Annotated in this window: 64 protein-coding genes (2 of these 64 only partly in view); 4 read left to right on the top strand and 60 right to left on the bottom strand. The window is 44.1% G+C overall.

What is annotated here, in order from left to right; genetic code table 11:
* The 56 genes from nusA to KZE55_RS04480 all read right to left on the bottom strand — a co-directional run.
* Positions 1-609 carry the 5' portion of a transcription termination factor NusA gene (nusA, locus tag KZE55_RS04755; RefSeq protein ID WP_222259689.1) on the bottom strand. It extends 585 nt beyond the left edge of the window, so only the first 609 of its 1,194 coding nucleotides appear in the window; its start codon is at positions 607-609; its stop codon lies beyond the left edge, outside the window.
* Between the two features lie 17 nt (positions 610-626).
* The gene (rimP, locus tag KZE55_RS04750) at positions 627-1,100 is read right to left on the bottom strand and encodes a ribosome maturation factor RimP (protein WP_056962166.1); all 474 of its coding nucleotides are present in this window, start codon (positions 1,098-1,100) and stop codon (positions 627-629) included.
* A 122-nt stretch (positions 1,101-1,222) separates the two neighbouring features.
* Complete coding sequence (locus KZE55_RS04745) at positions 1,223-3,907, bottom strand: serine hydrolase (RefSeq protein WP_222259687.1); 2,685 nt, start codon at positions 3,905-3,907, stop codon at positions 1,223-1,225.
* A gap of 371 nt (positions 3,908-4,278) precedes the next feature.
* A complete protein-coding gene (locus KZE55_RS04740; protein ID WP_222259685.1) occupies positions 4,279-4,707 on the bottom strand; it encodes a hypothetical protein in 429 nt (142 codons plus the stop codon).
* Positions 4,697-4,891: a hypothetical protein gene (locus KZE55_RS04735; protein WP_222259683.1), complete on the bottom strand. Its 195-nt coding sequence runs from the start codon at positions 4,889-4,891 to the stop codon at positions 4,697-4,699. The genes KZE55_RS04740 and KZE55_RS04735 overlap by 11 nt, the downstream gene beginning before the upstream one ends.
* 45 nt (positions 4,892-4,936) lie before the next feature.
* On the bottom strand, positions 4,937-5,182 hold the full coding sequence (locus KZE55_RS04730; RefSeq protein ID WP_222259681.1) for a hypothetical protein: 246 nt from the start codon (positions 5,180-5,182) through the stop codon (positions 4,937-4,939).
* Between the two features lie 250 nt (positions 5,183-5,432).
* Positions 5,433-6,008, bottom strand: coding sequence for a hypothetical protein (locus KZE55_RS04725; protein WP_222259679.1), 576 nt, complete (start codon positions 6,006-6,008; stop codon positions 5,433-5,435).
* A gap of 200 nt (positions 6,009-6,208) precedes the next feature.
* Positions 6,209-7,360: an RNA-guided endonuclease InsQ/TnpB family protein gene (locus KZE55_RS04720; RefSeq protein WP_222259677.1), complete on the bottom strand. Its 1,152-nt coding sequence runs from the start codon at positions 7,358-7,360 to the stop codon at positions 6,209-6,211.
* The gene (locus KZE55_RS04715; RefSeq protein ID WP_222259675.1) at positions 7,302-7,970 is read right to left on the bottom strand and encodes an IS607 family transposase; all 669 of its coding nucleotides are present in this window, start codon (positions 7,968-7,970) and stop codon (positions 7,302-7,304) included. The genes KZE55_RS04720 and KZE55_RS04715 overlap by 59 nt, the downstream gene beginning before the upstream one ends.
* A gap of 75 nt (positions 7,971-8,045) precedes the next feature.
* Positions 8,046-9,041, bottom strand: coding sequence for a collagen-like protein (locus tag KZE55_RS04710; RefSeq protein WP_222259673.1), 996 nt, complete (start codon positions 9,039-9,041; stop codon positions 8,046-8,048).
* A 12-nt stretch (positions 9,042-9,053) separates the two neighbouring features.
* Positions 9,054-10,499: a GH25 family lysozyme gene (locus tag KZE55_RS04705; protein ID WP_222259671.1), complete on the bottom strand. Its 1,446-nt coding sequence runs from the start codon at positions 10,497-10,499 to the stop codon at positions 9,054-9,056.
* Positions 10,492-10,887: a phage holin, LLH family gene (locus KZE55_RS04700; protein ID WP_222259669.1), complete on the bottom strand. Its 396-nt coding sequence runs from the start codon at positions 10,885-10,887 to the stop codon at positions 10,492-10,494. Before KZE55_RS04700 ends, KZE55_RS04705 begins: the two co-directional genes overlap by 8 nt.
* Positions 10,877-11,152 (bottom strand): hypothetical protein, encoded by a 276-nt coding sequence (locus tag KZE55_RS04695; protein WP_222259667.1) that lies wholly within the window; start codon positions 11,150-11,152, stop codon positions 10,877-10,879. Before KZE55_RS04695 ends, KZE55_RS04700 begins: the two co-directional genes overlap by 11 nt.
* Before the next feature lie 55 nt (positions 11,153-11,207).
* On the bottom strand, positions 11,208-11,696 hold the full coding sequence (locus KZE55_RS04690; protein ID WP_222259665.1) for a hypothetical protein: 489 nt from the start codon (positions 11,694-11,696) through the stop codon (positions 11,208-11,210).
* A gap of 16 nt (positions 11,697-11,712) precedes the next feature.
* Positions 11,713-11,898, bottom strand: a complete 186-nt coding sequence (locus KZE55_RS04685; protein WP_222259663.1) for a hypothetical protein — start codon at positions 11,896-11,898, stop codon at positions 11,713-11,715.
* A gap of 11 nt (positions 11,899-11,909) precedes the next feature.
* Entirely contained in the window at positions 11,910-12,380 is a 471-nt protein-coding gene (locus KZE55_RS04680) for an alpha-amylase (RefSeq protein WP_261313309.1), read from the bottom strand.
* A 16-nt stretch (positions 12,381-12,396) separates the two neighbouring features.
* Positions 12,397-12,696, bottom strand: a complete 300-nt coding sequence (locus KZE55_RS04675; RefSeq protein ID WP_222259661.1) for a hypothetical protein — start codon at positions 12,694-12,696, stop codon at positions 12,397-12,399.
* Positions 12,696-12,869, bottom strand: a complete 174-nt coding sequence (locus KZE55_RS04670) for a hypothetical protein (RefSeq protein WP_222259659.1) — start codon at positions 12,867-12,869, stop codon at positions 12,696-12,698. The genes KZE55_RS04675 and KZE55_RS04670 overlap by 1 nt, the downstream gene beginning before the upstream one ends.
* A complete protein-coding gene (locus tag KZE55_RS04665) occupies positions 12,869-15,337 on the bottom strand; it encodes a gp58-like family protein (RefSeq protein WP_222259657.1) in 2,469 nt (822 codons plus the stop codon). The genes KZE55_RS04670 and KZE55_RS04665 overlap by 1 nt, the downstream gene beginning before the upstream one ends.
* Positions 15,255-16,871 carry an NlpC/P60 family protein gene (locus tag KZE55_RS04660; RefSeq protein WP_261313308.1) on the bottom strand — a complete coding sequence of 539 codons (1,617 nt, stop codon included), beginning with the start codon at positions 16,869-16,871 and terminating at the stop codon, positions 15,255-15,257. The genes KZE55_RS04665 and KZE55_RS04660 overlap by 83 nt, the downstream gene beginning before the upstream one ends.
* Positions 16,864-19,035: a phage tail protein gene (locus KZE55_RS04655; protein ID WP_261313307.1), complete on the bottom strand. Its 2,172-nt coding sequence runs from the start codon at positions 19,033-19,035 to the stop codon at positions 16,864-16,866. The genes KZE55_RS04660 and KZE55_RS04655 overlap by 8 nt, the downstream gene beginning before the upstream one ends.
* 12 nt (positions 19,036-19,047) lie before the next feature.
* Complete coding sequence (locus tag KZE55_RS04650) at positions 19,048-19,923, bottom strand: phage tail domain-containing protein (protein ID WP_222259655.1); 876 nt, start codon at positions 19,921-19,923, stop codon at positions 19,048-19,050.
* A gap of 11 nt (positions 19,924-19,934) precedes the next feature.
* On the bottom strand, positions 19,935-24,524 hold the full coding sequence (locus tag KZE55_RS04645; RefSeq protein ID WP_222259653.1) for a tape measure protein: 4,590 nt from the start codon (positions 24,522-24,524) through the stop codon (positions 19,935-19,937).
* A gap of 229 nt (positions 24,525-24,753) precedes the next feature.
* Positions 24,754-25,098, bottom strand: a complete 345-nt coding sequence (locus tag KZE55_RS04640) for a phage tail assembly chaperone (protein ID WP_222259651.1) — start codon at positions 25,096-25,098, stop codon at positions 24,754-24,756.
* 95 nt (positions 25,099-25,193) lie between these two features.
* On the bottom strand, positions 25,194-25,820 hold the full coding sequence (locus KZE55_RS04635; protein ID WP_222259650.1) for a phage tail protein: 627 nt from the start codon (positions 25,818-25,820) through the stop codon (positions 25,194-25,196).
* A gap of 37 nt (positions 25,821-25,857) precedes the next feature.
* Complete coding sequence (locus tag KZE55_RS04630) at positions 25,858-26,232, bottom strand: DUF806 family protein (RefSeq protein ID WP_222259649.1); 375 nt, start codon at positions 26,230-26,232, stop codon at positions 25,858-25,860.
* Positions 26,232-26,666, bottom strand: a complete 435-nt coding sequence (locus KZE55_RS04625; RefSeq protein ID WP_222259648.1) for an HK97 gp10 family phage protein — start codon at positions 26,664-26,666, stop codon at positions 26,232-26,234. The genes KZE55_RS04630 and KZE55_RS04625 overlap by 1 nt, the downstream gene beginning before the upstream one ends.
* Positions 26,650-27,027, bottom strand: coding sequence for a phage head closure protein (locus KZE55_RS04620; protein ID WP_261313306.1), 378 nt, complete (start codon positions 27,025-27,027; stop codon positions 26,650-26,652). Before KZE55_RS04620 ends, KZE55_RS04625 begins: the two co-directional genes overlap by 17 nt.
* Positions 27,014-27,367: a head-tail connector protein gene (locus KZE55_RS04615; RefSeq protein WP_222259647.1), complete on the bottom strand. Its 354-nt coding sequence runs from the start codon at positions 27,365-27,367 to the stop codon at positions 27,014-27,016. Before KZE55_RS04615 ends, KZE55_RS04620 begins: the two co-directional genes overlap by 14 nt.
* 14 nt (positions 27,368-27,381) lie before the next feature.
* On the bottom strand, positions 27,382-28,563 hold the full coding sequence (locus tag KZE55_RS04610; RefSeq protein ID WP_222259646.1) for a phage major capsid protein: 1,182 nt from the start codon (positions 28,561-28,563) through the stop codon (positions 27,382-27,384).
* A gap of 5 nt (positions 28,564-28,568) precedes the next feature.
* Positions 28,569-29,288 carry a head maturation protease, ClpP-related gene (locus KZE55_RS04605; protein WP_222259645.1) on the bottom strand — a complete coding sequence of 240 codons (720 nt, stop codon included), beginning with the start codon at positions 29,286-29,288 and terminating at the stop codon, positions 28,569-28,571.
* A complete protein-coding gene (locus KZE55_RS04600; protein WP_222259644.1) occupies positions 29,269-30,462 on the bottom strand; it encodes a phage portal protein in 1,194 nt (397 codons plus the stop codon). The genes KZE55_RS04605 and KZE55_RS04600 overlap by 20 nt, the downstream gene beginning before the upstream one ends.
* A 19-nt stretch (positions 30,463-30,481) precedes the next feature.
* Positions 30,482-30,673, bottom strand: coding sequence for a DUF1056 family protein (locus KZE55_RS04595; RefSeq protein WP_261313305.1), 192 nt, complete (start codon positions 30,671-30,673; stop codon positions 30,482-30,484).
* Entirely contained in the window at positions 30,654-32,528 is a 1,875-nt protein-coding gene (locus tag KZE55_RS04590) for a terminase large subunit (protein ID WP_222259640.1), read from the bottom strand. Before KZE55_RS04590 ends, KZE55_RS04595 begins: the two co-directional genes overlap by 20 nt.
* Complete coding sequence (locus KZE55_RS04585; protein WP_222259638.1) at positions 32,525-32,980, bottom strand: phage terminase small subunit P27 family; 456 nt, start codon at positions 32,978-32,980, stop codon at positions 32,525-32,527. The genes KZE55_RS04590 and KZE55_RS04585 overlap by 4 nt, the downstream gene beginning before the upstream one ends.
* 148 nt (positions 32,981-33,128) lie before the next feature.
* Positions 33,129-33,332, bottom strand: a complete 204-nt coding sequence (locus KZE55_RS04580) for a hypothetical protein (RefSeq protein ID WP_222259636.1) — start codon at positions 33,330-33,332, stop codon at positions 33,129-33,131.
* Entirely contained in the window at positions 33,333-33,836 is a 504-nt protein-coding gene (locus KZE55_RS04575) for an HNH endonuclease (protein ID WP_222259634.1), read from the bottom strand. It lies immediately after the preceding gene.
* Complete coding sequence (locus KZE55_RS04570) at positions 33,836-34,009, bottom strand: hypothetical protein (protein ID WP_222259632.1); 174 nt, start codon at positions 34,007-34,009, stop codon at positions 33,836-33,838. Before KZE55_RS04570 ends, KZE55_RS04575 begins: the two co-directional genes overlap by 1 nt.
* 226 nt (positions 34,010-34,235) lie before the next feature.
* Positions 34,236-34,589: a hypothetical protein gene (locus KZE55_RS04565; protein WP_222259630.1), complete on the bottom strand. Its 354-nt coding sequence runs from the start codon at positions 34,587-34,589 to the stop codon at positions 34,236-34,238.
* 578 nt (positions 34,590-35,167) lie between these two features.
* Positions 35,168-35,629, bottom strand: a complete 462-nt coding sequence (locus KZE55_RS04560) for an ArpU family phage packaging/lysis transcriptional regulator (RefSeq protein ID WP_222259628.1) — start codon at positions 35,627-35,629, stop codon at positions 35,168-35,170.
* Between the two features lie 136 nt (positions 35,630-35,765).
* Positions 35,766-36,272, bottom strand: coding sequence for a hypothetical protein (locus tag KZE55_RS04555; RefSeq protein ID WP_222259626.1), 507 nt, complete (start codon positions 36,270-36,272; stop codon positions 35,766-35,768).
* Positions 36,269-36,448 (bottom strand): hypothetical protein, encoded by a 180-nt coding sequence (locus KZE55_RS04550; protein WP_222259624.1) that lies wholly within the window; start codon positions 36,446-36,448, stop codon positions 36,269-36,271. Before KZE55_RS04550 ends, KZE55_RS04555 begins: the two co-directional genes overlap by 4 nt.
* Positions 36,448-36,927, bottom strand: a complete 480-nt coding sequence (locus KZE55_RS04545; RefSeq protein ID WP_222259623.1) for a hypothetical protein — start codon at positions 36,925-36,927, stop codon at positions 36,448-36,450. The genes KZE55_RS04550 and KZE55_RS04545 overlap by 1 nt, the downstream gene beginning before the upstream one ends.
* Before the next feature lie 13 nt (positions 36,928-36,940).
* Positions 36,941-37,324: a hypothetical protein gene (locus KZE55_RS04540; RefSeq protein WP_222259621.1), complete on the bottom strand. Its 384-nt coding sequence runs from the start codon at positions 37,322-37,324 to the stop codon at positions 36,941-36,943.
* Positions 37,325-37,359: 35 nt separating this feature from the next.
* Complete coding sequence (locus tag KZE55_RS04535; RefSeq protein WP_222259619.1) at positions 37,360-37,710, bottom strand: VRR-NUC domain-containing protein; 351 nt, start codon at positions 37,708-37,710, stop codon at positions 37,360-37,362.
* Complete coding sequence (locus KZE55_RS04530) at positions 37,710-37,916, bottom strand: hypothetical protein (RefSeq protein ID WP_222259617.1); 207 nt, start codon at positions 37,914-37,916, stop codon at positions 37,710-37,712. Before KZE55_RS04530 ends, KZE55_RS04535 begins: the two co-directional genes overlap by 1 nt.
* 300 nt (positions 37,917-38,216) lie before the next feature.
* On the bottom strand, positions 38,217-40,532 hold the full coding sequence (locus KZE55_RS04525) for a phage/plasmid primase, P4 family (RefSeq protein ID WP_222259616.1): 2,316 nt from the start codon (positions 40,530-40,532) through the stop codon (positions 38,217-38,219).
* 78 nt (positions 40,533-40,610) lie between these two features.
* Positions 40,611-41,162 carry a DUF669 domain-containing protein gene (locus KZE55_RS04520; protein ID WP_222259614.1) on the bottom strand — a complete coding sequence of 184 codons (552 nt, stop codon included), beginning with the start codon at positions 41,160-41,162 and terminating at the stop codon, positions 40,611-40,613.
* A gap of 18 nt (positions 41,163-41,180) precedes the next feature.
* The gene (locus tag KZE55_RS04515) at positions 41,181-41,873 is read right to left on the bottom strand and encodes a hypothetical protein (protein WP_222259612.1); all 693 of its coding nucleotides are present in this window, start codon (positions 41,871-41,873) and stop codon (positions 41,181-41,183) included.
* Positions 41,870-43,225 (bottom strand): DEAD/DEAH box helicase, encoded by a 1,356-nt coding sequence (locus KZE55_RS04510; RefSeq protein WP_222259898.1) that lies wholly within the window; start codon positions 43,223-43,225, stop codon positions 41,870-41,872. Before KZE55_RS04510 ends, KZE55_RS04515 begins: the two co-directional genes overlap by 4 nt.
* Positions 43,218-43,889: an AAA family ATPase gene (locus KZE55_RS04505; protein WP_222259610.1), complete on the bottom strand. Its 672-nt coding sequence runs from the start codon at positions 43,887-43,889 to the stop codon at positions 43,218-43,220. The genes KZE55_RS04510 and KZE55_RS04505 overlap by 8 nt, the downstream gene beginning before the upstream one ends.
* Positions 43,876-44,439 carry an NUMOD4 domain-containing protein gene (locus tag KZE55_RS04500; RefSeq protein WP_222259607.1) on the bottom strand — a complete coding sequence of 188 codons (564 nt, stop codon included), beginning with the start codon at positions 44,437-44,439 and terminating at the stop codon, positions 43,876-43,878. The genes KZE55_RS04505 and KZE55_RS04500 overlap by 14 nt, the downstream gene beginning before the upstream one ends.
* Positions 44,436-44,924 (bottom strand): siphovirus Gp157 family protein, encoded by a 489-nt coding sequence (locus KZE55_RS04495; protein WP_222259605.1) that lies wholly within the window; start codon positions 44,922-44,924, stop codon positions 44,436-44,438. Before KZE55_RS04495 ends, KZE55_RS04500 begins: the two co-directional genes overlap by 4 nt.
* On the bottom strand, positions 44,924-45,133 hold the full coding sequence (locus KZE55_RS04490; RefSeq protein ID WP_222259603.1) for a hypothetical protein: 210 nt from the start codon (positions 45,131-45,133) through the stop codon (positions 44,924-44,926). Before KZE55_RS04490 ends, KZE55_RS04495 begins: the two co-directional genes overlap by 1 nt.
* Positions 45,134-45,170: 37 nt before the next feature.
* Complete coding sequence (locus tag KZE55_RS04485) at positions 45,171-45,353, bottom strand: hypothetical protein (protein WP_222259601.1); 183 nt, start codon at positions 45,351-45,353, stop codon at positions 45,171-45,173.
* A 104-nt stretch (positions 45,354-45,457) separates the two neighbouring features.
* Complete coding sequence (locus tag KZE55_RS04480) at positions 45,458-45,697, bottom strand: hypothetical protein (RefSeq protein ID WP_222259599.1); 240 nt, start codon at positions 45,695-45,697, stop codon at positions 45,458-45,460.
* A 57-nt stretch (positions 45,698-45,754) separates the two neighbouring features.
* Here KZE55_RS04480 and KZE55_RS04475 point away from each other — a divergent pair, with 57 nt between their 5' ends.
* A complete protein-coding gene (locus KZE55_RS04475; protein WP_222259597.1) occupies positions 45,755-45,982 on the top strand; it encodes a hypothetical protein in 228 nt (75 codons plus the stop codon).
* A gap of 200 nt (positions 45,983-46,182) precedes the next feature.
* Here KZE55_RS04475 and KZE55_RS04470 read toward each other — a convergent pair whose 3' ends face one another.
* A complete protein-coding gene (locus KZE55_RS04470) occupies positions 46,183-46,389 on the bottom strand; it encodes a helix-turn-helix transcriptional regulator (RefSeq protein WP_222259596.1) in 207 nt (68 codons plus the stop codon).
* 162 nt (positions 46,390-46,551) lie between these two features.
* Between KZE55_RS04470 and KZE55_RS04465 the strand changes: the two genes are divergently transcribed.
* The 3 genes from KZE55_RS04465 to KZE55_RS04455 all read left to right on the top strand — a co-directional run bounded on the left by KZE55_RS04465 (position 46,552) and on the right by KZE55_RS04455 (position 49,469).
* On the top strand, positions 46,552-47,199 hold the full coding sequence (locus tag KZE55_RS04465; RefSeq protein ID WP_222259594.1) for a LexA family protein: 648 nt from the start codon (positions 46,552-46,554) through the stop codon (positions 47,197-47,199).
* 20 nt (positions 47,200-47,219) lie between these two features.
* Positions 47,220-47,762, top strand: a complete 543-nt coding sequence (locus KZE55_RS04460) for a hypothetical protein (protein ID WP_222259592.1) — start codon at positions 47,220-47,222, stop codon at positions 47,760-47,762.
* A gap of 543 nt (positions 47,763-48,305) precedes the next feature.
* Positions 48,306-49,469, top strand: coding sequence for a tyrosine-type recombinase/integrase (locus KZE55_RS04455; protein WP_222259590.1), 1,164 nt, complete (start codon positions 48,306-48,308; stop codon positions 49,467-49,469).
* Between the two features lie 94 nt (positions 49,470-49,563).
* Here KZE55_RS04455 and KZE55_RS04450 read toward each other — a convergent pair whose 3' ends face one another.
* The 3 genes in view from KZE55_RS04450 to rseP are tightly spaced (at most 55 nt apart) and all read right to left on the bottom strand, a layout consistent with a single transcriptional unit that may run on beyond the window.
* Entirely contained in the window at positions 49,564-53,901 is a 4,338-nt protein-coding gene (locus KZE55_RS04450) for a PolC-type DNA polymerase III (RefSeq protein ID WP_222259588.1), read from the bottom strand.
* Positions 53,902-53,956: 55 nt separating this feature from the next.
* The gene (locus tag KZE55_RS04445; RefSeq protein ID WP_222259896.1) at positions 53,957-55,696 is read right to left on the bottom strand and encodes a proline--tRNA ligase; all 1,740 of its coding nucleotides are present in this window, start codon (positions 55,694-55,696) and stop codon (positions 53,957-53,959) included.
* A 24-nt stretch (positions 55,697-55,720) separates the two neighbouring features.
* On the bottom strand, positions 55,721-56,647 hold the 3' portion of the coding sequence (gene rseP, locus KZE55_RS04440) for an RIP metalloprotease RseP (RefSeq protein ID WP_222259586.1). The gene runs 348 nt beyond the window's last position; the window shows 927 of its 1,275 coding nt (coding positions 349-1,275); its start codon lies off the right edge, out of view; it ends in the stop codon at positions 55,721-55,723.

Raw genomic sequence — 56,647 nt, 5'->3', positions numbered from 1 at the left:
GGGACCGCGCCGGTCATCATTAACCTTTGATACATAAACCTGAATCCGGTCGTGAACATGGTAGTGTTCATTTGGCATCTTATCACGGTAACCCATTGCTCCTTCAACCCCATCACCGAGGTCAACATAGGTGAAGCGCTTGTCCTCACGAGAAACTTCCCCAGTGATGATTTCGTTTTCATAAGTCTTGTACTTATCGTAAATAATCTTTCGTTCTTCTTCCCGAAGGCGCTGCATAACCACCTGTTTAGCAGTTTGGGCAGCAATTCGACCGAAGTTGCGGGGCGTCACCTCTTCGCGAATTTGGTCACCGAGGTCATATCCTTGACCATGGGGAAGCTTTCGGGCAGCAGCAAGACTCATGTATTCATTGCTATCTTCTGCAACCTTATCTTCATCGTCGGTAATCGTCTTAACGGCATACACTTTGATGTTACCAGTAGTGGCATTAAATTCAACCTCGACGTTCTTCTCGCCGTAGTTTTGCTTATAAGCCGATTCAAGGGCCTGTTCAAGAGCTTCGATTACGACTTCCTTTTTAATTCCCTTTTCCTTTTCTAAGTAGTCAAGGGCGCCAATCATTTCTGCATTGACTTTTGACTTGCTCACAGTGAACACTCCTTTAATTAAAACTTAATGGCCAAACGGGCCTTTGCAACCTTGCTCCGGTCAATCACAATTTGCCGGTGACGGGTCTTGTCTAAATAATCTAAAGTTAATTCCTTATCCGATAGCTTGGTCAACGTTCCCTCGTAAACTTTCTGACCATTAATCTGCTGGTACAGAGAAACGTGGATGTATTGGTTTATCGCCCGTTTATAGTCGTCCTCATCCTTTAATGGCCGCTCTGCGCCTGGGGAGGAAACCTCCAAGAAGTAGGCCTGGGGGATGGGGTCGGGATCAACGTTGTCCAGGGCTTCACTTAACTGATCACTAACTGTTGCACAGTCCTCAAGCGTGATTCCACCATCTTTATCAATGTATACCCGGAGATACCAACTCTTGCCTTCCTTAACAAATTCAATATCGTATAGGTAAAAGTCGTGTTCATCAAGGATTGGGGTTACTAAGTCCTTTACGGTTTCAGTAACAGTACTCATCTTGTCACCTCCATTGTTTGCAATAAAAAGAGCGAGCATTGCTGCTCACTCCCACGAGTTATTTACCAATTGATATTGTAGCATGGCTAAGGGCCAAACACAAGCGACGTGCTTTTCTTAAGTCAACTGATTACTTGCCGAGTTACCAAAGCCAATTGTTCAATGTATGACCGGCACCGTTCAAATGATGGGGCCACTGTATAGATGGCAATTGTGTATTTACCGGGGATCGCGCCTATGCTGCTAACGTTCCAACCACTGCTGGTGTTCCAGCCATCTTTAATGTAAAAGCGGGAACTGCCAACCGAAATCCCCCACGCTTGGCTAGGGGTAACCTGCCCCATTAGACTTTGAAGATACTGTCGGGACTGTTGATTCAGGTAAGTAGAGCCAGGGTTAAGAAAAATTTCATGAAGAAGACGGAGCTGGTCAGCAGCAGTAGTTGTCGTAAATGCCCAGTGGCCATTACAGTGGGAGGAATTCATCCCTAATTCTTGAAATAGCTGGTTGAGACCATTCTCGGCACCAATCTCGTTATATAACTCAGTCGCACAATCATTGTCACTGAAGCGAATCATCCAGGATGCTACTCCTTGTTGTTCGGCCGACAAGTTACCTCCCTGGTTGTGAAGCAGTTTTGCAAGGATCCCAACCTTGACCGTACTTGCCGCCACAAAGTTTTGTCCTGGTAAGTTGGTAAAAGTGACGACCTCACCGGTTTGGGCAACTTGAATTGCGATACTTACCGGGTTGGCAAAACGGTTAGCCACTTGCTGCCACCGGCTAATTAGTCGCTGCTGGTAGGCATTAATATCGACGGGGCCCGACCACCAGTCGACGTAGTTACCATTACCCTGGGAATCATTAGTTAAGCGGTGGATAACCCTAACGACATGGTGCTGGAGTGCTTGTGGAATAGCAAAGGCCAACCTGAATCCCGCACGACCAGCCCCTAAGATGAAGGAACGGTTTTGTGCCAGGTCTGGCCGCGGGTTATTGATATCCAATACTTGCTGACGGTATAGTTCATGCCCATCCTGATTAACAAAGATCAGCCACTGGTAGGGTTTATCTGCCGACTGGTTACTGGCGTGCCACCCACTAACGTAAATACTATTGGGGCTAACGTTGATGTTGTCAAAGTAACCATCATTAGAGGCAAACGACTGACTTAACAGGTCAACATAGTCGCGGTTACCGTCTGGTTTGCCGCTAAAGCGGAGGATAACACCGAGTCGCCCGGTAACGTTTCGTGGGGCAAGCTTTAGTAGAGTTGAGAAGCCACTGTTTTGGCTGTTATATACTTGGCCGTACTTCTTAGTAACATCGCCCCGTTCTTGTAGGTTAAGGCGGGTTCGACCAATTTCTTGACCATTATTCAACACAATTAAGTAGGCATAGGGCCGGTCGAGCGACTGGTCACTAGCCATCCACCCGGCAACTTTGAGGCCATCACTAGTCATTTGAACGGTGTCCAAGCAAGCACCACCTTGTTGGTCTAACTTAATTGGTGCGTACCAGTAGTCAACAAACTGTCCCTGGTCCCCGTTCCCAGTGTTACTGGTGGAATAGCGACTAACGATTCGGTAGACGTGACCTGCTGCGAGTCGGGTCGAGCTCAGGTCAAACGTCGCGGTAAAACCAGCGTGGTGCGCCTGATTGATTTCAGGAAATGCTTTAGTAACATCCGGGCCCTCAACCTGCTGGGGCACTGTTTGACTGACTTGTCGATTTGCTGTCTGGTCAAACAGAATAATGAAGTGGTGGGACTCAAGTTGGGCCAGGTCATTGGCGTGCCAACCACTAACGGTCATTGTTTCCCCACTACTAAGATTATAAGAGTCGAGGCATCCCTGGTTGGCTTCGTCGCCCTTTGTGGTTGGGCTGAACCAGAAGTCAACGTAGTCACTATTCCCATCCTTGTCACTTGAGTACCGACTGATCACCTGAAGCTGGTGACTGAGGTTGACTCCTCGCAAGGAAAAGTTGGTACTGAAGCCAGATTTACCGGCCCCTTCCACGTATGGATAGGCTATGACAACGTCAGGGCGCTTAACTGCATGGCCAACTATTACACGGCTGACTTCCCGATTTTTGTTTGTCCGGTCGACCATGATCAGGTAATGGTACGGTTTATCGGCTGCCAGATTGGTAGCGTGCCAGCCTGCTAGCTGTAGCTTATTACCATCAACAGTGACCTGGTCAAGGTGGGCATAATTACCCCTATTCACCGTGACGGGTGCAAACCAGTAGTCGGCTGCATTGCCGTTACCATTCTGGTCATCGGTATAACGACTGATGATTTGAACCTCACCAGTGGTTGCCGCTGCCGTGCCGAGGTTGAATCTAGTCCGAAAGCCAGATTCTTTTGCCCCATAAACATTGTGGACCGTGGCCACGTCATCACGTTCTATTGGCTGGCTAGTGACGTTGACCCGGCTAAGTTCACGGCTGTTGGTCCGGTCATAGGCAATGATGTAATGGTAAGGTCGCCCCTGCGCACGGTTGGTAGCGTGCCAACCACTGATACTCAGCTGACCATCATCATTAAACTGGGCCTGGTCCAAACAGGCATAATTGCCCTGGTCGGTGGCATTGTAGCTGGGGTTCCCATTGCTGTCGAAAGCCAACTGCTGACCAGTTGCACTTGCACTGGCGTTAACCGTCTGTGCTTGAGCAGTCGCCGTCGTGGGGGTGGCCGAATCGGCCTTTATTTGGGCCTGATTCATTAACAAAAAGAAGGAACAGCTCGCCATTATTAAACAGCCAGCAACTCCTCGCTGTGCATAACTAAAACTATTTTTCAAAATAAGTCCTCCCTAATCTCACAAATCATGTAATTACATGAATTCTCCTTCATTATATGATATTTTTTAATGTTTGGTAGCGCTTTCTCGGCAAAACAAAAAATGCGGGTAGGCAATGGTCATCCTACCCGCATTTCATTTTTAATTCTGAAAAAACGCTGCAATCAAAACAGACTAAGCTGGTTCTTATCCGGTAACTTGTCGATAACGTGATTTTCCGTCATGAAGGCTCATCATGTTTTCATAGTCCTTGAAAGCACGGGGCTTTCGCGCTGTCACTAAGGATAATACACGTTCTATTTCTGAGTGAATATCGACAATTTTTGCTGTTTTTAAAGAGTTTTGCCCCTTTTGTGCCCCATTTTTTGCCCCTATTTTTTCTTATAATTAGGCCACCACTTTGCTCGTAGTTTCTCACGAGCGGCAAGTGCCTCTTCCAGAGTATCTGTCAGTTGCGAATGCTGCTTATGGTCATACTGAATAGCAACACGATAACGCCAGCGGCCATTTCGCTTTGTCATGGATATGTTGCGGTACCCAGTCTTGTTTGAGACTGGTGGTTTATCTCCCAGTAGGCTCTGGTGGTGTTGCCCACCACTTTCAAGGTTACGTGCTTTTACATGGCCACAGCTGGTGGTTTCACCGCTGTTGAGCTGACCAGCCGAAACGGTGGTCAGGCGCCCACAGTCACATCGGCACACCCACTTATACTCGCCATGCTTTCCTCTTTCAGTAGATTTTCTTAGTACCGTGAGGTGCCCAAAGTGCCTACCGACTAGGTTCTGGTTTCTAATCGGCATGATGACTTACCTCATACTGCCTAGCAATTTCATTGACCCGGTTCCAAGCCGCTGTCCGTAATTTTTCTGGCTCAGAACGATAGGCCTTCAGCGTTGGTAAAGGGATGCCTAGTTTCTTACTGGCTTCCGGCAAGCTGTTATTTTTATCTATGATATATGCTTTCGCTTTCTCAAAGTCGTTCATAGTCTCACCCCTATAATAAAAGCCCCGTTGAGGGGCTATTTTTATTTAATTCTCTGCTTCCCAGCTGTCGATGAAGCCCATCTTTTGCATGTCGCTCAGCATGGTTTCAACATCATCGTCAGCGGCATTTTGAAAGTCAATTAAATCTTGGCTATCTTCATCTTGGTTGTTAAGGTGAACATTTTCGGCAAGTGCATCGTAAGCAGTGTCAATGTCATCTGGTTCGCAGTCAAACGCAAATTGACCGCCATTAATAGTCGCCTTAGTTCCTTCATAGATTGTGTATGTCATTTTAATTATCTCCTTTTTTATTCCTTATCCCTTTGACAACTATATAATAACACATTCAGTATAAAATGCAATGCTTTTATATAAAATAATATACTTCAATTCAATAAAAAAAGACCCACCGAAGTGGGTCGTAAGGTAATTAAGCCCCTAAGGGGACACAGCCAGTATAACACAAAAAGACCCGGCGTAGCTTTCCACACTACCCGGGTCACGTTAATTTGAAGGAGGATTTCGCCTCCATTCTTTTTTATTATTTGACCCCTACGTCTTCTGGCGCCGGTGTCCAAGGTGTAGCTACACTACCTTTTTCCAGCTTCCATCCAGCCCAATATATCCAGTTGTCGCCAGTATCACTGTTATATTCAACTCGAGTATACTGATTTTTGAGGCTATTGTCGTCAATCTGAAAACTCCAAGAATATTGTTGCCATTGTGTAGTGATAGGCTTAGTTGCCATCAAAATACTGTATAACTTTGAACCCCAATCTGTACCTATTGCCCTGTATACATCAAGGCTACTAGTATCAATTTGTTTATCCGCTTTTACATAAATGGAAATCGTGTACCAATCACCAGCTTTAGCATTCGTTCTGCCTAGAGCTGACTGCAAATTGATATAGTAGCCATTCCAAGCACAATTAGTTTTAACCGCATCATAACCGTTAAAAGCACCTTTGATCTGAGTGCCACTACCAGCAGTAACATCACCACTTGCCGTACCTGTCCCTTGTAGCAGGTTTCTGCCATATACTTGCCTGCCATTGCTGAAAACCTTGTCTACTGGCGTGCCATTAACAACACACGCTCTACCATTAATCGTTGGCATTTAATCACTGCTATATAAAATGTAGAAGAATACAGAAAACGTATTATAATTTTCTATATTCTTAGAAAGAAATATAGCTTTTCCTTTCCTAAATTTTATTTACTACCGTCAACGCTAGTGTTCCCATATCCTAACAAGAGGGTAATGACATTGACTAGCTCAGATAGCTTAAGGGTGTAGCCCACCCCAATGTTATTTTATCATATTAAATCCAAAAGATTATTGACTGCATTTTCGTCACGATCCATAATCGCACCGCACTTATAGCAAATATATTCATTATGCTTAGTGTGGTGTTTTTGATTACCACTTAAAGTAATCTTATCATCGCCTGTTTTAACATGACCACATTGCGAACATCTTTGTGTGCTTGGATAGTATTTATCAGCTAAGACTACTTCTTTATCATACCAGCCAGCTTTATAGGTCAATACTTGTCTAAAGTAACCAAATAATGATCTTTGTAAGCCTTTAGAAGCTACGTGTGTCATCTGCATTTTCTTTACATCTAAATCTTCGATTACGATTTTGTCATAAGCACTAACTAATTTAGTTGTAAATTTATGGATAATATTATGTTGAATATTAGCTACTTTACGATAATCACGTTGTAACTTGGCTCTCGTTTTAACATAATTATTTGTTTTAGTAGCTTTATTTCCATTAACCGCACGTTTTCTAGCTAACTGACGTTGATAATGTTTAATACGTTTATACAGCTTTTTCAAATGATTAGGTAGTGTATTAACTTTACCTTCGGTATAGTTAAAATGACCTACATTAATATCTACTGCAGTTTTATTACCAGTTTTATCTTTTTTAGTTATTTCAACTTCAAAAGGTAGACTAGCCCAGTATTTATCATTTTCACGGTAAACTGAAACAACTTTTAATTCACCATTCAAAGATTTAGCACCTTTAAACCGAATATCGTACCATTTCTTAATACCAAGAGGTTTATCTAAGCGCAACTTGCCATTAATAATCTTAGCTCGGTCAGTTTTAAAACCTTGTCTTGAAGCTTTCTTTGATTTGAACTTGGGCTTGCCCCAATCTGGTTGAACCTTGTTAAAGAAATTCTTCCAAGCTTTACCTAGATCAGAGATTGCTAATTTTAAACAACGAGATGATAATTGATACTGCCAGTCCGCTTTATTAGCTACTAATTCATTACGAACCTTGCGATCATTTGGACGTAACTTTTTATCCCCTAAAATCAAAGAAGCATCGTACATATCATTCCAAAGTGCCAAGCCTTGATTCCAACAGTACCTACGATAATCGCATAAATCATCAAGAACCTTCTTCATTGTTTGGTTGGGATAGAGTCTTACTTTTTGAGCTCGAATCATTATTTTCACCACCTTTCAAAGACCTGTCATTTTTTAATTTACTTTTATATTTACGTAAACCATATAAGCGACAAGAAAATACATGTACAATGCTTATCATATCGTCAATCATTTCTTGAGTAGGACTAGTTTCAATGTTATTTAATACTACAATTTCCGTATTGTGCATCTTACATAATCTTTCAAACCAGTCATAACCAAAGCGGATGAATCTATCTTTATAAGTAATAAAGATTGTATCAACTTGATTATCCATTACTTCTTTTAGTAATTGATTCCATTTTTTACGGTTATAATTAAGCCCGCTACCAATATCAGTAATTGTTTCATCAAGAATAACGCCTTTAGCATTAGCATATTGTCTAATAAAAGCAATTTGATTTTTTAAATCATCTTTCTGCCCATATGTTGATACTCTAGCATAAGCAACATTCTTACGATCGTTACTGGTTGATTGACCGATATATTCTAAGTATTGTTCTTCTGTATAGTATCTTCGATTAGTAGGTGTTCGATGAGCTTCTAGAATTCCCTTTTTATCCCATATCTGTAAGGTTCTAACCGTGACACCTAATCGTTCAGCCATTTCTTTTGGTTTCATCATCGTCATAACAATAACCACCTACATTTTTTCTTTCTGTGGTTATATTATAACATATAATTTTACTTTATTCTATGTTTTCAATCACCCCTCAATAAAGTAAACACCGGACTTGTCGCTCAACGCATCATACTCTGCTTGCGAGATAACATTGATAACAGCATCATCACCCTTGTCTCCCTTGTCACCTTTAGGGCCTTGAATTCCTTGAGGGCCACGATCGCCAGGGTCACCTTTAACGCCTTGAATACCTTGTGGGCCTTGAGGGCCTTGGATACCTTGCGCACCAGACAAGTCAGCAATCTCTTTGAATGATGTACCGTCCCAAGTAAACAGCGTGGCGTTGTTAGGGTCATCCACGTTTGAGGCGATTATAACGAAGTCACCTTCGCTTAAACCATCTCCGGTCATAGCATCCTTGGAAGGGAACACTTTCGCAATGCTAAACGGTTTTCCGGGATTTCCTTGTACACCCTGTTCACCTTGAGGGCCGCGGTCACCTGGGTCGCCTTTAACGCCTTGCAGGCCCTGAATTCCTTGAGTGCCTCGTGGAATATTGAAGGTAACATAGTTTTTACCGTCTGCTACTGACTGGACAACCGTTGCAGTCTGGTCAGGCTCAATCATGTTGACCTTGATAACATAGTTATTCCACACGTTCATAACCGCTTGGTCAACAACGTCCTGGAAACCAATTTGCTTAATTTCCTTGGCTGCCTGGTCGGGAATGTTGGCGTAGATTGTGAAGGGAATAGTCTGCCGTGGAGATGGATAGATGGACCGTTGTTGGGTGCCGTCTGGGTCAATCCACTCTTCCCACACTTCCAGTTGATACGAGCCAATCTGAAGCTTGGTGAAGTCCTTACTGTCAACAATCAGGCTGGCCCCGTCGATCTTGACTGGATAGTCACCAACGAAGTTGGTACCGTCTGACACTTTAGCTGTCCATGTGTGGGTAGCATCAGGTCGCTGGGGGTCGCCATACTCGTTCTTTGGTGAGATGATGATATCTTTAGTCGTTTCAAGGTGCTTGAAATTCATGTTGTTAGTTTCGATGTTATCAATATAGCTATCTGCCATTACTTCACCCCCTTACTTCATAGTTACTTCAATGGTGTCATCGTCGAACCGCTTAGCCGAGAAGTCATGGCACCGAATCGTGATGGTTGAATTGCCATCCAACAGCGGCATTGCTGGCCCGTTGAAAGGATCGAACCAGTAGTCAACGTGCTGGCCTTCGCCATACTTGGCATCGTCTGACCAGCGGGCAATAACTTGGAGCTTACGTCCAACCAAGCTCCCGTTGTACTTGAACCGCCCACTGAACCCGGACATGCCGGAATTGTAGACGTTACCGTACTTGCCGTTGACGTCCTTGCGTTCGATTGGTGTGGTCCGGATCCGTTGCAGTTCTTTCTTAGCATCAACATCGTACAGGATCAGGTACTGGCTCTTCTTACCAAGTGCGTAGTCGCTCGTGAACCAGCCGGACACAAATAAGTCGTTAGTGTCGACCGTGACTGACTTGCTGTCTAGGTAGGCCGCACTTTGGTTCAACTCGATTAAGCTGTTGTAGTCGACGTAGTTCCCGTTCCCGGCTTGATCATCGGTGTAGCGGAAGATCACATGGATCTTCTTGCCGACCATCGCTGGCGTGTAGACAAAACTAGCACTGAAGCCTGACTTGCCACCTCCTGGAATGTCTGGGTATACCTTAGGTACGTCTGGACGATCAGTCAGCGTAACGGCGGACCGTCCTAGTTCATGACCACTGTCGTCCGTCAAAATGACATAAGAAAATGGCTTGCCCTGCGTCTTGTCGCTAGCAAACCATCCGCTTACTACTAACTTGTCACCCTCAAAGTGATAGCCATCTAAGCTACCACCTTGCGTAATCTTTTGTTGCGTCATGTGCGTAAACACCCCCGTTAAATCAATTGAGCCGTCGATATGCTCACCGTAGAAATTGTCCGTGAACTGCCAGGCACCGATATGATCATCAATACCCGGGAAGTAACTCATATATGGAGCTGTCACAGCCCCCATTGTTGGGTAAGCTGCAATCCACATAACTGCACCAGTGGCGCTGTAGATAGCGTTGTGGTCCCACAGGTTAGCCATACCAGAGTATGAGTAGAAGACTGGCACATAGCCAGCCGCCTTAATGCACTTCAGGAAGGCAATGGCGGCCTGAGTGTTGCTTCCACGATAGCCTAACCGCTCTTCATAGTCGAGGACCAGTGGAGCACCCTGCGGAAGTCCCATCTGGTGAGCACAAGCAATAGCCAGATTAGCTTCTTGCACGGCTTGATACGAGTTTCCACGGAACCGTGAGAAGTGATAACCGCTTGTCATCAGTCCTTCATGCTTGATAGCAGCGATCTGACCAGCGCCATAACCGTTCGTCCAGCCCGTTCCTTCTGACAGCTTAACAATACCGCCCCTAACGCCACGCGCCTTCCATTTATCCCAGAAGTTGTAGTACACCGCACCGGGCTGAAAGGCGGACACGTCTAATACGTAGCCGTAGTTAGTCATGGCTTACCACCACCCCAGTTTGAGGCTTCTGTGATGGGTCAACCGTAGGCGTCAGATCACTCTTTTCGTATGCAGATTGTACAGCTTGCTCAACCGTTTCCCGCTTAACGTCGAAGCCTTTATCGGCAAGGGCACCACCAACCATCGTGGTGGCCTGCTTGAACTTGTCGGAGCCCGTGACTTCGTGGTTGCTTACCAAGCTGTTGACCGCGTTATCGGCCAATTGGTTGATCAAGGCCAACAGTTCACGTTCTTGCACCGTCTTAGCGTGTTTTTGCTTTTCAAGCATGATTGGCTTGACGTATGCCCAAGCAAACCAAACGATTGCAACAAAAAAGCCGGAGTTGATACCCCAGCTAAAAAAGTCATTGATTGTTTTAACGCTCATGATTGTATTCCTCCAAATTTGAGATTCGGCGTTCGTGGTCTTGCAACTGTTCATCGTGATGAATGAACTTTTTATCACCACTTTCCAGACGTGATTCTACTCGCGATTGGCGGCGATTAAATTCTTCCAAGTTATTGTTTACGTTTTGTAGTTGGTTGCGAATGGGACCAAATAATTCTAGATCGACCTTACTGATTGCCCATTTTAAAATAGCAACAATTGCCGCAAGAATAGCAAGGACCGAAGCCCATTCGTCCCAAGACAACGAAAAAATATAGTGTGGTATGGTCCATCCTAATGTAAACGTGGGAACCACCTCTTTAAAGGGTCGTGAAGTATACGTGATGTACTGAAATCATTGCATTTGCCGTGTATTTATCTCCCTGGCCGAACTGCTGACAGTAAACGCCTACTGTAAGATCAGGCTTTAAATGAACCATGACCCCACGGATATCAGTGCTAATAGTGATTTCTTCGTCACCGTCTGGCTTAATAGCATCAGGAAGCTTAATGCACTCAACTTCGTTAACAATATCTTGGTTAACACCGAAATCTAAACGCAACTCAATGATTTTAAAACTGCCCATATCAGCAACACGATATGCACAGTTATAACCATTATTAACGTGGTCCCAGTCGTATGCGCCGTTTTCGTAGGTAATTCCATCGCGCTGCCAATTACTTAGCTTTGGCAATTGGTCAGTAGTAGCGATATTTCCTGGCTTGTTCTGAATGATTGACCAGTCTGACGCTACTAGCAGATTGTTGTTATCTTTATCTCGTAAATAAGCTTTTGTGGCTTGATCCATTTTTTATTCCTCCTTATTAATGGTAGCGGACAAGGTTATCTAGGTTGTCCACTTTCTTTTCTAGTTTTGCAATTCGGTCTACCAAGTCACCGTTCTGATCACCGAAGCCAATCAATGATTCAATATCAGTCTCGGGGTAGACCTGCATCTTATTGCCTTCGTCATCTTCGACGAATAGCTTTACATGTGGGTTAAAACTCATAAGCTAACCTCCTAACCTGGCACAATCGATAAGTCTTTAATTTGACATTCCGTATAGCCCATGCGTGGTGTGTCTTCCTGTACCGTTCCTTGCGGTGAGTAAGACATACCTGTTGAATCCGTTCCTAAGTCACGAACCTTAAGGTTGATAGCCAGCGAACCAGAGCCAGCACTTTCATAGTCAGATTCTTCAAACTTGACCCGTGTTTTTTCAATGTTAATCAAATGCGCGTGTAAATCCGGGAACGTATGGTTCTCAATATCTACGCGCGCATCAATAACTTCGTTAGGTTGCGGAATTTGATTAAGTTGGGCAGCAAAACGAATTTCCCAGCCGTCTGTAATACCTTCAACGTAAGTACCAATATATTTACCAAAGTTTTGCAACTCAGACCAGTTGTGGTTTTTTTGCTCATAGGCTTGTGAATTTTGAAAAGGTGAGGGTTCATACCATAAATCCAATTCCGGCATTGCATTAGCCATCTAAACCATTCCCTTCCTATGCTTGCGATTGGCCTGTTGCCGCTGTTGTTGTAGTAGTATTAGCCTTATTATCGGTCCCCTGTAGGTAAGACATCATCTTGTTCTTGGCGATTGTTGAAATGTCGGTGATCGTGACGTCATTGAAAGTCTTAGCAGTCTTGCCATCAGCTTGAGTCCCAAGTTCATCCGGCTTGATTACGAGGTTGCACGACACGTATTGGCCGTCAGAATCGTTACCATAGAGGCCGACTTGGGCATCCGTAATAGTGCCCTTTTCGTCGTAATCGTAGGTGAACTTATTCAAGTACATTTCCATTAGTTTTCACCTTCTTGATGTTCATCGGCTTGTGCAGGCTTTTCTTCTGGCTTGGTTTCATCCTTCTTAGTATCGAACAACCTAGCCTTGAGGATAGCGACCTCCAGGTTCTTGTCAGTCAGTTCTTGTTGAAGGTACTTAATTACATCATTAGCGTTTACTTGTTCATTCATTATTTAGTTTCTCCTTTCAATTGCAGGGGGTTAACATCAACATTTACACGACGTAGGCGGTTGGATTCATAGCCCTTGCGCTTTGCTTTTAATTCCCAACCAAATTCAGCATTTGGATTGTTGGAGCAGACAACAAAGCGATTGTTGTAGCGCTCTTTTACCCAGACATGAGCGTCTGAATAAGGTGTGACAAATACTTGATAAGTAATATCTGTATTGACTGTTTCATTAAAGATCTGGTCAATCCCGATAGTAACCTGGCAGGCTTCACCGGTGTTAGCTTCACCAATATCCCCGAAGTAATACTCGGCTGTTTCATAAGCATTAATCGCCAGGTAGCCTTGCTTGGTGTTCACGATAGAGTTCTTTGAACCGGTGACGTGAAAGTCGCTATCAACGTTAACACTTGCTCCAGTACCACCGGCAGTGACTAGGTTGATTTGATTACCATTGTTTCCTTCGCCAAAATAGGCTCCAAAGTGGTCGTCCTTCTGAATGTTGAATTGTGAAGTGTTGAGGTCTTGATTCAACCGAACATAGAACCCATTATTCTGTTCTAAATAAAAGTACTCGTTTGGACCAACCCAACCACTAATTCGGGCGTTATCAAGTGGAGCCGTTCTTTCGCCATGTTCACTAAGCAAATTAAAAGCTGAGTCGGCAGGAAGTTCAATATTAAATTGGGGGTGCCCGAAGCTACCACCATTGTCTTCGATAGTTCCATTTTGTAAATATGATCCAGCGTACGTTCCTAGAGATATAGCACGGCTATCAAAAATATTAAATCCAGGGAAATCAGCGTACGTTCCTTTTCCAAGCACGGCACTTTGGTCTCCATTATTGGTAAGCCAGTAAATGTTATCTTTCGAAGTCTGGAAAAAGTCAGTTGTATCTCCGGCTTTAATCGTGACACCCGATAATGTACCAGTTTCAATATCGTTGGCGGAAAAATTCTTAACGTGCATGTTACCCACATCAAGAGTACCACCGTGGATATTATCAGCAGTGAGGTTAATTACTCGAATGTTACCAGCGTCTAAGGTGCCTGACGTGATCTGGTCCGCCTGAATATCGGTAATTGCCGCAGATGGGATAAAAGCCTTGTTACCGAAGACAACCGAGTCGGCATCAAGCATCAACTTACCCTTGCCATTCTGAATGCTGATCAAGCCATCACCACCGGCTTCAAGATTGATCTGACTGATTAAGTCACCTTTAGTGACACGGAGATTAATGTCGTCACGGAGCATATCGAAGCTACTCTGGACGTCATTAAGGGTCGTGTCAGCATACTTAAGAACCAAGTTGGTAATCTCAATCGTGCCTTTGAAACCGTCACAACGAATACATAGGTTCTTGGCGTTACCCTTCTGCCAGGAATCATCATTGACAGTTATCGTCATACTATAGCTGCCCTTCTTACCTTTAGCTGCAGGAGTGGCGTTAACGATGTCTCCCCAAGGTATCCAAGGGTCACCGTCTAATTGAGGAGTAAGCTTAGTATCAGCACTGGCAACATAGTCAAATGACAGTATCAGCGTTGAGCCTTTACCAACGTCGTTCATGCCAACCAAAGGAGCGGCTGTTGGATATTCGTTTTCCTTACCGGTGTAAGTCAAGGTAACGTCAGCCGCTTGGGCGATGATTGAACCAGACAACTTAACCTGTAAGGCGTTGCTTAGCTGAGTAATTTGGCTTTGATCTGCCTTGTCCTTAACGGTAGTTTGAATACCGTCAATTGCTTGGGTCAGATTTGAAATCTTGTCGTTTGTACTGCTGATTTCCTTGCCATTTCCATCAACAGTAGTCTTTACATCAGCGATGGTCTGGCTGATCTGACTAGCTTTCTGATCGACCAGTGACTGCACCGTGTTGGTAGTCGCAAAGCCCTTGCTATCCAAGATGTTATTGACCGTCGTGCTATCAACCTTGAGCTTAATCTCATCATTGAGGACACTGACCGCTGCCGAATTGTCGGTAACGGTCTTATTTAGTGTATCAACCGTTGTCTGGTCGGCCTTAAGACTAATAGCACTCTTATTTTGGTCAATCGCCGTCGCGTTTTTAACGGTAGCGGCTATTGCTGATTCAGCGGCGGTCTTAGCTTCGGCAATGGCCGAGTTAGCCGCATCAATGGCCGCCTTGTTGACGTTCGAGCTGTCGACCGCCTTACCAGCTTGTTCGACCGCATCATCGGCACGCTTTACTGCGTCATCAATTTGCACAACTTGGTCATCAACCACCTTAGCTACCCGGTGCTGATCGATACTCATGTTTTTGAAGTCGTTACCATCAAAGATGTTGACCCACTTAGTACCAGTCCAAACATTGAGCTGAACCAGGTTAGTATCATAGTCGGCAATAGCGTGTGGGATAGCCGTATTACTATGCGGTTGAAGGATTGGTTGAGCTGGTGTCGTTGGTTGTTCCGGAGTCGTTGGTTGTTCCGGAGTCGTACTGTCCGCCATCTTTGTCACCTTCTTTCAATTCACTGGTCGTATATGGGTTAGCCCAGATTGCACCAGGCTTTACGTGCCGCTCCGTTGTTGGATCCTTCTTTGTGTAAAAGACCTGTGGCATACGGTCAAGCATTGCGTTAGCCAGCTGCTCCATTCGTTTCAAACTGGAAGCTTGCAGTTGGCTATGCAAGATTGACGCCTGGAGATTGTCATAAGTGATATCCGTTCCCTGGCTGGGGTCAAACGGGTAGTACGTAAATCCCACAACGGTGACCGTCGTATTATAAGCAGCTTGCGTTGTCGAATCTGATTGTTCTATTAAACTATCCTTGCCAGGGATGGTTAAATAAACTTCTTCACCAGGGACCGGAGCCAAGTTTGTATCAGTGATTACTTCGATACTTATAACTGGGTCCGGTACCAATTGAGTACGGACATATTCTTCCATTGATTGCGGGTCTTTAAAACGATCGTCTTGGATATCTTCACCCGGGTGCAACCCCCACAAGTCGATTGAGTGATTATCCTGCACGATGAACGGTTGGAAGTAGTAGGATTCCTTGTCTGAAGATGACGAATCATCGTTACTAGTCGATGTATCATCGTCGTTCACCGTGACCGTCTTGACCGGATAAATCTTGTTGTGCATGTCGTCATTTCGCGCATACCATGTAGCTGGATGTTGAGCAATCAGTTGCATCATACAACTTTGACCGGGTTGTGGCTCATAGATAGCCGTATTATGGTCTAGCATTAGTTCGATATGGTAAGTAGCACCATGGGGGCCGAAGAAGGCCACGTCGCCGGTAGTAACCTCCGAGTATGGAATTTCGTGAAAGTATTTTTCCATAGCAATCGTATATGCTGGGATTTCGATTCCATAATCGTGGTAGACCTGAGAAACATACCCCGAGCAATCCATACCAGCCCAAGGGTTAGCCTTGTTGTGGCCACCCCAGACATAAGGAACACCTAAGTATTTCTTTGCGTCAGCTTGGAACTCGGCACTGTGATCCTCAGTTACCGTCTTAGTTTGCTGTGGCTGAGGTTGCGGTTGTGGTGCCGGTGTACCTCCACTAGCAATACCATTTTTTATAACATCGACTGGATTCAACCAGGTTCCGTCGTCCTGGTAACCATGATAGTAGGCGACGGGAATAGGTTTGTTACTAATTCCCAGGTGGGTATGTGTACCGGTGACTCGCCCAATTGGTGTACCGACATCGACCTGCTGGCCTTCACCGACATAGATATCACTACGCCGGGTAAAACCTTCTTGGTAAACTTCGTTATAGCCATCAGGCGATTGAACCCAGACGTACCACCAACCTAAGTCAGCGCCAATTTTATGCACTGTACCAGGGTGGACGGCTAAGCAGTTACCGTTATACCGTGAAGCGTCAAAATCGAAGCCATCATGGAAGTCACCGCCCCCACGACCGAACCAACCAGTATGACCATACTGCTGGCCATTTATAAAAACGCTCGGCTGGCCATTAGCCGGAATGTTTGGGAATGGCCATCCCCATCCTAAATTAGCCATGGCTATGACCTCCCCATCCTTTAATCATGCTGACACACAATGCTAACGGCCGACCATAGCGCCCAGGATTTTCATTAGCAATTTCCATGACTGCTGCAGCCGTGCCTTGTAGATAGAGCCGACCAATTGTTCCTTTACCGAATTCTTGATTCCATTGAGCCGTCATTTGTGGGCTTGCATATGCGCCAAACCCACTAGCAGGAGTAAAGCCGTCACTATAAGCCCATTGTTTAATCCAATTACATACACGAATGGCATCTTGATAAGGATCAGGAAGCCGATTGCCAAAGTGATTTAGCCACGACCAACTCATTGGATCCTGCTCTGTTAAGTCATAAGCAAAGAACCATTCAGGACTAATACCTTGTGCTTTAACGGTGTCATAAAGACGATTTACATCAACGCCCCAAGCATGAACACGATGATCACGGGCTGCAAAGTCTTTTAGCATAGCATCTTTGTTGACCCCAAAGTCAGAATTAATTGGTGACTTGCCAAACGCTTCAGCACTATCCAAGCTGGCACCAGGTGTTACGGTCGGTTGAGCCGGCTGTGGATTATTAGCAGGAGTGCCATTGCTGTTAGCATTAGTACCATTGTTCGTATTACTACTACCACCATTCTGATTATCAGTGTCATTGTCGTTGTTTTCCTTAGTAGCACCGATGGCTAAGACTTGGTTAACGATGTTAGTCGAGTCCTCAGTTAGCTTCATATCAGATGAGTGATACTTGTAAACGATTCGACGCCCGTAGTTCTTCTTGAAGGCGTCACGGGCGTAGACATTAATCGTCTTACCCTTTGGAAAGATGATTGTGCCTGGCCAAGTTTCGATGATTTTACTGATCATATCCTTGCCAGAGCAGGCGCCTAAGTTTTCAATCTGCTGACTATCAAAATCGCCAAAAACGTGGTAAGTAAAGCCGAAGGGGTTAGCAATCTTATCATTTAAGAAATAATCCAGCACTGCATCAACCGTGTACGTCAATGTACCGGTTCGGACGTTTCGTTGACGGACCCGCCCGATTTCGGAGTTGACATACTGAATGGCGGTAACAGTATACAGATTAGCGCCGTTGTCATCCTCTTCCACATTCTTAATAATGAACAAGTCATTATTGAAAGTAATCGTTGACTCATTAGCAATATAAGCAAAAGACGGTGAACCATCGTCATAAGCAACAAATTGAATCTGATTGGTCTGATTATCTTCGTATTGCCACTGAAAAGAATTCCGCATGTAACAAGTAAGGGCTACTGCCTGTTTAGCGTGTAGCCCTTGAATGGTCATCTTCTTATCAATTTTCGGCGCTTTATCAACTTCAGTAGGGACTTCTGCCGTAATGGTGTCATTAACGATGATAGAACCATGTCTCATCTTGAAGGAACAATGTGTCTTTTCAATCCCGGTCCAATCGAACATGTCATCAACTGTAGCAGTACGGAAAACCAAGCCATTTCCATCAGTTTGATCAGCAAACAGCCTTACGGAGTTACCGTCTACAAACATATTCGGCCCTTCGACCCAACCATCAATCAGGCTATCATGAGGCCCAAATTTTTGCGGAGTCGGTGCGAAGTTTACTGGAAATTTCTGGTAAGGCCCGATATAGTCGTTTGAACTGAAAACATAGTTTCCAGCCAGTGTCAGGTAATAAATCCCATGGATTACCGTGATGTCCGGGTCAATGCGCCACGAATTATCAATATCATCAACATAAAAGCTAACTGGCTGGTTCTGTACAGTTATTTTGTCTTCTTTAGGGTCAAAATTGGCTAAATAAATGTTCATTTCGCCAGTACTTGAATCGCCAGCACTATAAATAATGTGGTAATTACCATCATTATCTTGGAAGATTTCCGGTGCCCACAAGTCTTTGAAGTCACCCTTTTTCAAGTTATCGATGGGAGTAAAACTAATAAAGTCGTTAGTCTTGTAAAAACCACCAGTCCCAATAATGTAATAGTAGTCGCCGATCTTCTTGACGTAACCGTCACGGAGACCTTCGAGTTTATCAAAGCCAGTTACTTCTGTCCATTGCACCAAGTTATCAGATACAGCCATCATCGGAGTAGCTTGCCACGGTTCTTTAGCGGTCGGGTGTGACTGAAATCCAAAATAGGTATAGCGATAATTTTCTAAAGCTTCTAGTGGTGAAATCATAATCACACCTCCTTAATTCAAATAAACAAAGCGGAAATGGAACCGGATATCCACGTTGTCATAACCGTAGATTTTAAAGTGGTTCCACCCCCGTTTTAAGCGAATCCAAGCCAGGTTAGATGAGCCGTTGTCGAGTTCACCATTCTTGTAAACTGACAGGTTATCCCAGACTAATTTGTCTTCTGGTTCAAGCGGTTCAGTGTACACGATTTCATCACCGGTGGTTTCGTTGACCATGTCAAATTTTCCATGGAAACCGGTCACGATAATTTGTAGTGGGTACCGCTCAACCGGGTCAATATCAATGTCACTCGCATTATAGATATCGAAATTATGCGTATTGACGTAGTGATAATGCAAGTCAATACCATTCGGTAGGTTCATCCCGTATTGCCACAGGTCTTGATCGTATTCCATTAAATCATCACTGTAAGGTAGTGACCATTTCACACCACTAGGGTTTTCCCACGGAATAGTGAATTGAATGTAATGGCTACGGTCTTCCGGATTCTTAATCGTAAAATTTCCTGCACGGACAAACTTTACAATTCCAGGCTCTGCATCAGTACGAATTCGATACAACCCCTTTTGCATGAAGAAGCGAGCAATTTCGTGTTTCTTCATTTTGTAGTCATACCAATCACCATAGTGCAAGACAAAGCGGCTATTGATCGTATTCATCCCCACTTGTGAGTATGAGTACGCCTGACCGTCCATAATCGCATCGTTAGCATAAGTATTAGTTAGCACTGCATCTGAATCATCATCAAGGAAACGTAGTCCGCTGGTGATATCCTCAGCATCAATTTCATCGCCTTCTGGAGGCTTGATAAACAATTTTGGCCAGTTATATCTGATATTATCAAGTTTTAAATCTTTTCCAGCCAACCGATCACCTCCTAATTTCTAAATGATTGAGCTTGTGCAAGACTAATGTCACGAGCTTCACGACGATAACGGCGGGTTGGGTTATTAGCTGAATCAGTGACACCAATCAGTTTGTCAATTAGACTAAGCATCGTCTGGTTCTGTGCCAGCAAAGCGTCAAACTTTTTCTCCAGCTTCGTCAAATCAGCAGGAGAAGAAGAATTGCTTGACGTATTTTCAGTGCCAGCGTAGTAATTGACCACCTGCTTCATAAGCTGCCATGCCCGGCTGGACTTCATTGAGTCAAGTGGAATCGCCATTTCAGCCCCTGCTTCACCAAAAACAGATGGCTGAGTAGCCAAACCGCCTTCAGCAAAGTGTGGCCAGAAACTATCACGGCGACCACCCTGCGGTCCAGAATGCAACCAGTCGATTTTAGAGACACCACGAATGATCGTTGAGCCGATGGAAGCCAACCAGTCCGTGTTGTTGAAGAAGGCTAGTAGTTCATCAAAGGCATTCATCCGATTACCGTGACCAGGCAGTGCATACTTGGCAAAGGTACCAGGTGTGTACTGCAAAATACCGGCAGCCTCATTACCGCCGGAGTTAACATCATGAACTTGCTGAACAACATTACGTCCGCCAGATTCACTCATGATTACTTGCCACAGCATACCAAAGAAGCCGTCTGACGGTTTGACCTTGTTGATAGTAGCAGCGGCCCGCATCATGTCTTGCGAAAGAGCCTTGTTTTCAAAGGAATACAGGAAATCCGTGATTGTATGACGAACCCAGTGCTCCATGTTATCAGTGATCTTGTTCCATTCACCGTGAGCTAGTTCACCCCAGTGACCAATTTGTGAGTAGTCACCACCAACAGCATTTTGGACAACGCCCTTGATCTTCTGGATCGGTTCTTCCAGGAAGTCTTCCATAGAGCGGAATTTTTCACCAAGGCCACCCATTGCATCTCCAAAATGGCCAATCCAGTTTTCAAGGTTACGAACAAATCCGCCACCAGCGAAGTGTTGTACACCAACGACACCACCATCAGCATAGTGTTCAATGCCAGCGGCGTTCATAATTCCTTTGGTTTCATCACCGTTATAGACACGAGTACCAACAGGGAGCATCAGCGTTGCATTGCGTTGCTGGCTCATCCCCCATGAACCATCTGGAAACTGCATAAGCTCTTTCCAGTTACTGCCGGGACCATCATTAACAACGGATAAGGAACGGTGGACAACACCACCTTGAGCAAAGTGAACCTTTCCTAGTTTTCCAATACCGGAACCATGCCCGGTAAAGAAATTCCAAACAGTATCAATGGCACCAATTCCACCATTTATAACGCTAATTACAGCATTCATACCATCTTCAGCAAGGTTTTTGATAGCATCCCAAATTTTACCAAAGAAATCTCTTAAACTACTCCACATACTAGTCCAGGCACCATTAATGCTTGCTAAACCATTTTTATGAATTTGTAAATGTGAAGCAGTGCCGCTAGTCGATGTGTCAAGAATATTCTTCCACATGTTTGAGTTGAACAGAGCAATCCGGCTAGACATCGTTCGGTGCTGTGCCAATTTCTGACGAACACCTTGACGGGTCAAACGGTTACTGCGGTTCCAGCCCTGAGTTACGTAGCGACCTAAATTTCTCCAAAGTCGTGAATGCAATCGATCAACTAATCTGGTATGTCTTTGATGTAGCCGTTGCTGCTGTTGGATACCACGACGCGCAAAGCGTAGGCTACGGTTCCAGCCTTGCTGAATTGTCCGCCCCATACGCCTCCACATTTGCTGTACAGCACGTTGTTGTTGACGCGACGCTTGAATTTGCAACCGAGTCTGACGACGAGCAGCCTGCTGCTGGCGACGGCTGATATTGCTTAATCCGCGTTGAGTATTACGACCCAAACGATTCCATTTTTGACGACTAGCCCGTTCCTGTTGGCGAGAGGAACGTTGTTGCTGACGTACCATGTTTTGGTGGCCCCGTTGCCAACTACGAGTCATAGTAGAAATATGTCGTCCAGCCGTTCTGGCCATGTTACCAAACCAACGGCCGACTTTACCGGCCATCGAACGAGCACCAGCAGCAATACGGTTGCAGAATCGCCGAAATTTTGCGTTGTGTTGATACAAAGCTTGAAATCCCATAACTACCAGGGATAAAGCACCAGCTGGTCCACCAATCAAAGAGAGACCAGCGCGTGCAACAGTAGCTCCTCGGGCAACCAGTGTCATACCACGCATTGCATTTGTTCCACTGGCCATCGAACGAGCACCAAGCCGTGTCAGATTAGTCGTTGCTTGTGCTGTATTAGCAGTAGCACGGACATTGACATTTTTCGGCACCCGTTGAGCTTTTCGTTCAACGCTGTTAAGCCGCTGATTAGCTTGCGTAGTCTCAGCAGTAACTCGCGTTGATTTTTGCTTAGGCACACGATCAAGGCGATTACTGTAGGCTTGCAAGTCACGTGTGGATTCTGCACCATCAACCTGAATCCGTGTAATCTTCCGTGTTGGAATATTACGCAAGTGGCCAGAGAATGCTCGAATTGCCTGACTAGCGACTTTCAGTGTTTCAAAGCCCTTGATACCAGCTTGCAGTGTCCGTACGGCTCGTGAAGCTAAAATCATGCTAGTGATTAAAGCAGCACTAGTTTTCGGGAACCGAGCCATTAAGTTTAAAACAGGTAGCAGCACTTTGGATAGGTCGGCAAACACCGCAATAAACAGCTTAGCCTGGGCAGCTGAACCAGTCTTAAAGGCCCTAAAGAAATTAGCAATTTGAGTATGGTGAGCGGCAACAATGTCGCCAAACTGACGAACACCACTAGTCAAGTTACGAATAGCATTATCCATAAGTTTAGTAGCACTAACGTTATTACCACCGAATGCTTTGATGATTTGATTCATCGACCTGGCCATCTGATTGCCTAAACGTTGAAATTCAGTATCAGTTGACTTGTCGTTTACCCATTTTCTTACTGATTGTAAGAACGGGTTACTGATCTTCATAAATGGACGAGTAACGTCACCAATCAGTTGAGGGGTACGAGCTCGAATGGTACGGAAAACACCGAAATATGAGTTCATCATATTCTCGGCAGCTTTCTTGTACTTGCCGTTCCCTAGTGATTCAAAGACATCCTGCAAGTCCTTTGAAGTGATCTTGCCGGCTTTGGCCATTTGACGCATTCCCGCAACCGTTGTGTGGAAATGTTTTGCCATCGCTTCGTCAATCATTGGGAAGTATTGGCCAATCTGGTTCAATTCACCCTGGGTGATTTTACCAGTAGCCATACCGTGAACCATATCTTGTTCGACGGCCTTAATCTGTTCGCCGTTCAAACCGACGGCATCAGCCATGTTAAGCAAGGAACTGGTCATACCATCGGCCTGCGACTTACTAGAATTCAGGTGGTAGAAACCTTGCTCAAGTTCGTTAACAACATCAACGTTTTGACCCGTAGCCTGCGCCATCTTGTTGATGGAGCCAATCATTGGATCAGCTTTACCAGCAGAACCGGTTAAAGTCGTCCACGTTGCCAGCATCTTGTTCTGTTCAACATTGTATTCCACACCGGAACGAATCAGGTCGCCCATTCGAGCACTTATAGAACCTAAGGCATTGGTAAAAAGATTAGCCGCTACCGTAGCTCCGAAGATGCGCCCAAACGTGGTTGATACCCGATTAGCCTGACCAGAAATGCTATCCAAGCGTGCAGATAGGTTGCCTAACCAACCAGTCGGTGTCCGCCGCATGGTTTCGTTCAGTTGATTGATCTGGCTACGAGTATTCTGGATCTTAGTTCCCAGGTCTTGCACCCGAGCCGCCTGCTTCAAATACTCCGTAGACGTTTCACCCATTCGTGACCTAGTAGAATCAAGCAATTGAACTTCCGAACGCTGAATCGTCCGCAAGGTGTCCAGACGAGACCGCAGGTTATTAATCTCTACGGTCATCGCTTGGTAGTTCTGTCCTTCTGAGCGAAGACGTTCAGCAGTAGCAGAAGCCAGTGCACCCTGAGCTCGCATAGTAGCGTTTAGTCGGATAATCCCGCTATTTTCTAGATCAACCTGTTGAGCTGCACGTTGTTGTTGAGCTTGTAAACTTGCTAACTTAGCCTTCGCCCGGTCAACTTCCTGGCCGTATTTTAGAAATTGTTCGGCAGACTTAACGGTACCAGTGTCAAGACTATCAAGCTGTTGCTTAGTCCGCGTGATAGCTTCATTAAGCTCTTTATACCGCGCCTGACCTTTTTCAGTCGTAGTGTCGAGCTTATCCATCTCTTCACGATACTCATTAAGCTTTGACCGAAGTTCAAGGTACTGGTCAGCAGTCTTCTGGTCGACGTTATTCATCTCAGACTGCTTACGCTCAAGGGCTTCAATCTTGTCACGTTGAGCACTGATAGCATTACCCAGGCCCTCATACTTAGCCTTAGCAGCACCGGCATAGTCACCGGCAGCCCGCATATTAGCTTCGTTGGCCTTCCACGCTTGAGTGGCGCTGTTTACAACGGTAGTCAGGTTACGGACTGAAGTACTAGCTTCAACCATATCTAAGGCAACCTTAGTCGCCATAATATTACTTACTTTAGCCATTATTTACCTCCTTTCCGTCGTGATTGCGCAGTACGAATACCCATAATGGCACTAAGCGGGTCAACGGCACGATCATTTTGACCCTTAGCAGACATGACTTCCGACATCCGGTAGTAGTCCGTTTCATCAAAAGTATCGATTGACCAGCCGAAGTTAGAAATAGCCTGTTTTTCAGCAAAGTCAAAATCTTCTAGTCGATTTTTTAATTCCCACTCACGCGCTTTCCAATTTACTTTTTTGGGTCTTCACGTACCTTTTCCGTATCAGCTTTGATTTGTTCATCGCTCATTCCCATCATCCGGTCGCAGATATAACCAACGGCCGACATGGTTTCTTGAAAGTCCATGTCGTCAAGGGATTCGGCCTGCTTCTTAGTAAGCTTCAAGATGTTCTTCATGAAAGACTCGGCTTCATCAATGACAGCAATCTGCGTGCTAAAAACGTCAGTAGCGTCTTTATCAGCCGTGTTATTCATCTTGGCAAATTCAAGCTGCATCTTTAATGCACTCCGCGCAGCCTTGTTACTTGCCTTAACATCAAATTCCTTATCAAAAAGCTTTACATAAATTTTCATAGACTAATCCTTTCTAAAAGCCGCCCTTACGTACTGTGTATTTCGATGGCGACTAATTGACTCTAATGACTTCAGGAGTTGCTAGTAGGCGTAGTTTAAGAAGCGGGGTTGCTAGTAGGCGCAGTCGAAGAAGCAGTATAGTTAGGGAACAATTCCTTGAACATATCATCCTCAGACTTCCAGTCAGCGTCTTGAGTAGAGTACATCCGATACAAATCATTGATATTCGGGTCATCAATAGCCGCGAAAGTCATTTGATCAGTAACAGGCGTCTTCTTGGAGTCCGTATCCGTATCGAGCTTCTTATCACCCATCAAAAAGTTACCCGATGGGAAGGCAAAGTAAACAGAGTCGTTAGTAGTCATAGAAGGTGCCTGAACAATAAAAGCACCGATCGGCTTAGTATCAGCCATTTGCCAACCAGCCCCTTGTTTTTCCATCCCAACCAGCTTGGCCAAAATATCAAGCGGCAAACTGTTAATAGAGATGGTAACTTGTGGGTTCAGTGGGTCAGCGTATGAGAATTGTACGATGTTGTTACCAGCAACCTTTTCAAGCTTTGAACCATCAAGCCCCTTGATTTCGGCACTAGCTACACCTAAAACGTTGTGGTCCAGTTCATAGATACCGTTTTGAGATAGGCCGTCGTCACCAGTCAGCAAGTTCTTACCGTCTTGTGACTTCAAAGCAACCCAGGCCTTTTTAATACCGTGAAGTAGCATGTAAATCCTTCTTTCTTTTAAAACCAAAAAGAGACCACTAAGCAGTCTCAATTTCAAAATAATCAAAATAAAAAGTAGCCGTTAACTGCTGAGTATTAGGATCAACAGTGTGGCCACGATTGTCAATCATCACCCATCCGTTTTGGATGAAGAGATGCTTTAATTTCGTCTCAAACTCGTCAGGGTCGTCCCCATCGAGTTTGTAGTATATTTGCACTTCAACTTGCTTATCTTGAGCATGAAAGTCTCCATTGCCAGGCAATGCTAAGTCTGCCCGTACGTCAGTGATCAGTGCTACAGTGCGTGACGTATCATCAACCTCTTCAGCAGGAAGGTTGCTAGTGTACACCGCATCAAGCGGGCTGTCTTTCATGCCTTGCATAAGCTTCTGCGCACGTAAAACAGCGAGCACTAGTCATCATCCTTTTCATTTAGCAACTTCTGATAAGCTTCACTTTCTGCCTGCAAAACAGCAGTGGAAGTGCTGTTATCCTGTACCAGGTTTGTAACAAAGTGATCGGCCGTATAGCCTTTGTACCCGTCATTTAAGCGCATCATGTTCATCGCATGATACCGATTATTCCAACCAACGGTGCTAACTCCGTTATGGTCACCGTCCACGTCAGACTTCATCATGTCGATGTTATCGGCCGCATGGCCGTAAACTTTATCATCGTGGTTGGAATAGTGCTTCTCACGGGTAGTTTGTTGTAATTTGTCTTTAAATACTTCAGCGCCGGCGGCAGTAATCTTTTCCTGTTCTTTCGGCGTTAGGTCAGTACTGATACTTTTAACCTTCTTCAGCCATTGCTGGAGAAAATCATCCATTTCAACTCCGTCGGCCATTAGCGCCACCTCCACCTTGCGTGTACTTAGTAAGTGTCAGCAAGTCATAGGAAATATAGTCATCCTGGTTAGCCGAAATATTGGTGATTGAGTAAGTCACCCCATCAGCTAATTTGACAAGCATCGGTTCCTTGACCTTCGGGTTGTGCCGAATGGCAATCACTGTTGAATGCTCAAGTGTTGAACCAGCGACACCATAGCGTTGAGAGAGTGTGAGGTTAATCTTTGCATAATGCAAAGTAAATTCATCAACGAACCCCATCACATTGACGCCCATCTTGTTTTGGTGACTCTTGATTGAACCAAACTGGGCCTTGTGACGCATCCGATACAGCGGATAGCGATAGTTAGTTCTTGCCACTACCGTCACCCACTTCCTTTTCAGCAAAAGTATCACGCAAGCCACGCAGCTGACCAATGATGCTATTCATTGTTAAGTCCACTTGGTAAGCTTGCACGTCTGACAAAGCTAGTCGGTTTTGGTAATAAGTACCAGCTAGAGACATGACCGCTAGTGTGACCAGTGAAGAAACGTTGGCATCACTATAAAAGCCGTTCACGTCCTCGCCAACAGCGTTATGAACAAAGGCTTGAGCGGCTTTGATATAGGAGTCAAGGAGCTGATCATCACTATCATCATCGAGATAAAGCATGTCACGAACTCGTGGTACTAGTGGGTCTAGTTGTTGTTCACCGCTCATAGTCAGTCACCTCGTTACTTAGTTGTGGTTGCGCCAGAAGTTTCTGGAGTAGTAGCCTGTTGGTTTTCAACAGCCTTGAATGAAGCTACAGCGTAAGCGTCACCGTCAACTTGTTCTACATCGAACCGGTCGATAACACGAATCTTAGTTTCATCGCTTTCAAAGGCACCGCCACCGATGTTAGTAGACAGCAGTGACATGTTTTCACGATCAAACAGGGTTACGGCTTGCTTGAAGTCACCGTAGTAAAGTGGGTGAGCACCAGATACATCAGGTAACCAGCGGTCAGCAACAACCATTACAGGCTTGCCACCGATCCGATATTGTTCTGGGTTAGTAACATCACGCTGGATCATGTAACGGCCTTGAGCGTCCTTAACCTTAGCCAGAACAGCGAAGCCAGACTGGTTAGTCACGAAGCTTGAAGTTGCGATGATTGCAGGGTCAAGGGTGTTAAGTTGCAGGTCTTTGATGTCGTCGAAGTTAGCGATAGTTGGCTTCTTAGAAGCAGTGTCCAGAACCTTCAGGATTTCTTGGTTCCGGGTTACGACAACCTTGCGAGCAATCCAAGTGGACAGCCATGACAGGATATTTTCTGCAGTGTCCTTCAGCAGAGTGTTAGTAACGGTGGTGATACCAGCGTACCGGTGAATCAGGTACTTGATAGTCGTCAGTTCTGGATCATCGTTGTCACCGATCTTGGCAGTTTCATCGTCAAGGTTAGCCAGAGGCTTGATTTCAGAGAACTTTTCGTATACCCGAGAGCCAGTAGGTGTAGTAACCCGTTCAACGTTGACCAGGTTCTGCAGTGAAGCATACTGACGGACCAAAGTGTGAATGGTAGTTTGAATGTCGTCTGGAATGGTTAAACCAGCGTTACCAGCATCGGTCTTACCAGTAGTAACCATGTCCTTGAAGTCCCGTACGAACTTGTCCTTAAGGTCGAGTTGCTTGTCGTTCAGAGGCTTCTTGTCTTCGTCCTTCATACGGTAAACTTCGTTGGCCCGTGCTTCGTCCAATTGTTCCTTTAAGGTGTCGCGTTGAATCTTAGCGTTGTCACGTTGCTCCTTGAGGGCCTTGAATTCGTCATTAGGTTCAAAGTCGTCACTAATTGTTTGAATGGCGAGCTTGTTGTCCAGATCAGCCACCTTTTGACCAGCGGCAATCCAGGCATCATTGATCTTATTGATATCCATAGTGATTATTCCTTCTTTCCAAATAAAATAGCCAGCTTCTGGTCACGCAGACTAGGAGTTGACTTTTCTTCAGTATTAACAGGCTTTTCAGCCTTGTTTTCCGGCTTATCACTTCGTGACTTAGCCAAAAGCGTTTTAATCTTACTAATTGCATTGTTGCTAATGACTGGTGTACCAACCGCATTAATAAGTTGTGGTTGCTTAGCACCAGTTGAAATATTATCAGCAAAACCTTTATCAACGGCGTCTTGAGCAGTCATCCAGGTTTCGTTCGACATTAATTGCAAGATGTCATCACGATCCATCCCTGTCTTTGCTGCATAAGCATTAACAATTGATTGATCGGTAACATCTAACATCTTAGAGTCGTGAGCGAAATCATCGGCATTGCCTGCTGATACAGTTGAAGCCTTATGAATCATCATTTGAGAAGTTGGTGACATATTAATTTCATCACCGGCCATTGCGATTACAGAGGCAGCAGAAGCAGCAAGCCCCTGAATATTAACCACAACCTTGCCAGAGTAAGCCTTTAACATGGTATAGATTTCAGAAGCAGCAAAAACACTACCACCACCACTGGCAATATCAACTTCCACATCGCCATCGCTATTGTTTAACGCATCTTCAACGGCGTTAGGGCTAACGTTGTCATACCCTAACCAGTCGTAAATTTCAGCGTCATCATTGCTAACAACAGCACCCTTAATCTTGATCTGGGTCATCGTTCTCACCTCCCTTCGCTGAATCATCATCACCAGAAACCACTTGCACAGGTTGTACTTGTGTAGTTGGCTTTTCTTTGTCCGGCATTTCATCAGGCAAGTAATTGGCCTGTTGTAAAATCCATGTAGTTTGGTTAGCACCAAGTGTGCCATTCTTTTGTAGCGTTGATAGTGTGTTAGCGTAGTCATCACCAAGCGGATCAACAGCCGGACGCAGGTCCAAAGTAATATTAGCGTTCAGCTTATCGTTCAGTTCTGACACAATTGGTTTAGCGAACCGTGACAGCGACTTGACGTAAGCATTACCCATCATCTGAATAGACGATTGCTGGTCACCTTGACCGTTGATAATGCTGTCAGACACGCCATAAACCTTCGCAATTTGTGCTCCTGTCCAGCTAACCTGATTAAGCAGTTGGGCAACGTTGGATTTAACCTCTAGTGGCGTGTAGTCTTCCAAGTCATCCAACACGATTGGTCCGTTCTGTGAGTCTGATGTCTGCTTCATAAATTTACGTGAACGAGACGCCTTCTCCTCGTCACTGAGCAATCCTCCATGTTTGATCGATAAAATACCCGGAGCAAGGATAGAACGCCCCAGAGCGCTTAATGTGAGCTTATTTGACTGGTCCTTAATCTGCAGTTCGTTACCTAAGGCGCTCAGCGGACTAATTCCAGTCTTCCCACCATTTTGACTAAGCAGTCGAATGTGGATTATGTCAGATTGCGGAATAGCTTCCATGACACCCACTTCCGGTTCATCGAACGTGACGTTATAGATCAATCCGGAACCGTCTTCCAAAAGAAAAGGAGTAACTTGCGAAGGTCGCAGATACTCCCATGTCATGTCTGTTCCATTTTGGTTCCGCCAGCGGTAGGCAAAGGCTTCACCTCCCAGCAACAGTTGGGCAAACATCGACTGCCAGAAAGCATGCGCATTACTTGTCTGCGTAGGATTATTAAGAATCCCCTGGGCACGTGGTGCATCCGCTTTGAGCTTCCCATTGGCTAGGTCAGCACTTAGCTGAAAGATGATTGAATAGATATCCGAATTCTTCAGCGCTGTTCGTGCGTCAACGTACTTGTCACTGTCATCCGGGTTGAGAAAGTGCAAAATATCGGTATCGTCTGCGATTGTCAGCCCCGGGCTAACTTTTTGGTTAAATAACGGCAATTACATTCACCTCCTTTCGCTATTGAAGGGTGGACGCAATTCGTTCGGTTAGAAAACCAAGCACAATAAGACCAACAGCAATGCTAAAAATGCCAGCCATAAAACTAAGAAGAAAAAAGCCCCAGACCGCAAAGATGATTGCAGCTAGGAAGCAGATAACGTCAAAGTATTTCCATATAAACTTAAAAATGTTAGTTATCAAGTAAACCACTATCCTCACTTTCAAACCACTTTTTAACTTGCTCGGCCGTCATCCGGTCAACTTGCTGACTTTTATCGTTAGCAATCCCGAAGTCTTCAAAGTGGTACATGCCTTGATACAGGGCGTCAATGATGGCATCGACCACATCAATCTTGAGCGTAGCCTTAGCCTTATCAACTTGGATCCCGATCTTATCTTCGTAAATTTCAGCGTTGATCAACGCCTTTTCCATGATCTTATCGTCTAGTCGGCTACAGTTGCCTTCAACGAATATCTTCTGCAAGAACTTCGTTGGGTCCTTAAGCTCGCTGGTCCGCTGACGAATCGCTTCAAGTGGGAAGTCGGTGTTGATATCCATTTGCTTGATGGCATTAGTGGCACCCCACGCGTCATAACCAAAGAAAATAACGTGAAGGTTGTTTTCTTCCACATAAGTCAATAACCAGTCATATACCTGGTCGTCATTAATCAACCCCTGGGGATGGCTGGTAATCGTGCAGAAGCCTTTCTTAACCATCTGGCGGTAGTCAATCCCGTCCTGTTTTTCCTTTGCCTGAATGGACCCAGCCTTTTCCCAAGGAATAAAGCTATGCTGCTCAATATGCCACTTCTGTTCACCGTGTTCGTCCTGATAAGGATAAACAAAAGCAAAAGCCGTGTTATCGGAGAACATTGAGTAGTCAAAACCGATATAAACGTCACGACCTCGAATATCAAAACTCGGAATAATTGCCCGTTCAATGTCTGACAACTTCAAATAGCTATTAGTAGCTTCTTGTAACCAGAGGTTCAGGTTCTTGTTTTGAAAATCGCTAACTGTACCGGCCAACATATCAGAGTCCCGTTTATCACGAAGCCCGTCTAAGAGCACATCACGCTGGCTAGGCAAGTCCAGTAAAGGATTCGACTTAACCCACATATCTTCCTTAAAAGTTTCGTCTAGGCTATCCTGAGCCCAAATAAGGCCTAACGTCCGGTCAGCTTCCCGGCTAAAGTCTTTTTCCATCGCTTGTTGAATAATTTTCTGGTCATCGTGGAACGGCACCGAGGGGTCAGGATAAGAAGTAGAAATTTCAATGTATTGATGATTAGGCTTCTTAATTTGACCAGAAACAATTTTCTTGGTTCCTTCACGACTATGAATATTACCAATTTCATCAAAAATTGCTGTCGTGAAGTGATACGAATCATATTTACCAGCGTTAAACGATAGTGGTCGCAAGTTGTTATTAAACTTCCGCATTGATACACCAGTATGTTCGTGAATTACAATGTCGTCTTCCTTGGCCAGCCTAGCAAACACCGGTTGCTCATCAAAAATCTTTTTAAGCATATCGGTGATATAGCCATACAGTTTCCCGGTTTGATCATAATTTTCCGCTGTAACTAGAAAATCCTGGTTAGATAGGCCCATCGACTCAATCAAAAACGAGTAAACCATGTAAATTGCCATAAGGTAGGTTTTCCCTTGACCACGGGCGACCGATAAAATAACTCGGGTGAACCGTTTCAGGCCGAGATTATCACGCCAGCCAAAGAGCATTCCAAAAATAAATTGTTGCCAAGGCATTAGCACAGTTGGTTCACCAGTATCAACGTTCGGACAGATAGCAGCGAACTTTAGGATTTTATCAACTTCGTTCATGTCATAGTAAAAATCAAACTTATCGGAGTTAATCCGCTGTAAATCCCGCAGGTGACGGAAGCAAGCCAGTTTCATAAGATAGCCAGTCGTCACCCTTTCATTTAGCACGTCAAAGGCGTACTTAGTTGCTGGGTCAGTGTATTCCTTCTCAACGTCACTAAAATCGATGTTGTGATAAGCACCGAGAACGTCATGGCTTTGCGTTAAATCAATCATCATACCACACCAGCTTCCTTAAGCTGCTCAGCAACCGACTTCTCTTTCTTTCGACTGGCAATTTGCATGAGCTCCTGCCGCGCCTTAGGTGAGAGACCCAGTTGCGAACCAATTGCCTTCAGTTGCTTCAAAGCATCGTTCATCGTTGAAACAGCCGGGTTACGTCGGAACCCAGTGAAGTCTTTACCGATTACCTCACCGGCTGAGTTCTGCACGGACTTAAAAAGCTTGCTCTGAATGCCATTTTTGCCTACATCTTCATATGCTATCCGGTATAGTTCGTACTCGGTACAATATTGTTCAACCAGTGCCGTATCGATTCTTTCCACACGGCTTGTTGACTCCAGGTAAGGAACCACTTTACGCCAGCAAGACTTGGCCAGCGTGCCTAAATAAGCCGGAGGATTAGCCGGTAATTGGCCGTCGTTTTGCTTGAAATAGACTTGTTTTGGCATCAAATGCCTCCTTTCGCTCGTGTTTAGCCCCGGTATGGCAAAATTTTTGAAAACGTTGCTCGCGTTTACGACGATTGAAATGTGTGCGCTCTTTCCGCACTGAGGTAGGGGGCGGGGGTATGATTTTTTATGGTTTCATTTCGACTGCTTAATTTTTCAAACTAATTTTGTTGTTCTTCAATGATTCAACAACTGTCAATGGTGCAGTCCATTCATCAAGCACAACGACATCTTTTGCTGTGCTGACCTGCTTTTTAAATTCAGTTCGAATCTTTTCCTTAGTATCTTGGCTAACAACTCCGTAAACTCCAAGCACCCAAAGATTAATCGAACTAATATAATATGATTTCATTTAGTTATCTCCATTCATTAGTATTGCAATCTTATTGACATCAAACACTTCATTTACATTCTTGATGTGATTACCAATGCCTGTGCCATAGTATTGATGTTCAAAGTCAGTCTTAAGCCGGTGACACTTGCGACAGATGACTGCTAAGTTATCAAGGTTTGTCATTAGTGATAAGTCATATTCAATCGGCACGATGTGGTCAACAGTTTTGCTGTTAGGTTGTCCACAGTATTGACAGATATAATGATCACGGTCTAAGGTTCGTTGCCTTAGCTCTTGCCATTGCCTTGTCCGATAGAAGTTATACTGCTTAGACTTAGTATCATTGCGATACCTAGTCACTGTATTGTACTTGCGTTGGTATTGTTTGCCGTGTGCTCGTGCCCACCGTTGTCTATTAGCTAGGTACTCTGCTTCATGCTCAAAGTGTTTAGTGCAATAATGATTAGGGTACTTAACCATCGCGTGACAGCCAGGCTGTCTGCATCTTCGATACCTAGGCATCAGTAATCACCATTTTGTATAACCGCAATCATGAATGCCACGATAAAGAATAACAACCAGATGCCAGCCAGGATGATTGCTGGCAGGAACACCAGCCACCAACTCCAGCTAATCAATCCAACCAACTTAGCGGCTACGAACAGTGCTGTTAGTATGATTGCTAACCATTGCATTATGTTTGCCTCCCTTAGTTCTCTTCTCCTTCATTGTTCTTTCAGCCCGACAAAGCATAAGATACTCTTGCTTGGATGCTACCAAGCCGAATCGTTTAGTTTGAAACATTAGCGTTCACACCACGTTTTATAGATGAAGTAACAGATAACCATCAAAAAGATGAACAGAATAGTTTTTCCAATCATATGTATCTCCTCCAAACAAAAAAGCCAGCCGTTAAGCTGACTAATAAATATATTTAATTAGATTGCCGTGTTTATCCACAACAATCGGTGTCGATGTTGGCTCTGATCTTACTTCAAGATAATTTTTGCAAATCCATTGTTTATCTCGGCGGCCCCTGTCATAAATCCGTCTAAATTCTAACTTTGGTCGTCTTGGATCATATAAATAGTTTCCGGCAAAATACCAGTCACGCTTCAATGGCCCTTGTCGTTGTGAGACAGCTGTTTCATCTGCTGCCTGACTATCAATTTCAAATACAAATTTAAGCCACACCATCAATGCTGATATTGTTGGATCTATATCAATGTATGTTGGTGTTGGAAACATATTCCAGTCATAAATCCATAATTTCATTATACCCTCCAAATAAAAAAAGCCGGCGCTAGGCTGACTTGATTAATGATTATTCAAAGTTTTCTTCATAAATATCACCCGAAGTAATAATGCAAAAAGCCCAGTCAAAAGACTAGGCCAGTGTGCTAAGAATTGTAAAGTAGGTGCTTTTCAGCTCCTTCATTTATTTTTTCTGGCCTTATGCGCAATCCCGGAATCGAACCGGAACGGCTGCCCATACTGACATTAAGGTTTGACCCACCGGAATACCAAACTTACGCAAAAGGCTAGCTTCGACTATGAAATGTGGAAGGGGCGCTTTCACATCCTTTCCTTTACTTAGCTAGTCTTTAAGATGAGCAGCAGGAATCGAACCTACTTAGGTGGTTTTAGAAAGATACAATTTTGGCCGGTTTATCTTATCAGGTAGTAAGTTACTAATATCATTAAAAAGGAGTTTATCTACCTAACCGCCAGGTGCTCATTCAATGCTTAATTATTTGTCGGATCAATTGGAGGATTCCTAACTTTCCGACACTACTATATTACATTACTAGATAACCTGTTCGTAACCTGCTGACGACCTGTTTATGACCTGTTCATGACCCGTTTTTGAAAACCAGTAAGTTGGGGATGATTTGTTTATCCACGTTGAGCTCCCAGGCCTTCCGTTCTATACAGTCAGCCAGCTCCAAACAGGCTTTCTTATCAGCATTGTCATAGGTTTCATGACCATATCGATTTATTAATGGCCGAATTCGATATATCTCCAGCCTTTCGATATAGCGCTTCCGAATTATGATCTGACTTACTAAACAGCAGCCTTCGATTGCCTCCTCAACTGCCCGATTAGCTTGACTATACTCAGTAAACATCATCATCATATTTTCCGATGAATTACCAAAGCGACTGCCATGTACACCAGTGACATCCATCTGTGGTGATTTTAAGCCATACTCACCAGATCGCCGCTTAATCGTGGGATAATACTTATCCTCATTGAAAAAATCCCTAACGTTTTGAATTGTTTCAGTTTTATCAATTTCTGGAATTAACCCCACAATCAGCACTCCTTACTTTAACCCGACGCAAAAACCCGTTGTCCTAGTTCCACTTTGATATGGGGTCGTTACGTCAATGTAGACTAAACTTTTTTGCTTATTAATATGAGCCGTCACCTCGACATCGTGACTGACATCATGAAAGATTTCTTTCATAGTTTTTTCTCCTCCGTACGCATAGCATGACCACTCGAATTGGCACCTGCAGTAAAACTGAAATGTTTTTTGCTGAAAGATGATAGTCAAAATACATCTGTTGGATTCGTTTCCTTTTAGCTGACGATAGCTGGTAAGCCTTAGCTTCTTTATATATCTCTGACAATCCCAAATCACTGTAAATATAATTTCGCATTGTTTGCGTAGTACAACCCTGTGATCTGCACATTTCATAGAGGTTCCAGCCCGCCTGCAACTGCTTAAAAATCATATCGCGTTTACTGATAAGCTGTTTTCCAACCGGGTAATCTTTCCGATCAGTTGCCGCTTTACGAAATTTCAGAATAATTTTCATGTCAGGGTCAGACATAGATAACGCATCTTCAAGTCGGCAACACCGCGACTTCATAAATTCATCGCCTAAGCGAGTTTCAAGCCGGTTAAGGACTTGACATATATCGTATTTATTAACATAATCAGTCATCATTCGTCCACCTCCTTGCATTCACCAGGCAAAACATCGGAGATGACCTTCGTATTGTTCTGTACCTGTAAAGTAAAGGTATTAGTCAAGTCGTTCTTACCAATCACGTTAACGTACTGGCCATGATACATGCACCGACCACCAAACAAGAACAGGCTAGTTAGTTGTTTATCAGTCATTAGTTATCCTCCACAGGTATCTTCATCGCATCAATTGCCAATGCAATGAATGGTAACGATTCTTTAATAGTGTTTAACGTTTTTTCAGTAAATGCTGTTTTGGGTCCATAGTCGATACGGAAACCGTCATCAAAACTTCCAATTTGGTTTACCCATATTGCTTCACTTTCTCCACGCTGTTTCAACGCTTCTTTTTTCGGAAACACGCATAAATAATATTTCCTTTCAGGAAACCGTTCCTTAACGGGCGTATGAAGGAATTCTTCAATCAATGCTGATAAATACTCACGATCTGCCTTCTTCCAATACAGACTATTGCTTGTTGCCCACGTATCAATTTCAATAAAGTTGGTTGCATCTTCTGGAATGGAAAAAATGCCCATATTATTTGGCGTGCCAATTACAATTCCTTTTTCGACATCTTTAGCCCGCATTCCATCATGTTCGTTTATTTTTTCGATAAATTCCTTAATCTTCATCTTCGCTGACCCCCTAAAAAGGCAACTCTTTATACGTTGTTTTAACGTGCTTTAGAATTCCGTCAACATGTTTGTATTCGTGAAAGGTTGGTTCAGGTTCCCCTATATGCCAGTAATATGCACTTAAAGGCTTTTGGCCAGGTTTTAAATCTGTTTCCCAGCCATATAGATTATGCTTAATTTCATACCATTCGCCTTTTGGATAATCTTTGCCAATTGGAAACCACCGATATGCACAATCATAACCACCATCGTATTCGCCATTAACATCAGGTACATCGCTACCTGCGGGCCAGATTTCCTTAGTTGGTCTTGATTCATACCATTCGCCATCAATGTTCCTGACAATTTTATGAGGAGTTGCTTTATAGCCCCTAATTGTCTTTGGATAAATCATCTTCGCTTACCTCCCGTGTATAAAGTTCTTCATAATTACGCCCTCCAGTCAGGATAACCATAGCCGACTAATTCTTCGTCAATAGTTTTAATAGCATCATCCACACTTCTTGCACAGCAATGGATTATGTGATGTTTCGTTAGCATCTTGTGAAAACGAATCTGGTCTTGCCTTAATCGACCTTTTTCGTTTTTCACTTCGATGTAACAAATTTTTCCGTTTGACCACTTAAAACAGTACAAATCAGGGTGTCCCTTTGGTAGTCCAGTATCAAACCAACGCCCGTCAGCGGTTTTAACCTTGCCCACGTTACTTCGAAATATTGTACACTGGTGTTTCGATACGGCCACCATAATGGCTGATTGTATTGAATGTTCGCTTAACATTAAAAATGAACCCCTGTTTCTGTGTGATCACGAAGCCAATGTGCTTCAGATTGAAATGGTCTTCCGGCTCGTTGCCATAGCACTAACTGTGCTCGCAATGCAGTTGTAGTTGATTTTTTTCGACCAGTCTTGTGTCGTTGCAATGCTAATTGTTTCAGTTCCTCATCACTGAGCTGCTGCAATTCTTTAATCGTTTTAGTTTTCATTTTATTCCTCCACACGGACATCTCACCTGTCCGGTAGTCTCTGGTCACTGACTCAATTTTGGGCGGACAGTTTGGGCAGACATATTGCTTGCTCCATTCCTTGTATATCAAGGGTTTGAACTACTTTTTAACCACATGGGCGGACATTTTTTTAAAGAGTTTTATATATATCTTTTTTTATTTTATATATATACTTTTACTTTCTTTATCCGCCCATAAGAAAAAAGTAAAGATAAATACTAGAGCCCCAAGGGATCGCGGGTTTTATTTATCCGCCCGTCTTATCTGCCCAAAACATAATCAAGCGTTATTCAAAAAATTAGTTCGTGAATCTCGCCTAATCTGTAAACCAAGATAATAACGATTTCCACTTTTCTTATATTTGAATTTCTTCCGCATCTCTCTTCCAAACTTTTGCTTAGGCATTGAATATTCACCGGATTCGTTTGCCCATTCACGATATACGTTAAATAGTTCTCCAGCTGGTGCCCTGTATTCATCCCCAACTTCACATTTTTCGGAAATAAAGTAAGAAATGACATCCATTTCGTCTTTGTATTCTTGACTGGCTTTTGTAACAATTTCCGGGGGATTTAGTCCTTCGGTTTGCCACATCATTGCCCCTTGTACAATCCAATTGAGAATACCTGCACCTTCACGTTGCAATTTGTACTTTAGGTCTTTATCAACTTTCTCTTTTGGAATTTGTACAGTAAATGGAATTAACATGATTCGCCGCCAGATGCCTTCGTCTGTTCCACGAATTAATGGCTTATGGTTGGTTGCCATCCACAATTTAAATTCAGGATTAAACTCAAATTCATTACCGTAGAGGTGACGAGCAACAATTTTGTCACCACCGGTTAATTGCTTTAGCAGTCCTTCATCTAATCGACTACCTTCGTTAGCTTCACTAGAAATAACCAATCTTGCTCCCTCTAAACGTGCAATGTCAGAGTTAGCACCACTATTGTTCTTGACCATAATGGAACTAACATTCATGGTTTCAGCGTAAGTTCCTAAAATATCAGCAATCGTATTAATGAAAACCGATTTACCATTTCGTCCGTTACCGTACAAAATAAACATCACTTGTTCTTTGACCGATCCGGTAGCTGAATAGCCAACCGCTTTTTGAATGTAATGGATTAATTCTTCATTATCATTAAAGATCTGATGAAGAAATTCATCCCATTCTGGACAATCAATATTGTCGGTATATTCTGAAGCTGTTTGTTGACTAAACATTTTTTCACGATCATGATCATATAAAACGCCACTGTTTAAGTCCACATAGCCTGACTTGGTATTCAGTAGCATAATTTCCTTGTCAAACTGATCGTGGAGGACTGGTATGTGGTGTTTAACTTCTTCAAGCATGTTTTTCTTACTCCGGTTGCTTCTCGATTTAGCGAGGAATTTTTGCCATTTCTTTTCGACTTCCTCTTCATCAACACCCGGTGCAATGTTAAGCACTTCGTTTTTCATATTGCTGATTACACTATCAGCACATTTCTCAACAATACCAGTTTGGTCTGGCTCCCAGTAAGAGTTGTTGTAGTAATAGAAGCATTTATCGATATACGAATACTTAAAGTTGTCACCGTACATGTCCATAAAGCGTTCAGCATTTCCCATATCATCCCATGAACGTTGGGGATGTTTCTTTGCAGATTTGTCATTGTTGAGAAAAGATAAATCATAATTAAACTCTGGCTTACCATGTGGGTTAAACACATCCGATGTTTCATTGATAGCTTTATTTAGTAAGGCAATTCCATAAGTGGTTTTTCCACGTTTGCTATCAAACTTGGGACGCATTAAGCTTGATTCACGAAAGATAGTATCCATTTGATTGAAATCACGGCCAGTCCAAAATGCTAGGTCATTAGCAAACGCCATATCAGCTTCAGATTGACTGGGATAGAAATCTTCCCAGCCACCTTCCATGAACATCTTGAAACGCTTGCCGCTTGATGATTTTTCCGCTCTTGAAACGACTTCATCCAGTGATAGGTCATTCGTAGTAATTTGTGGAGAGTTCTGAGGAAATGGCATTACCTTGTCATTACCGAAATAATGAGTATACAGTTTCGCCATTTCTTCGTGGTCCAGTGATTTAATCGCTGGGTGGTTATTCAAGGTATTTCCTGTCAAAGCGAAGAAACGACCAGATTGGTACATTTCATAGTTACCTTTACGCCGACGATTGCCCGGTATTTTACCTTTGAAAATGCAGTGAATACCTTCGCCAGACATGGATATTTCCATATAGCTACCCTTGGTTAGCTGATGGGCTTTATTAACATAATTCTCGGGGTCGTTGTCCCCTTCTTTTACCTTTTCTAGTTCGTCAGCAATGTGGTCAATATCTAGTCCCACATAACCATTAGCAAAATAGAATGCTAATCCGTCTGCTTGCGGATATTTATCAATGGCCCTTAATGCTGTATCAAAATCAGACCATGTACTGGAATCATTAGATTTACCGTCTTTCCCATTCCAAGGATTGAGAGGTATCTTTGTATACTTATGTCGTTTCTCTACCCAGATACGATGAAAGATTCCCCACTGTTTTAACTTGCGTAATTCTTCGGGAATCGCTTCGTATGCCATTTTCTTCACCTCTCTTATAGTTAAGTAATGGGCATCCCACCCACCTGGTGTTTTACGTTCACTGACGACCGCTAGTTGTTAGAACGGCAGCGATTCATCATCTACTGCTGTGTCGGTAGTTGGCACAGTTGGTTGTGGATTATTTTCTGGCTTGTTTTCTGACTTGAAGTGGTGTTGAACATTTGGGAATTGCGTCTTTGCCCAATCCCATGGAGCTGGGCGGTTCTCTTTGCGCTTTTCGTTGTTGTATTCTGAGGTAGTTACTTTAATGTGAATACGTACAGGTTTCTTATCCATGATTTTGAAGAAGTCTTCAATTGAATTAATTTCGGTTCCTTCTGGAATACCAGCAGCTTTCATAAAGTACATAAAGTTGTTCAAATCATATTGATTGGTCTTGCGGCGTTTCCATTCATTAACCCACATATGACGGTTGTGGTACTTGCCGTTGGTTTCAGGCAAGGCAGCATCTAAATCATTGCGAACGATAAGGTCGAACTGTACTGATTCGGCACCAGATTTAGTTGCGTTTTCTTGCACCGAATTAATGATGAATTCGTAATCACCTGCTGGTAATGGTTCGTTGCTGTTGTTAGTAGTGTTTGAGTAATCTGCGGTTAAAAATGACATGTTATTTTCCTCCTAAAATTAATCTGGAATCGGTAAGTTGTGATCAGTTAGCCATTGGTTACGATAAGCAAGGGTATCTGGCAAAGTGCGAAAATATTTTGTATGCTTTTTCCCGTTAAGAGTTTTATGAAAGAAAAAACTGTTTCTTGATTTCGAAATATATTTGTGGCCCACGCTATTACCTACGCCTTGCTTAGGCTTAGGTAAGGAACCGTTTGACAAGAAATTTTGTAGAGCTGTCCTGTATGCTTCTTCTGCTTTATCTTTTGTATTGAAACTACCTAACCCATACTTTTTTCCTTTTAGTCTTATTTGTGATCTCCATTTTTTAGCATTTTTGGCGAAATAAATGCCTTTTGCATTTTTGTGTTGAGCTTCTCTAGTTAGCTGTTTAGACATCATTTTTCCTTTTTTGATGTCAAAAATATTGAGCTCTTTTACTTCTCCGGTAATTTTGTTTCGAGCTACGACCATTCTTTGCGAGCGATAGGTGTTAGGCGAATCACCAATTACCTTCCAATACTTGCTTTCAAAACCATCATAGTTTTTGCGTTTGTAATTGATTTTTCCAAAGTTTTTCTCCCAGCTTTGTCTTTGCTTAACAGCCTCTTCTTTGGTGTTGAAATCCTCGTGAAACTGCGTACGTACTCCTCTTTTTGCTCCTCCGTAGGTCGCCGTCCATTTCTTTCCATGTTTGTGTACGCCTTTCATGACAACATCCCCCTCTTCTTAGCCTGGACATATGCCCAACCAGGTTTGTATCCCCGTGCCTTAGCAATCTCATATAGATCTTCAACCGTTGCTGCCTCTTCTGCTTTCATCTGTGCATACCTCGCTTTTTTGTAGTCAGTAACAAACTTAAACTGATCAATCTTCACGATTTCTGCATCACGCTCTTCTTTCATTCCACTGTTTTCAATTGGAATTTCAGCACCACAAACCGGACAAGTCTTGCACTGTGCAGGAATGACTGCGTAGCAAGTCGGACACGTCTTGATTGGTTGACCCATTGCGTTGGCTTTTCGACGTTTCTTGCGTTTACGGTCTTTCAAAGTCCAATTGTGCGGGGACAATGGCAAGCCGTGACGGTAGCAATTGCCAACGTGATCAATGATGATTGCCTTCTTATCAGGCACATAGCGCATGCACCGCATTGACTGTTGAATATCTAGCACCAACGATGCTGTAGGCCGAAGCATAATGACACATGAACAGTCAGGAACGTTGAAGCCCTCTGAGATTAGATCCACGTTGCACAGAACCAGGATCTTGCCGTCTTTGAAGTCTTGCATGATCTTTTCACGCTCTCTCTGTGGCGTTTTGGAATCACAATGGACAGCTTTAACACCAGCGTCACAGAATTTCTGTGCTATTTGAGCGCTGTACTTTCGACTGTGGGCATAAAGAATTGTTTTACGACCGTTGGCTACTCTCTTCCATGTCTTGACGACATCACCGAAGATGGTTCTTCCCAAAGCATCATCGATTGACTTATTACTAAAATCACCGTTACTAGAGAAGTGAAGCTTGTCAGCATCTGCTAAATTGACGGAATAATAGGTATACGGTGCAAGTTTTTGATGGTCGACCAACCACTTAACGGTTGGCCCTTTAACCATTGCAGAATAGATGTCTGCAAATCCTTTGCCGTTCATCCGCCACGGGGTTGCTGTAAATCCTAACCTTGGAACATCATCAAAATACTCATAGATTTTTTGATAGGTGTTTGCCCGACTATGGTGACTTTCGTCAGTAATGATTAAGCTTGGTTTAGGAAACTTACCTAATCGGTTTTTAGCCTTACCGACAGTCAGAATCGTACATTGGTTTAAATTCACATCTTGCTGTCTAAAAGATTCTGTAATCTGGTCAACCAATTCTTGCCGGTGAACGATGAACAATACTCGTCCACCCTTCTTAGTAGTCAATCGAGCAATCTCTGCAATGACAATAGATTTCCCTGAGCCAGCGGGACTGACAATTAAAACCCCTTGATTCTTTTCAGCAAGTTTTTGCCGTGCCTCATCAATCAGTTTCTGCTGATAATCATATGGTTTAAGCATTGTCATCAAAGTCAAACAGCTCTTCAACCTTGCATCCCTTTCGATCATCCAAACGATTCTTTGCATAGGTATCGATTGATCCTTGGAGAATGCATCCCCGCTCACCGCTTTTCGGTTTCTGAATCAACCGGGCTACTACATCACAGTTGCCCATTAAGTAGTCCCGTGCAGAATCTCGTAAATCGGGGCCATATTGATTGAACATTTGCCCACTTGGGTCCGTCACTTGAGATTGCTTCTCCCAGGTAGTAACTAAGATGTTTACGTCCCAGCTGAATGCCTTTGAAATAAAGCGAATCAGCCAATTAGTGAATTCTCCAAAGTGTTGTATCTTATTGTCTAATCCGCTCTTAGACTCTTTAGCCATCTCAATGAACCAGAGTTTTTGCAAGTTACTAAGATTATCGATAACTAAGTTGTCATATTGACTAGGGTCAAACTCACGAACGAATTCGGATAAATCTTCAATTGGCTTGGCAGGGTCTAGTTCCCAGATGTCAGTTCCTTGTAACTGTGAAATACGCTTATAACTTTTATCCAGGCTTAATAGATATGTTTTACCTTTCAAATAAGTCGACAGATAAGTTTTACCGACCCCAGGGACACCGTAGACCAGCCAACGGTAATTCGGCTTAGTTTCTTCATTCCAATTAACTTTTGGCATTGCTATACCTCCATTTGTACCCGTAAGCAGTTTTAATTTTGCCCACGCAACACTTCTGTATGCTTGATGCAAAGAACCCTAGTTGACGTTGTATTTCCATTGTTGAAGGCCAAACTTTAATTAGCTTCCCTTTCAAGTCAAATTGCTGAGTTGATTTTGCAAGTGGGCCATTTGTCAAAGTCTTTGACATTCTTTCTCGATAACCGCCGTAATTGTTGTTGTATTTCGCATTACACCATTCAAGGTTATCAGCAGTATTGTTCACTTTGTCCTCATCTTTATGATTTATTTGTGGCAGTGAATTGGGGTTGGGAATAAAGGCTTTTGCTACTAAACGGTGAACTAATGCAGTCTTTTTACTTGAGCTTTTGGACAAATAGACTACTTTATATCCTTTATGGTTAGTTCCTTGTCTCAAGATCATTTCAGGAAAATGTCCTATCCTACCATCTTTGTAGTAGACTTCTCGAAATAGGCTCTTAACCCTTCCCAGATTGCTGACTTGATATAGCCCTTCGTAGCCAGGCACGTCTTTCCACGCCTCTTTCATCGAATAGTCACCTTCCGATTAGGCTTTAGATGTGCACCCGGAACGTTTTCACCGTCTTTTAACGCCTTGTAAACGGCCGACTTGTCAACGTCGAACATTCCTTGATATTTCTCGTAGTTGCGGTACTCAGTTGGGATCTTGTCTTCATCATCGATGACCGTTCGTTGCTTATAATTGCGCGGTTTTAAGATGTAGTCATCAGTGTGGACTTCCTTCAATTCTCGGTCGTCGATGGCACTGGTCAGATAGGTCATTAGGTTGGCCCGCAGATTTTTACGGTAGGTCAGTTCATCGCTGATTGACCGCTTCTTTTTAGTAAGGAAGTCAACATCAGCATCAAGGGATTCAATCCACTTTGCGATATTGTTGACCTTCTCAGTCCAGGTATCATCAATGCTATCCAGGGTATCAGCTAACAACGTAGGGTCTAAATCTGTACGATCAGCAAGCTCTTGGTACTGCTGTCCTAATTGAAATAGGTTCATTAATCATTCACCTCCGTGTCTTTCTTAGGCATTTGCCACTTCCAGCCCATGTATTGAGTGATTTTATAGTCAAGTTGTTCCTGGTTGCAGAAATATCGGTCTACTCGCTGTAAATCATCAATGCGCAGTTTGTAACCATCAAACATAATTTTTCTTAGACGGTGCTTATAATCGCGAAATCCTTCCGCTTTTTTCAAATTTTCATTCATGTGTTATAATTCTCCTTAGATGATTTATTTTCTATTGCTACGACTGTTTGCGGCGGTCGTAGCTTTTTTTTGTGTAATCTTCTTTATCCATCATTGGCTTGCAGACGCTTAATGCTAGTACGAAGCTAGCAAACAGCAGAATGCAAAATACTGAAAAATAGTCGTACATCATGCTAATCGTCATCGCAACACCGAGTGCAAATCCTGCAAAGTATTTCATGCTCTCACCTCCTCTCATGATCCTTTATTAGTGATACAACTGTGGCTGCCAGCAGGATCATCGTAATTACCAAAGCTGGCCACGCGAATAATAATCCTTCCATGTCATGCTCCCTTCCTAAGATGCGGGTCTAGTTGTCTTTTCCGATATTGCTCGCTACGATAGCGGAGAAACTTCTGAAATTTATCTTCGTCCACGAAGGTATAAGCTCCACCATCATGAATGATGGCATCTCGATAATCTGGCATAGACCAGCACTCCTGGCACCGGGCGTAAAACGTTCCTTCCGAATAGCCGTAATCGTTCATAATCTGCTGTTTGGTTTTCCAGTTATTCGCCATCATGGTTATCCCTTCTTTCTGCTAGAATTAAGTCATCCCCTATAAAGGAGGTGAAGTGTTATGACTAATAATGAATTTGAAGATCAATGGTCAAAGTTCATGAAACAGTTCAATCAAGCTTTCGATACGCCAGAAAATCAGCAAGCATTAATGAACGTGGTTAAGCAAAATAGTAGTAGCGAGAAAGATATTCCACTTAATTACGAACATGTTTATCAGCAACAGCGTACTAACAACTTGGTCAAAGCTGCGATTGCAACTTTTTTAAATCTTGATGAAAGCAATTAAGTGATTGCTTTGCTTCGTCCTGGTTGACTTTAATCGTAGAGGCTTTAAATGCCCCCTTAGCGAATTCAACCTTTGTTGCATTTATAGAGATGGTTCCCTGCTTAATATCAGTGGAACTGTCTTTTTTATTTGCTTTCATTTCATCACCTCCTAGTTAGCTATGTTCAAATAAATGATATTTTCGTTCTCTTTTGGGAACGTTATGAGCAAAAAAATATAGACATATTTCTAGTATCATACCCAAGCGCCCGTAAAATGTTAGCAAACTCTTCAACACTAATGTTGACTTTTCCACTTTCACGTTTGGCATATGCTTCTCTAGACATATGTAACTTATTAGCAAATTGGGCCTGGGTATACCCCCTAGCAACCCTTTCTGCTTTTAACCGGTTTAAATTAAAAGCCATAAATCTATCTCCTTTCCGTTCGTTTTATCGAACGATTTTAGAATACAACATATGTTCTCTTGTGTCAACAAAAAATATCGTATTTTTCTAAAATTGTTTCTTTTCTCGAACAAATAAACTATAATATAGTCACCGACACTTGAGAAAGGAAAAACTGGAGCAATGAGAAATAGCAAACAAGTAATAGATTATCTTGATACTCTTCGCCATCAACAGAAAGTTTCAATAAGTGAATTAGCGCGTAGAGTTAACATGTCAAAATCTACTGTTTCTCTCTATTTCAATAAGTCTAGAGAGTTTCCAGTAAATAGGCTTGATGAATTTGCATCGGCTTTACATACCACCCCTGAAGATGTTTTAGGGGTATCAAATACTCAAAACAAAACTAACCCTTCTAACATCATTTATCCCGCTGGTTTGGAGCGCCGCTCTATTCCGCTGATTGGTGAGATTGCCTGCGGCGACCCGATTACCGCCGAAGAAAATATTGAAGGATATATTGAAGAAACTTTTGAAAAGCCAGTCCCAAGTGGTACGCTCTTCGCTCTTCGCTGTAAGGGACACAGTATGGAACCAACCATCCCCGATAAAGCTATCGTAACCATTCGGCAACAGCCAGACGTGGAAGATGACGAGATTGCTGCCGTTCAGGTTGATCATGATACCGAAGCAACACTAAAGCGTGTGAAGCATCAAGGCGATATGATTTTACTGTTGCCTGATAATAAAAATTACGACCCAATTATCCTTAGTAAGGACAATCCAGGTCGTATCATCGGTAAAGCTATTAAGTTTTCAGCACCACTATAAAATTTAGGGAGGAATTTATTATGAAAACTATAGGAATCATTGCTATTCTTGTCGCAATATATATTTGGTGGGCAAATAGAAAAAGTCGCCCGGCTAGGGGAGCCGCTGTTCTTCTTTGCTTAGCGGGACTATGGGCTTTTAATACAGGCCTTAATAATCAGCAACAGCAGGAAACGAAAGCTCGAAGAGATTCATCAAGTCTTAAAGCTGAGAGCAAGAAAGAAGATAAATCAATAGATGAAGACATCAAGGTCACCAAGGCAAGGGTTAAAAATACTTGCAACGCTTTGAATGAAGAAATGTCACAACACGAAGAATTGCAAGGTTTTAAGCTCAAGCCTTCAACTGGCTCTGGTGACCAGTTTGTTGCTGTGGTTCCTGACTCAGTAACGGGAATGTCTGATAATGAACAGGAATCTGTATATCGTAGCTTAGTAAAACTGATATACAGTTACGATAATGGTACTAATGAAGGCACTCAGGTTGAATTTGAAGATTCGACTGGTACACCGATTGCCCGCTCCTCTTACACAGGAGACGGTGAAGTTAAGCTACTGAAATAAGGTGAATGAAATGAAGAGACTGAGTTTATTTTGTGTAGCGTGTTTACTTTGCGGCTGCTTGCCTGGCTGCGGAAGTGGTCACCAGCAAAGCAATCATAACTCTGAAAAAAATAAACAAAACAAAATCGGATAATTCTAGCTCGAAGGCTAAGAAAAGTACTAAGAGCTCAAGTGAAGTTTCTAATAGTGCTGTTATTAATAGCAATAGCACACAGACTTATCAGGGTACTCAGCAAAGTAATGTTAACCACGTTGCTCATGATAAAGATGGCCGAGTTCAAAACCCAGATGGTCCCTGGGGGGCTGATTCCTTCACCTTATAAAGAAGGAACACCAGAATATGATCAATGGCATGCTAGTGTAACCGAAAGTATTCGCAGTGCCAACAATGAGCCTGAACTTCAGCTTGGACCTGAGCCGAGAGCCAACAATACTAATCAGTAACTAAAAAAGTCCATCCCCTGCTGGCACAGAGAATGGACTAGGGTACGAATCTTTGCAACGCTCGTACCCCTTCATTATATCATATGTAGAGGGACAATTATGTGGATTGAGAAAACTAAGCAAGGCAATTATAAATTTGTTGAACGATATAAATCATCACTTACAGGCCGTTATCGGCGTGTTTCAGTGACCTACGGGAAGAAGTCCCCACAGGTACGTAAAGCAGCCACACAGGAGCTAGAGAAGAAAATAACCGATGAACTAGCAGCCGAAGGGCATACCGTTAAAAAAGCAACTATTAAACAGCTAGAAATAGCCTTTTTAAAGGACTATAAAAAGCGAGTCCGCATTTCAACTTATGTTAATGGTGATGTCTTGCTTCGCGGCTTTATCCATGAGGCTGGTGAAGACACCCTAGTCACTAAAATTACGACTGTTTGGCTGAACCGTTTTTTCAGAAGCTTACTTTATGATCAAAGACAGACAAATGGGACGGTGCGCGCTGTAAAAGGTAAAGTCAATCAGTTCTTCACCTACGCGACCACCTATGGTTATCTGAAAAATAACCCTATGGATGACGTTAGAGTTGAATGGAAAGATGAAAGTGAGCACCGTCAGGATGAAATTGAAAATAAATATCTTACCCATAAAGAATACCGTACAATTATTGACGATTGCCTAGACCGTGGGGTTCAGTACTATGCTGATGCCTTTGAGTTGCAGTATTTAACAGGGCTTCGGTTCGGTGAATTAGCTGCTTTACAGGTCAACGATATTATCCGCCAAGATGGCAAAACATACCTCCGAGTGGATGGGACTATGCGTTATTTAGAAAAGCCTGCTCGTCATTTTATTTCAAACACAGCGAAAACTTTCGCTGGAAATCGAACAATTGTCTTATCTCCAGTGGCTACTAAAATTGTCGAACAACATAGTGCGGGTAAAGATGATGATGCCCTGCTGTTTGCTATCAATCAGCTGGCCACACACTATGAAGACCAGCGGCCATTGAACATCAATAACGCTAACACTATGCTTAAGCGGATTGCTAAACGACACGATTTAACGAAGCCGATTTCAACACACTACTTTCGACATACCCACGTATCAGTGCTAGCTGATATGAATGTGCCCCTGCGAGTTATTCAAAAGCGAATCGGACATAGTCGTAGTGATATCACACAAAAGATTTATCTTCATGTTACCCAGCAAGTTCAATCTGATTTTGAAGACCGCATCGCTGACTTAGACAAATACCAATAAAAAAGGAAGCCATATAAGCTTCCCTTTTATTTTGCCCCATTTTTGCCCCTTTCAGGGGTTGCTTTTCAAGGCTATAAATTATTTGATTATATAATCACATGTCAGAGAACAAGTTCAGCTGGTTCTCATCCGGTAACTTGTCGATAACGTGATTTTCCGTCATGAAATCGATAAGGGTTTGTGAGACCTTCCCCCGCTCTGCCAAGTCCTGCTTAGAAAGGAACGGGCGCTCCTCCCTGGCCGCAACAATTTGCTTGGCAACGTTGAGACCCAGCCCCGGAATCGCCCGGAACGGCGCTATCAATGAGTCACCATCAATCAGCCAGTTAGAGGCGTCTGAACGTTTCAAGTCAACCATCTTAAACTTGAAGCCCCGCTCCAGCATTTCGTTTGCCAGTTCTAGAATGGTCAGCAGACTCTTTTCCTTGGCACTGGCGTCATTGCCCTTCTCGTTAATCTCCGCCATGCGAGCCTTGACTGCTTCCTTGCCGTGTGCCATTGCAACGACGTCAAAGTCATCGGCCCGTACAGAGAAGAAGGCACAGTAATAGACCAGTGGGAAGTAAACCTTAAAGTAGGCGATTCGCAAGGCCATTAAGACATAAGCGGCCGCGTGGGCCCGCGGGAACATGTACTTGATTTTCAAACAAGAATCCATGTACCACTGGGGAACGTTAGCTTCTTTCATTTTCTTTTGCCAGTTATCCGGGATTCCGCGCCCGTGACGGACTGATTCCATCACTTGGAAGGAGGTTTCGGAGTCCAAGCCATAGTGGATTAAGTCGGTCATAATGTTGTCCCGACAACCAATCACGTTAGCAATCGTTGCCGTCCCTTCCTTGATCAGCTCCTGGGCGTTATCCAACCACACACCGGTTCCGTGGGACAGTCCTGAAATCTGGAGCAATTGAGAATAGTTCTTCGGGTGGGTATCATTCAGCATCCCGCGAACAAATCGGGTCCCGAACTCTGGCAAGCCCAGCGTCCCGGTCTTACTCTGAATCTGTTCTTCCGTAACCCCCAATACCTTCGGACTCGAGAATAAGGACATTACCCCCGGGTCATTCATCGGAATGGTCTTCGGGTTCACCCCAGAAAGATCCTGCAGGGCACGAATCATCGTCGGGTCATCGTGACCCAGGATATCCATCTTCAGGATGTTATCGTGGATTGAGTGGAAGTCGAAGTGGGTCGTTTCCCAGGCGGCGTCCTGGTCATCTGCCGGGTACTGAACAGGCGTGAAGTCGTAAATGTCCATATCGTCGGGAACAATGATGATCCCAGCCGGGTGCTGGCCGGTCGTTCGTTTGACCCCGGTCGCCCCTTTAGACAGACGGTCTTCCTCGGCACCGCGAAATTGAACATCGTTATCCCGTTCGAAGGCCTTTACATAACCATAGGCAGTCTTGTCCGCCACTGTGCCGATTGTTCCGGCCCGGAACACGTTCTTTTCACCGAAAAGGACCTTCATGTAGTTGTGGGCAATTGGTTGGTAGTCACCAGAGAAGTTCAGGTCAATATCTGGCACCTTGTTTCCCTTGAAACCAAGGAAAGTTTGGAACGGGATATCATGACCATCCTTCACCAGCAGGGTCCCACACTTGGGACACTTCCTTTCCGGCAAGTCAAAACCAGAACTGTACTCACCCTTGGTATAGAAGTGGGTGTACTGACACTTTGGGCACCGGTAATGTGGTGGTAAGGGGTTAACTTCCGTAATTCCCGACAAGGTGGCTACCACACTAGAACCAACGGAACCCCGGGATCCAACCAGGTACCCGTCCTTGTTTGACTTAGCAACCAACCGTTGGGCAATCAAATAAATAACGGAGAACCCGTTCTTCACGATACTGTTGAGTTCGAGCTCCACCCGGTCCTTGACCAACTTAGGTAGTGGATCACCATACCAGGCCTTGGCCGTATGCCAAGTCCGTTCCTGAATTTCTTGTTCTGCGCCCTTCATGTGTGGGGTGTACAGGCGGTCTTTGACTGGTCGAATATCATCATCGACCATGTCGGCTACCTTATGGGTATTGTCCACCACAATCTTTTGGGCGACGTCTTCACCCAGGAAGCTAAACTCCTTTAGCATCTCATCGGTCGTCCGGAAGTGAACATCCGGACGCTTTGTCCGGTTCAATGGGTTAGCTCCACCTTGGGAATTGATCAGGATCCGCCGGTAAATTCCGTCATGGGGGTTAATGTAGTGAACATCACCCGTTGCTACCACCGGCTTATTGAGATTATCACCTAACTTAACCATATTCTTAATGATATCCTCCAAGTGAGCCTGGTCACTGATGACGTGCTGTTCCAGTAGCGGTGCGTAGTTGGGCCGTGGCTGGACCTCGATGAAGTCGTAGTAACGGGCCTTACGCATCGCTTCCGAATACCCCTTCTCCATCATCGCAGTAAAGACTTCCCCAGAGGAACAAGCGGTTCCCAGCAGGATCCCTTCCCGGTACTTGGTCAGTACTGTCCGCGGAATTCTGGGTACCCGGTGAAAATACTTAACATTGGAGAAGGAAACGAGCTTGAAGAGGTTCTTCAAGCCAGCCTGGGTCTGGGCAATCAGTGTTGCATGGAATGGCCGGGCATGTTTATAGGCGTCATTTTCTGCCATGTGTTTGTTCAGGTCATCAACGTAGCGAACACCATAACGATCCTCAGCATCCTTTAAAAACTTATAAAGCAAGTGTCCCGTGGCTTCCGCATCGTAATTTGCCCGGTGGTGGTGTTCCAAGGCTACTTTGAACTTCTTACTCAAGGTATTCAACCGGTAACCCCGCATGTTCGGGTATAGGAAGCGGGCTAATGGTAAGGTATCAATTACTGGTTCCGTAATTTCTTCCATCCCGTGGCGACGGTAACCGGTATTCATGAAGCCCATATCAAAGGAAACGTTATGCCCAGCGATGATGCTACCCTTACATAGGTCCTTGAACATCCGGAAGACTTCTTCCTCGCTCTTGGAGCCATGCACCATCTCGTCGGTGATACTGGTCAAGTTAGTCGTCTGTTCTGACAGGGGGAAACCCGGGTCAATAAATTCATCAAACCGCTCGATGACGTTTCCGTCCTTCATCTTAACGGCCGAGAGCTCAATAACCTTATCATAGATCGCTGAAAGGCCGGTCGTTTCAACATCAAAAACAACGTAAGAGTGGTCCTTTAAAACCGCATGATTCTCGTTATAGACAAGGGGGATCCCGTCATCTACAACGTTGGCTTCCATCCCGTAGAGCATTTTGATTTTATTTTTCTTAGCCGCTTTATAGGCCTCCGGAAAGGCTTGGACATTGCCGTGATCCGTAACGGCAATTGCCGGGTGTCCCCACTTGCTGGCTTGGGTCGCGAGTTCACTAATCGAATTAGTGGCGTCCATCTGACTCATTTCACTGTGGGCGTGTAACTCGATTCTCTTATTATCTGCTGGTGCCATGTCCTGCCGCTCCTGGTGGCTAATTTGGTTGATATCATAAGCATTGATAACCAGGTCATGCATCCAAGTGTCTTCTTGCACGGGACCGCGGACCTTTAACCAAATTCCCGGTTTGATATTGGCGAACTGAGCTTCCTCATCACTATTACGGGAGAACTTCTTAACGGCAAACGATGAGGTATAGTCGGTGATTTCAAAGGTCAAAAGCTGGCGGCCGGACCGCAATTCACGAACCTCAGCATTGAAGACATACCCTTCAACGACTACCGACCGTTCCTCACCCTGGATATCCTTCATCTGGACAACCTCTTGCTTATCGTTAATCACCCGACCGAGTTGTGCCGGGCCTTCCGCTGGTGCACTAGGATGATTGTTGGAATGCTTCTTGACTGTATTCTTCTTTTTAATCTGGGCAATTGCCTTAGCGGCTAGTGCGGCATCGGCCGCCTCATGTTTCTCCTTTAATTCCTTAATCTTTGCCTGAGAAGCAGACTGATCAACAAAGGGGTGGATTTTAAAATGCGGAAAGCCAAACCGCTGGTATGAATCCTCAATCCGGGTCAGGGCCTTCTTTACCAGCATTTCCTTTACAATATCGTTTTCAACAACGATGGTCACCCGGCCGTCGCGAACTTCTGGAACTGTTGATAGACAAGCCTGCTGAAGCATCGGTGATTCAATAACGCTCTGGGTAACCACTTCTTCCCAGTAATCGGCAATTAGGCCAGCATCCATATCGGTTGAGGGTGAGCTGATCTGTAAACTAACCCCCGCAATATCCTTGAATCCCATTTGTAGGGACTGATAAAACTCTTTGTAGAGCTTTAACGGTAATGGCTGACGCATTATCAGATGAAATTCCCACTGTCGACTGGACCGGTGAACGACAACCGATTGGACCGCTGCTTCTTTGAAAGCGTCATTATCCTTTTCAGGGAAATGGACCTGTTCCAACAGTTTCCTAAATAACTCTTGTCTGTTTAAAGCCACTTTTCCTAAGCCCTCCTACTTAAAAAATGTGGTACCATTCCGTACCACATTTTATTTACTTATCATCAACAGATTGGTCAGCTAATTGTTTCAGTAAGATACCAACCGTATTAACAAGTTCTGCTTGCTTGACTTCAATCGTCTCGCCGGTCTTCCGAATCTTAACTTCAACAATTCCATCAGCAGCCTTCTTACCAATCGTAACCCGTAATGGAATCCCAATTAGGTCAGAATCAGCAAACTTGACACCGGCACGTTCCTTCCGGTCGTCAACTAAGACTTCATATCCCGCCTTAGTCAGCTGGTCTTCGATGTCGTTTGCCATCTTCATCTGTTCTTCCTTCTTAGCGTTGACTGGAATAACATGCACGTCAAATGGGGCAATACTGTCTGGCCAAACCAGACCATTTTCATCAGCGTTTTGCTCCGCAACCGCCGACAGCATCCGCGTTACCCCAATACCATAGCAGCCCATAATCATGTCAACCAGACGGCCGTTCTTATCCAGGACCTTTGCACCAAGCTTTTCGGAGTAACCCGTTCCTAACTTGAAGATATGGCCAATTTCAATTCCGTTCGTAAACTTGATTGGATGACCGTCAGGAGCAATTTCGCCTTCCTGAACATTCCGGAAGTCACCAAATTGGTCAACCCGGAAGTCGCGGTCAATATTAGCATTGACGAAGTGGTAACCATCATCGTTGGCGCCACAAGCCATATTGACCAGGACCTTCACGTAGTTGTCGGCCAGGATTTTAACATCTTCACCAACGCCAACCGGGCCCAAGGAACCTGGGTGAGCGCCGAGGTACTTAGCGGCGTCTGCTTCACTAGCTATTTCAAGGTCTTCACACCCCAATTCGTTAGTCACCTTAGTCTCGTTAACCTCGTCATTTCCGCGCATTAGGACTAGTACCGGTTGGTAATCGTCTTCGCCCATTTTAGCCATGAAAAGCATCGACTTCAAGATCTGGCTGGCATCAATGCCCAAGCTTTCAGCTGCCTCATCAACCGTATGTGCACCCGGTGTCGCCTGCTTCTTCAGTTCAGCTGGTTCAGCGGTTTGCTGAACACCACTAAACTTGGAAGTAGCCTTTTCCAGGTTGGCAGCGTAACCACCATCCGTATAAACAATGACGTCCTCTCCCACCTTGGCAGGGGCGGAAAATTCTTGAGAATTGTCTCCGCCAATGGTTCCGGAGTCCGCCAGGATAATCTTGTATTTCAAGCCAACTCGGTCAAAGATATTCCGGTAGGCCTGAGCTTGTTGCTGGTAAGCTTCGTCAAGGCCCGCTTCATCGGCAGCAAAAGAGTAGCCGTCCAGCATCTCAAATTCCTTGCCCCGGAGAATGCCGTACCGCGGACGGTCTTCGTCACGGAACTTATCCTGAAGTTGGTAAACAACCAGTGGCAACTTCTTATAGGACTTAATACTGTCGCGAAGGACTTCAGTAAATGATTCCTCGTGGGTCGGGCCGAGAACAAATTCACGATCATTACGGTCGCTCAACTTATAGAGGTTATCACCATAAGCTTCGTAACGACCAGACTGTTTCCATAGTTCGGCCGGTAAAAGCGCAGGCATCATCATTTCGTAAGCCCCCGCTTTGTCCATCTCTTCTCGGATGATTTGTTCAACTTTACGGATAACCCGGTAAGCAAGTGGCAGGTATGACCACACCCCTGACGAGATTTGGTAAATATAGCCTGCCCGAACCATCATCTTATGGCTGAGGGCCTCCACATCACTTGGGGCCTCTTTCTTGGTTGGTATTAAAATCTTTGACTGCTTCATCATTATTCTCCTTTATTCCCCCGATTACCGAATGAAATAGCGTTGAATGTCATTCCAGGTAACCAAAATCATTAGTATCAATAGTAGCATAAATCCAATCATCGTCACAATTCCTTCGGCCTTCTCCGGGATTGGTCTTCTGATAACTGCCTCGATAATGTTTAGTAGTAGTTTACCACCATCAAGTGCTGGAATCGGCAACAAGTTTACGATTCCCAAGTTAATCGATAACATGGCTAAGAAATTCAGTACACCATTAACCCCGAGTGCGGTCGCCTGGGACGTTCCCGCATAAATCGCTACTGGGCCCCCCAGGTCATTCAGGCTGAAGCCGTGGGTAAAAATGTGGCCTAAAACACTAAAGATCAGCGTCCCAGCTTGGGCAAACTGTTGCCAGCCAAATAACAGGCGGGCTTTGATTCCTGTCTTTTGCTGTTCGATAATCCCAATTTGACCAACTTTCTGCTTGCTCTGCTTAACCATCTTCGGTTTCACGGTGACTGATTTTGTTTTTCCAGCCCGCTGGTAAGTAAGATGAACTTTTTGTCCCGGTTTACTGGAAAGATTAGTGGCCAGTTCTAACCAGTTGTTGACCCGGACCTTACCCACATGAGTGATCCGGTCACCGGCCTTCAAGCCCGCGCGTGCCGCCACCGAGTTGGCGTTAACCTTTCCAATCTGGTTGCTGTTGGTCGGAACCCCAGCAAGGGTAAAGCCCAGGACGATAAACACCAGTAGTGACAAGATGAAATTATTCATCGGCCCCGCAAAGTTAGTCATCATCCGCGCAGGCAGACTAGCTGACTGAAACTGAACATCACGGGGAGCAATCTGAACCTGGGTACCGTCACGTTCAATGACCACGGCGTCGTGGTCAACCTCATAAGTCTTGACCTCACTTTCGTTGCCATTAACAAAGCCCTTGATCCATAAGCCATCCGTCAAGTCACT

Source organism: Limosilactobacillus panis, from assembly GCF_019797825.1.
Lineage (GTDB): Bacteria > Bacillota > Bacilli > Lactobacillales > Lactobacillaceae > Limosilactobacillus > Limosilactobacillus panis_A.
Note: the sequence above shows the minus strand (reverse complement) of the source record. Positions and strands in the feature narration are given on the sequence as shown.

What these genes read in the sequence shown, in the direction of transcription:
- rimP (WP_056962166.1), bottom strand. Translation starts at nt 1,100, where the DNA reads ATGAGTACTGTTACTGAAACCGTAAAGGACTTAGTAACCCCAATCCTT.
- KZE55_RS04740 (WP_222259685.1), bottom strand. Translation starts at nt 4,707, where the DNA reads ATGCCGATTAGAAACCAGAACCTAGTCGGTAGGCACTTTGGGCACCTC.
- KZE55_RS04735 (WP_222259683.1), bottom strand. Translation starts at nt 4,891, where the DNA reads ATGAACGACTTTGAGAAAGCGAAAGCATATATCATAGATAAAAATAAC.
- KZE55_RS04730 (WP_222259681.1), bottom strand. Translation starts at nt 5,182, where the DNA reads ATGACATACACAATCTATGAAGGAACTAAGGCGACTATTAATGGCGGT.
- KZE55_RS04725 (WP_222259679.1), bottom strand. Translation starts at nt 6,008, where the DNA reads ATGCCAACGATTAATGGTAGAGCGTGTGTTGTTAATGGCACGCCAGTA.
- KZE55_RS04720 (WP_222259677.1), bottom strand. Translation starts at nt 7,360, where the DNA reads ATGATTCGAGCTCAAAAAGTAAGACTCTATCCCAACCAAACAATGAAG.
- KZE55_RS04715 (WP_222259675.1), bottom strand. Translation starts at nt 7,970, where the DNA reads ATGACGATGATGAAACCAAAAGAAATGGCTGAACGATTAGGTGTCACG.
- KZE55_RS04710 (WP_222259673.1), bottom strand. Translation starts at nt 9,041, where the DNA reads ATGGCAGATAGCTATATTGATAACATCGAAACTAACAACATGAATTTC.
- KZE55_RS04705 (WP_222259671.1), bottom strand. Translation starts at nt 10,499, where the DNA reads ATGACTAACTACGGCTACGTATTAGACGTGTCCGCCTTTCAGCCCGGT.
- KZE55_RS04700 (WP_222259669.1), bottom strand. Translation starts at nt 10,887, where the DNA reads ATGAGCGTTAAAACAATCAATGACTTTTTTAGCTGGGGTATCAACTCC.
- KZE55_RS04690 (WP_222259665.1), bottom strand. Translation starts at nt 11,696, where the DNA reads ATGGATCAAGCCACAAAAGCTTATTTACGAGATAAAGATAACAACAAT.
- KZE55_RS04685 (WP_222259663.1), bottom strand. Translation starts at nt 11,898, where the DNA reads ATGAGTTTTAACCCACATGTAAAGCTATTCGTCGAAGATGACGAAGGC.
- KZE55_RS04680 (WP_261313309.1), bottom strand. Translation starts at nt 12,380, where the DNA reads ATGGCTAATGCAATGCCGGAATTGGATTTATGGTATGAACCCTCACCT.
- KZE55_RS04675 (WP_222259661.1), bottom strand. Translation starts at nt 12,696, where the DNA reads ATGGAAATGTACTTGAATAAGTTCACCTACGATTACGACGAAAAGGGC.
- KZE55_RS04670 (WP_222259659.1), bottom strand. Translation starts at nt 12,869, where the DNA reads ATGAATGAACAAGTAAACGCTAATGATGTAATTAAGTACCTTCAACAA.
- KZE55_RS04665 (WP_222259657.1), bottom strand. Translation starts at nt 15,337, where the DNA reads ATGGCGGACAGTACGACTCCGGAACAACCAACGACTCCGGAACAACCA.
- KZE55_RS04660 (WP_261313308.1), bottom strand. Translation starts at nt 16,871, where the DNA reads ATGGCTAATTTAGGATGGGGATGGCCATTCCCAAACATTCCGGCTAAT.
- KZE55_RS04655 (WP_261313307.1), bottom strand. Translation starts at nt 19,035, where the DNA reads ATGATTTCACCACTAGAAGCTTTAGAAAATTATCGCTATACCTATTTT.
- KZE55_RS04645 (WP_222259653.1), bottom strand. Translation starts at nt 24,524, where the DNA reads ATGGCTAAAGTAAGTAATATTATGGCGACTAAGGTTGCCTTAGATATG.
- KZE55_RS04640 (WP_222259651.1), bottom strand. Translation starts at nt 25,098, where the DNA reads ATGAAAATTTATGTAAAGCTTTTTGATAAGGAATTTGATGTTAAGGCA.
- KZE55_RS04635 (WP_222259650.1), bottom strand. Translation starts at nt 25,820, where the DNA reads ATGCTACTTCACGGTATTAAAAAGGCCTGGGTTGCTTTGAAGTCACAA.
- KZE55_RS04625 (WP_222259648.1), bottom strand. Translation starts at nt 26,666, where the DNA reads ATGGCCGACGGAGTTGAAATGGATGATTTTCTCCAGCAATGGCTGAAG.
- KZE55_RS04615 (WP_222259647.1), bottom strand. Translation starts at nt 27,367, where the DNA reads ATGAGCGGTGAACAACAACTAGACCCACTAGTACCACGAGTTCGTGAC.
- KZE55_RS04610 (WP_222259646.1), bottom strand. Translation starts at nt 28,563, where the DNA reads ATGGATATCAATAAGATCAATGATGCCTGGATTGCCGCTGGTCAAAAG.
- KZE55_RS04605 (WP_222259645.1), bottom strand. Translation starts at nt 29,288, where the DNA reads ATGACCCAGATCAAGATTAAGGGTGCTGTTGTTAGCAATGATGACGCT.
- KZE55_RS04590 (WP_222259640.1), bottom strand. Translation starts at nt 32,528, where the DNA reads ATGATGATTGATTTAACGCAAAGCCATGACGTTCTCGGTGCTTATCAC.
- KZE55_RS04585 (WP_222259638.1), bottom strand. Translation starts at nt 32,980, where the DNA reads ATGCCAAAACAAGTCTATTTCAAGCAAAACGACGGCCAATTACCGGCT.
- KZE55_RS04580 (WP_222259636.1), bottom strand. Translation starts at nt 33,332, where the DNA reads ATGAAATCATATTATATTAGTTCGATTAATCTTTGGGTGCTTGGAGTT.
- KZE55_RS04575 (WP_222259634.1), bottom strand. Translation starts at nt 33,836, where the DNA reads ATGCCTAGGTATCGAAGATGCAGACAGCCTGGCTGTCACGCGATGGTT.
- KZE55_RS04570 (WP_222259632.1), bottom strand. Translation starts at nt 34,009, where the DNA reads ATGCAATGGTTAGCAATCATACTAACAGCACTGTTCGTAGCCGCTAAG.
- KZE55_RS04565 (WP_222259630.1), bottom strand. Translation starts at nt 34,589, where the DNA reads ATGAAATTATGGATTTATGACTGGAATATGTTTCCAACACCAACATAC.
- KZE55_RS04555 (WP_222259626.1), bottom strand. Translation starts at nt 36,272, where the DNA reads ATGATGACTGATTATGTTAATAAATACGATATATGTCAAGTCCTTAAC.
- KZE55_RS04550 (WP_222259624.1), bottom strand. Translation starts at nt 36,448, where the DNA reads ATGACTGATAAACAACTAACTAGCCTGTTCTTGTTTGGTGGTCGGTGC.
- KZE55_RS04545 (WP_222259623.1), bottom strand. Translation starts at nt 36,927, where the DNA reads ATGAAGATTAAGGAATTTATCGAAAAAATAAACGAACATGATGGAATG.
- KZE55_RS04540 (WP_222259621.1), bottom strand. Translation starts at nt 37,324, where the DNA reads ATGATTTATCCAAAGACAATTAGGGGCTATAAAGCAACTCCTCATAAA.
- KZE55_RS04535 (WP_222259619.1), bottom strand. Translation starts at nt 37,710, where the DNA reads ATGTTAAGCGAACATTCAATACAATCAGCCATTATGGTGGCCGTATCG.
- KZE55_RS04530 (WP_222259617.1), bottom strand. Translation starts at nt 37,916, where the DNA reads ATGAAAACTAAAACGATTAAAGAATTGCAGCAGCTCAGTGATGAGGAA.
- KZE55_RS04525 (WP_222259616.1), bottom strand. Translation starts at nt 40,532, where the DNA reads ATGGCATACGAAGCGATTCCCGAAGAATTACGCAAGTTAAAACAGTGG.
- KZE55_RS04520 (WP_222259614.1), bottom strand. Translation starts at nt 41,162, where the DNA reads ATGTCATTTTTAACCGCAGATTACTCAAACACTACTAACAACAGCAAC.
- KZE55_RS04515 (WP_222259612.1), bottom strand. Translation starts at nt 41,873, where the DNA reads ATGAAAGGCGTACACAAACATGGAAAGAAATGGACGGCGACCTACGGA.
- KZE55_RS04510 (WP_222259898.1), bottom strand. Translation starts at nt 43,225, where the DNA reads ATGCTTAAACCATATGATTATCAGCAGAAACTGATTGATGAGGCACGG.
- KZE55_RS04505 (WP_222259610.1), bottom strand. Translation starts at nt 43,889, where the DNA reads ATGCCAAAAGTTAATTGGAATGAAGAAACTAAGCCGAATTACCGTTGG.
- KZE55_RS04500 (WP_222259607.1), bottom strand. Translation starts at nt 44,439, where the DNA reads ATGAAAGAGGCGTGGAAAGACGTGCCTGGCTACGAAGGGCTATATCAA.
- KZE55_RS04495 (WP_222259605.1), bottom strand. Translation starts at nt 44,924, where the DNA reads ATGAACCTATTTCAATTAGGACAGCAGTACCAAGAGCTTGCTGATCGT.
- KZE55_RS04490 (WP_222259603.1), bottom strand. Translation starts at nt 45,133, where the DNA reads ATGAATGAAAATTTGAAAAAAGCGGAAGGATTTCGCGATTATAAGCAC.
- KZE55_RS04485 (WP_222259601.1), bottom strand. Translation starts at nt 45,353, where the DNA reads ATGAAATACTTTGCAGGATTTGCACTCGGTGTTGCGATGACGATTAGC.
- KZE55_RS04480 (WP_222259599.1), bottom strand. Translation starts at nt 45,697, where the DNA reads ATGATGGCGAATAACTGGAAAACCAAACAGCAGATTATGAACGATTAC.
- KZE55_RS04475 (WP_222259597.1), top strand. Translation starts at nt 45,755, where the DNA reads ATGACTAATAATGAATTTGAAGATCAATGGTCAAAGTTCATGAAACAG.
- KZE55_RS04470 (WP_222259596.1), bottom strand. Translation starts at nt 46,389, where the DNA reads ATGGCTTTTAATTTAAACCGGTTAAAAGCAGAAAGGGTTGCTAGGGGG.
- KZE55_RS04465 (WP_222259594.1), top strand. Translation starts at nt 46,552, where the DNA reads ATGAGAAATAGCAAACAAGTAATAGATTATCTTGATACTCTTCGCCAT.
- KZE55_RS04460 (WP_222259592.1), top strand. Translation starts at nt 47,220, where the DNA reads ATGAAAACTATAGGAATCATTGCTATTCTTGTCGCAATATATATTTGG.
- KZE55_RS04455 (WP_222259590.1), top strand. Translation starts at nt 48,306, where the DNA reads ATGTGGATTGAGAAAACTAAGCAAGGCAATTATAAATTTGTTGAACGA.
- KZE55_RS04445 (WP_222259896.1), bottom strand. Translation starts at nt 55,696, where the DNA reads ATGAAGCAGTCAAAGATTTTAATACCAACCAAGAAAGAGGCCCCAAGT.